General features: G+C 42.7%; 54 protein-coding genes, 2 pseudogenes and 1 riboswitch (1 of these 57 running past the window's edge). Of the genes and pseudogenes, 14 read left to right on the top strand and 42 right to left on the bottom strand.

The annotated features are described in order from the left end of the window. The 3 genes from GKR61_RS07070 to hcp all read right to left on the bottom strand — a co-directional run. On the bottom strand, positions 1-117 hold the beginning of the coding sequence (locus GKR61_RS07070; RefSeq protein WP_036951226.1) for a magnesium transporter. The gene continues 954 nt to the left of window position 1, outside the view; the window shows 117 of its 1071 coding nt (coding positions 1-117); its start codon is at positions 115-117; the stop codon falls past the left edge of the window. Positions 118-190: 73 nt separating this feature from the next. Continuing rightward, positions 191-363, bottom strand: a riboswitch (M-box (ykoK) riboswitch). Between the two features lie 326 nt (positions 364-689). Continuing rightward, positions 690-1694, bottom strand: a complete 1005-nt coding sequence (hcr, locus tag GKR61_RS07065) for an NADH oxidoreductase (RefSeq protein WP_154600055.1) — start codon at positions 1692-1694, stop codon at positions 690-692. A 51-nt stretch (positions 1695-1745) separates the two neighbouring features. After that, positions 1746-3398 carry a hydroxylamine reductase gene (hcp, locus tag GKR61_RS07060; RefSeq protein WP_108478294.1) on the bottom strand — a complete coding sequence of 551 codons (1653 nt, stop codon included), beginning with the start codon at positions 3396-3398 and terminating at the stop codon, positions 1746-1748. 272 nt (positions 3399-3670) lie between these two features. Between hcp and clcA the strand changes: the two genes are divergently transcribed. Beyond that, positions 3671-5059: a H(+)/Cl(-) exchange transporter ClcA gene (gene clcA, locus GKR61_RS07055; protein ID WP_154600056.1), complete on the top strand. Its 1389-nt coding sequence runs from the start codon at positions 3671-3673 to the stop codon at positions 5057-5059. 171 nt (positions 5060-5230) lie between these two features. On the opposite strand, the gene tehB is transcribed toward clcA, so the two are convergent. From tehB to GKR61_RS07030, 5 genes are all read right to left on the bottom strand, one after another. Beyond that, positions 5231-6118, bottom strand: coding sequence for an SAM-dependent methyltransferase TehB (tehB, locus tag GKR61_RS07050; RefSeq protein WP_154639690.1), 888 nt, complete (start codon positions 6116-6118; stop codon positions 5231-5233). A 118-nt stretch (positions 6119-6236) separates the two neighbouring features. Next, positions 6237-7316, bottom strand: a complete 1080-nt coding sequence (locus GKR61_RS07045; protein WP_154600057.1) for a linear amide C-N hydrolase — start codon at positions 7314-7316, stop codon at positions 6237-6239. Between the two features lie 210 nt (positions 7317-7526). Then, complete coding sequence (locus tag GKR61_RS07040) at positions 7527-8300, bottom strand: hypothetical protein (RefSeq protein ID WP_036952237.1); 774 nt, start codon at positions 8298-8300, stop codon at positions 7527-7529. A gap of 258 nt (positions 8301-8558) precedes the next feature. Further along, a complete protein-coding gene (locus GKR61_RS07035) occupies positions 8559-9137 on the bottom strand; it encodes a YceI family protein (RefSeq protein ID WP_036952050.1) in 579 nt (192 codons plus the stop codon). A 13-nt stretch (positions 9138-9150) separates the two neighbouring features. After that, complete coding sequence (locus GKR61_RS07030; protein ID WP_036952053.1) at positions 9151-9708, bottom strand: cytochrome b; 558 nt, start codon at positions 9706-9708, stop codon at positions 9151-9153. Between the two features lie 433 nt (positions 9709-10141). Here GKR61_RS07030 and GKR61_RS07025 point away from each other — a divergent pair, with 433 nt between their 5' ends. Next, complete coding sequence (locus GKR61_RS07025) at positions 10142-10771, top strand: glutathione S-transferase family protein (protein WP_132496664.1); 630 nt, start codon at positions 10142-10144, stop codon at positions 10769-10771. A gap of 87 nt (positions 10772-10858) precedes the next feature. On the opposite strand, the gene GKR61_RS07020 is transcribed toward GKR61_RS07025, so the two are convergent. Further along, positions 10859-11479, bottom strand: coding sequence for a malonate decarboxylase holo-ACP synthase (locus GKR61_RS07020; protein ID WP_036952061.1), 621 nt, complete (start codon positions 11477-11479; stop codon positions 10859-10861). 223 nt (positions 11480-11702) lie between these two features. Here GKR61_RS07020 and GKR61_RS07015 point away from each other — a divergent pair, with 223 nt between their 5' ends. Then, on the top strand, positions 11703-12680 hold the full coding sequence (locus GKR61_RS07015; protein ID WP_036952064.1) for an FUSC family protein: 978 nt from the start codon (positions 11703-11705) through the stop codon (positions 12678-12680). Between the two features lie 84 nt (positions 12681-12764). On the opposite strand, the gene GKR61_RS07010 is transcribed toward GKR61_RS07015, so the two are convergent. Then, entirely contained in the window at positions 12765-13457 is a 693-nt protein-coding gene (locus GKR61_RS07010; RefSeq protein WP_036952066.1) for a DAPG hydrolase family protein, read from the bottom strand. A 104-nt stretch (positions 13458-13561) separates the two neighbouring features. On the opposite strand from GKR61_RS07010, the gene GKR61_RS07005 reads away from it, so the two are divergent. Continuing rightward, complete coding sequence (locus GKR61_RS07005; RefSeq protein WP_036952069.1) at positions 13562-14197, top strand: TetR/AcrR family transcriptional regulator; 636 nt, start codon at positions 13562-13564, stop codon at positions 14195-14197. Between the two features lie 87 nt (positions 14198-14284). Further along, complete coding sequence (locus GKR61_RS07000) at positions 14285-14926, top strand: NAD(P)-dependent oxidoreductase (protein WP_036952072.1); 642 nt, start codon at positions 14285-14287, stop codon at positions 14924-14926. A 495-nt stretch (positions 14927-15421) separates the two neighbouring features. Here GKR61_RS07000 and GKR61_RS06995 read toward each other — a convergent pair whose 3' ends face one another. Beyond that, a complete protein-coding gene (locus GKR61_RS06995) occupies positions 15422-15676 on the bottom strand; it encodes a helix-turn-helix domain-containing protein (protein WP_036952076.1) in 255 nt (84 codons plus the stop codon). Positions 15677-16647: 971 nt separating this feature from the next. Here GKR61_RS06995 and GKR61_RS06990 point away from each other — a divergent pair. Next, on the top strand, positions 16648-17532 hold the full coding sequence (locus tag GKR61_RS06990; RefSeq protein ID WP_036952078.1) for a helix-turn-helix domain-containing protein: 885 nt from the start codon (positions 16648-16650) through the stop codon (positions 17530-17532). Between the two features lie 54 nt (positions 17533-17586). Here GKR61_RS06990 and GKR61_RS06985 read toward each other — a convergent pair whose 3' ends face one another. The 15 genes and pseudogenes from GKR61_RS06985 to napF form a co-directional block, all read right to left on the bottom strand. Next, on the bottom strand, positions 17587-19629 hold the full coding sequence (locus GKR61_RS06985) for a TonB-dependent copper receptor (protein ID WP_108478300.1): 2043 nt from the start codon (positions 19627-19629) through the stop codon (positions 17587-17589). A gap of 181 nt (positions 19630-19810) precedes the next feature. After that, positions 19811-20239 carry a DUF2946 domain-containing protein gene (locus GKR61_RS06980; protein ID WP_154600058.1) on the bottom strand — a complete coding sequence of 143 codons (429 nt, stop codon included), beginning with the start codon at positions 20237-20239 and terminating at the stop codon, positions 19811-19813. Positions 20240-20489: 250 nt separating this feature from the next. Next, a complete protein-coding gene (locus GKR61_RS06975) occupies positions 20490-21563 on the bottom strand; it encodes a cytochrome c-type biogenesis protein CcmH (RefSeq protein WP_036952087.1) in 1074 nt (357 codons plus the stop codon). Beyond that, positions 21560-22117, bottom strand: coding sequence for a thiol:disulfide interchange protein DsbE (gene dsbE, locus GKR61_RS06970; RefSeq protein WP_154639689.1), 558 nt, complete (start codon positions 22115-22117; stop codon positions 21560-21562). Before dsbE ends, GKR61_RS06975 begins: the two co-directional genes overlap by 4 nt. Continuing rightward, a pseudogene (locus GKR61_RS06965) lies at positions 22114-24044 on the bottom strand (heme lyase CcmF/NrfE family subunit). The gene dsbE and the pseudogene GKR61_RS06965 overlap by 4 nt, the downstream one beginning before the upstream one ends. After that, positions 24041-24520 (bottom strand): cytochrome c maturation protein CcmE, encoded by a 480-nt coding sequence (ccmE, locus tag GKR61_RS06960; protein WP_036952093.1) that lies wholly within the window; start codon positions 24518-24520, stop codon positions 24041-24043. The pseudogene GKR61_RS06965 and the gene ccmE overlap by 4 nt, the downstream one beginning before the upstream one ends. Then, positions 24517-24729: a heme exporter protein CcmD gene (gene ccmD / locus GKR61_RS06955; RefSeq protein ID WP_036952095.1), complete on the bottom strand. Its 213-nt coding sequence runs from the start codon at positions 24727-24729 to the stop codon at positions 24517-24519. Before ccmD ends, ccmE begins: the two co-directional genes overlap by 4 nt. Continuing rightward, a complete protein-coding gene (locus GKR61_RS06950) occupies positions 24729-25481 on the bottom strand; it encodes a heme ABC transporter permease (RefSeq protein WP_036952096.1) in 753 nt (250 codons plus the stop codon). The genes ccmD and GKR61_RS06950 overlap by 1 nt, the downstream gene beginning before the upstream one ends. Positions 25482-25617: 136 nt before the next feature. Beyond that, complete coding sequence (gene napC, locus GKR61_RS06945; RefSeq protein WP_036952097.1) at positions 25618-26220, bottom strand: cytochrome c-type protein NapC; 603 nt, start codon at positions 26218-26220, stop codon at positions 25618-25620. 9 nt (positions 26221-26229) lie between these two features. Further along, positions 26230-26679: a nitrate reductase cytochrome c-type subunit gene (gene napB / locus GKR61_RS06940; protein ID WP_036952098.1), complete on the bottom strand. Its 450-nt coding sequence runs from the start codon at positions 26677-26679 to the stop codon at positions 26230-26232. Continuing rightward, on the bottom strand, positions 26676-27539 hold the full coding sequence (gene napH, locus GKR61_RS06935) for a quinol dehydrogenase ferredoxin subunit NapH (RefSeq protein ID WP_154600059.1): 864 nt from the start codon (positions 27537-27539) through the stop codon (positions 26676-26678). Before napH ends, napB begins: the two co-directional genes overlap by 4 nt. Continuing rightward, positions 27526-28221: a ferredoxin-type protein NapG gene (napG, locus tag GKR61_RS06930; RefSeq protein WP_036952102.1), complete on the bottom strand. Its 696-nt coding sequence runs from the start codon at positions 28219-28221 to the stop codon at positions 27526-27528. Before napG ends, napH begins: the two co-directional genes overlap by 14 nt. A gap of 6 nt (positions 28222-28227) precedes the next feature. After that, on the bottom strand, positions 28228-30714 hold the full coding sequence (gene napA / locus GKR61_RS06925; protein WP_132496677.1) for a nitrate reductase catalytic subunit NapA: 2487 nt from the start codon (positions 30712-30714) through the stop codon (positions 28228-28230). After that, positions 30711-30980, bottom strand: a complete 270-nt coding sequence (napD, locus tag GKR61_RS06920) for a chaperone NapD (protein WP_006660695.1) — start codon at positions 30978-30980, stop codon at positions 30711-30713. Before napD ends, napA begins: the two co-directional genes overlap by 4 nt. Then, complete coding sequence (gene napF / locus GKR61_RS06915; RefSeq protein WP_108478306.1) at positions 30964-31455, bottom strand: ferredoxin-type protein NapF; 492 nt, start codon at positions 31453-31455, stop codon at positions 30964-30966. Before napF ends, napD begins: the two co-directional genes overlap by 17 nt. 758 nt (positions 31456-32213) lie before the next feature. Here napF and nrfA point away from each other — a divergent pair. The 7 genes from nrfA to GKR61_RS06880 all read left to right on the top strand — a co-directional run bounded on the left by nrfA (position 32214) and on the right by GKR61_RS06880 (position 39289). Continuing rightward, the gene (nrfA, locus tag GKR61_RS06910; protein WP_154639688.1) at positions 32214-33647 is read left to right on the top strand and encodes an ammonia-forming nitrite reductase cytochrome c552 subunit; all 1434 of its coding nucleotides are present in this window, start codon (positions 32214-32216) and stop codon (positions 33645-33647) included. A 45-nt stretch (positions 33648-33692) separates the two neighbouring features. After that, the gene (gene nrfB, locus GKR61_RS06905) at positions 33693-34265 is read left to right on the top strand and encodes a cytochrome c nitrite reductase pentaheme subunit (protein WP_036952108.1); all 573 of its coding nucleotides are present in this window, start codon (positions 33693-33695) and stop codon (positions 34263-34265) included. Beyond that, positions 34262-34933: a cytochrome c nitrite reductase Fe-S protein gene (gene nrfC, locus GKR61_RS06900; protein WP_108478307.1), complete on the top strand. Its 672-nt coding sequence runs from the start codon at positions 34262-34264 to the stop codon at positions 34931-34933. The genes nrfB and nrfC overlap by 4 nt, the downstream gene beginning before the upstream one ends. Next, the gene (gene nrfD, locus GKR61_RS06895) at positions 34930-35886 is read left to right on the top strand and encodes a cytochrome c nitrite reductase subunit NrfD (protein WP_036952110.1); all 957 of its coding nucleotides are present in this window, start codon (positions 34930-34932) and stop codon (positions 35884-35886) included. Before nrfC ends, nrfD begins: the two co-directional genes overlap by 4 nt. 23 nt (positions 35887-35909) lie before the next feature. Next, entirely contained in the window at positions 35910-37694 is a 1785-nt protein-coding gene (locus GKR61_RS06890; protein ID WP_154600062.1) for a heme lyase CcmF/NrfE family subunit, read from the top strand. After that, positions 37687-38781, top strand: coding sequence for a heme lyase NrfEFG subunit NrfF (gene nrfF, locus GKR61_RS06885; RefSeq protein WP_154639687.1), 1095 nt, complete (start codon positions 37687-37689; stop codon positions 38779-38781). The genes GKR61_RS06890 and nrfF overlap by 8 nt, the downstream gene beginning before the upstream one ends. Positions 38782-38887: 106 nt before the next feature. Further along, a complete protein-coding gene (locus GKR61_RS06880; RefSeq protein ID WP_036952113.1) occupies positions 38888-39289 on the top strand; it encodes a hypothetical protein in 402 nt (133 codons plus the stop codon). Between the two features lie 57 nt (positions 39290-39346). Here GKR61_RS06880 and GKR61_RS06875 read toward each other — a convergent pair whose 3' ends face one another. Next, complete coding sequence (locus GKR61_RS06875; RefSeq protein WP_036952115.1) at positions 39347-39583, bottom strand: GDCCVxC domain-containing (seleno)protein; 237 nt, start codon at positions 39581-39583, stop codon at positions 39347-39349. A gap of 184 nt (positions 39584-39767) precedes the next feature. On the opposite strand from GKR61_RS06875, the gene yegD reads away from it, so the two are divergent. Next, positions 39768-41120 carry a molecular chaperone gene (gene yegD / locus GKR61_RS06870; protein ID WP_036952117.1) on the top strand — a complete coding sequence of 451 codons (1353 nt, stop codon included), beginning with the start codon at positions 39768-39770 and terminating at the stop codon, positions 41118-41120. A 49-nt stretch (positions 41121-41169) separates the two neighbouring features. Here the strand turns inward: yegD and GKR61_RS06865 are convergent, their stop codons facing one another. The 15 genes and pseudogenes from GKR61_RS06865 to GKR61_RS06795 all read right to left on the bottom strand — a co-directional run. Further along, positions 41170-41841, bottom strand: a complete 672-nt coding sequence (locus tag GKR61_RS06865; protein WP_036952118.1) for an ABC transporter ATP-binding protein — start codon at positions 41839-41841, stop codon at positions 41170-41172. A gap of 27 nt (positions 41842-41868) precedes the next feature. After that, the gene (locus GKR61_RS06860; RefSeq protein WP_108478310.1) at positions 41869-43575 is read right to left on the bottom strand and encodes an ABC transporter permease; all 1707 of its coding nucleotides are present in this window, start codon (positions 43573-43575) and stop codon (positions 41869-41871) included. After that, on the bottom strand, positions 43559-44593 hold the full coding sequence (locus tag GKR61_RS06855; protein ID WP_036952248.1) for a Fe(3+) ABC transporter substrate-binding protein: 1035 nt from the start codon (positions 44591-44593) through the stop codon (positions 43559-43561). The genes GKR61_RS06860 and GKR61_RS06855 overlap by 17 nt, the downstream gene beginning before the upstream one ends. 453 nt (positions 44594-45046) lie before the next feature. Beyond that, a complete protein-coding gene (locus GKR61_RS06850; protein WP_154600064.1) occupies positions 45047-45988 on the bottom strand; it encodes a fimbrial protein in 942 nt (313 codons plus the stop codon). A gap of 8 nt (positions 45989-45996) precedes the next feature. Next, on the bottom strand, positions 45997-46488 hold the full coding sequence (locus GKR61_RS06845) for a fimbrial protein (RefSeq protein ID WP_036952250.1): 492 nt from the start codon (positions 46486-46488) through the stop codon (positions 45997-45999). 34 nt (positions 46489-46522) lie between these two features. Continuing rightward, positions 46523-47026: a fimbrial protein gene (locus GKR61_RS06840; protein ID WP_036952253.1), complete on the bottom strand. Its 504-nt coding sequence runs from the start codon at positions 47024-47026 to the stop codon at positions 46523-46525. A gap of 43 nt (positions 47027-47069) precedes the next feature. After that, positions 47070-49706 carry a fimbrial biogenesis usher protein gene (locus GKR61_RS06835; protein ID WP_154639686.1) on the bottom strand — a complete coding sequence of 879 codons (2637 nt, stop codon included), beginning with the start codon at positions 49704-49706 and terminating at the stop codon, positions 47070-47072. Positions 49707-49791: 85 nt separating this feature from the next. Continuing rightward, positions 49792-50490, bottom strand: a complete 699-nt coding sequence (locus GKR61_RS06830; protein WP_036952256.1) for a fimbria/pilus periplasmic chaperone — start codon at positions 50488-50490, stop codon at positions 49792-49794. Positions 50491-50554: 64 nt separating this feature from the next. Further along, on the bottom strand, positions 50555-51091 hold the full coding sequence (locus tag GKR61_RS06825; protein WP_154609646.1) for a fimbrial protein: 537 nt from the start codon (positions 51089-51091) through the stop codon (positions 50555-50557). A gap of 77 nt (positions 51092-51168) precedes the next feature. Next, positions 51169-51717, bottom strand: coding sequence for a type 1 fimbrial major subunit FimA (gene fimA, locus GKR61_RS06820; protein ID WP_036952127.1), 549 nt, complete (start codon positions 51715-51717; stop codon positions 51169-51171). 148 nt (positions 51718-51865) lie between these two features. Continuing rightward, complete coding sequence (locus GKR61_RS06815) at positions 51866-52141, bottom strand: helix-turn-helix domain-containing protein (RefSeq protein ID WP_036952128.1); 276 nt, start codon at positions 52139-52141, stop codon at positions 51866-51868. A gap of 1075 nt (positions 52142-53216) precedes the next feature. Further along, a complete protein-coding gene (locus GKR61_RS06810) occupies positions 53217-55505 on the bottom strand; it encodes an FdhF/YdeP family oxidoreductase (protein WP_154639685.1) in 2289 nt (762 codons plus the stop codon). A 713-nt stretch (positions 55506-56218) separates the two neighbouring features. Further along, complete coding sequence (locus tag GKR61_RS06805) at positions 56219-56668, bottom strand: IrmA family protein (protein WP_154600068.1); 450 nt, start codon at positions 56666-56668, stop codon at positions 56219-56221. A gap of 65 nt (positions 56669-56733) precedes the next feature. Then, positions 56734-57222, bottom strand: a complete 489-nt coding sequence (locus tag GKR61_RS06800) for a hypothetical protein (protein ID WP_154600069.1) — start codon at positions 57220-57222, stop codon at positions 56734-56736. A gap of 162 nt (positions 57223-57384) precedes the next feature. Further along, positions 57385-57671 (bottom strand): annotated as a pseudogene (locus tag GKR61_RS06795) (hypothetical protein); the annotation flags it as partial.

Below are 57671 nucleotides of genomic sequence, written 5' to 3'. Positions count from 1 at the left end.
AACAGTTGAATCATCAATTTTAGTTGGCTGTGATTGATTAGACTTTTGACGAGCGTCTTTCATCGCGGACTGTGCAATAGCTACTGCACCCGCTTTGTTCTGGGTAGAAAATGACATTTTTTTAGTCCCTATTACTGTTGTTTACTCAAACAGTACTCACATAGGGGCGAAACCAGATGAGAGAATGCGATTGCTATCTCTTCGTCTCGGTTTTAGCACTATACAACGTATCCTGAATCAATCAGGAAGTTACATGGGGATATACCTTCGGTCGATATATCCTGTCCTAATCTTGGGCGTCTCTCGACGTCGTCAGATCAGTAACCTATGTTTGTATAGGAGCCTCGCCTAACGAGTTACTGCACTTTGGATGCGGCGCGAATTATACCCACTGAGTGTTCAATTACCACCCTTTTACCCCTCTCTTTTTTTAATAGCCCACCCTCGTTTAAGTTTTGTTTAAGTTAATGTATATCAAGAATTCACCGTGTAACCATTTGTAACTTTAATAGAAACTTATATTATTCATAATACATAAAGTCATAATCACGCTATAAATTACTTTATTATTTTTTGATTATCTTTTGCCGCTAAAATACATGGATTAATAAACAAAAAAGCCACCTTATTTATATTCATAATAAGATGGCAATTAATGAGGCATTTAATTTTATATTATCGAAAATCGATTAAGCGATTTCTGTGTCGCCTTGTAATTGGCAACTGCACGCTAAAACATAGCCATTAGCAATTTCGTCTGCGGTTAATGTCATGGTGCTACTGGTTGTATAATTCCCCGAAAGCACTTTGGTTTTACAGCTACCACATACCCCTGCGCGACACGCGGCAATCATCGGTTGTTTATTCTGTTCTAACGCAGACAAAAGCGATGTTCCCACCGGTACAGTGAAATTCGCTAAACGGTGACGAATTTTTAAGTTCAGTACCTCTTCACTCACGGCTTCATCACCACCAGTAGTAAAGCGCTCCATAAAGAAGTGATCCGCTGGCACGCCTAGTGCCTTAGAAAATTCCTGCACATTTTTCATATATGGAACAGGCCCGCAAGTCATTACCACTCGCCCATGAATATCCGGTACTAACTCCAGCAATTTTTCTTGGCTTAAACGACCTTGTGCAACACCGCCGTTATCAGGTGTTTCAGGCATGATGCACAGTTGCAAACGTTGCGGATATTGCTGCACTAATCTTTGCCACTCATTGGCAAAAATAACCTGCTTTTCATCTCGCACATTAAACAGCACTTTGACATCCGTTTCAGGGCGATTCGCCATCAACCAACGGGTCATCGACATAATCGGCGTGACACCACAACCCGCTGCTAACATTAAATATTGGTGGCTTTGAACATTGGCACAAGTAAACTCCCCTTGCGCCTCAGACAACCAAAGATAATCCCCTGGTTTTACTGCTCCAGTCAGCCAACAAGAGCCTGTCCCCTCGTCTAATCGTCTCACTGTAATGGAGATAAAACGGCTTTGCCCCGGCGATGAAGACAAGGTGTAAGCACGCATCACGTCATCACTGTTTTTGATACTCACCAGCGCATACTGTCCTGGTTCATATTGGTAAAAATCATGATTAATCAGATTAATAGTCCAAACATCTGGGGTTTCCTGCACAATCGAGTGAATTTGCATTCTGTTCGGACATAGGCTTGTTGGCATGGTCATGGGTTACTCCTTGCAAGGGGGAAAGCCGCTTCCCCCTTGGTTTCCATCAAATTACGCAGGCAGGATTTCCGCCAGATCTTGTTCAACCGTGGTAATGCTGCGCATACCGAATTTTTCATTCAGAATATTCAGCAGATTTTCGGTTAAGAAGCCCGGAGCCGTTGGACCGGTGTAAATGTTTTTCACACCCAGAGCAAGCAGGGTTAACAAGATCACAATGGCTTTTTGCTCGAACCAAGAGAGAATCAGGCTCAGCGGTAAGTCATTCACACCACAACCTAATTTCTCTGCTAAGTTCACCGCTAACATAATGGCAGAATAGGCATCGTTACATTGACCCACATCCAGTAAACGCGGTAAGCCTTCTAAGGTACCAAAGTCCAATTTGTTGAAACGATATTTACCGCAAGCTAGCGTTAAAATCAGGCAGTCTTTCGGTACGCTGCGAGCGAAATCCGTGTAGTAACTGCGCTCACCACGGCTACCGTCACAACCACCGACTAAAAATACGTGGCGTAATTTTTTCTGAGCAACAAGATCAATCACCGCATCCGCAGCGCCCAGCAGGGTTTGACGACCAAAACCGACGGTAATTTTGTGTTCGATTTCAGTGTATGGGAAGCCCGCCATTTCCTGCGCTTGCGCTATCATTTCCGCAAAACTGTCGCCTGTAATGTGTTTCACACCCGGCCAACCCACAATGCTGCGAGTCCAGATACGTGCTTTATACTCACCCACATCAGGGTCGATAATGCAGTTAGAGGTCATTAAAACAGGGCCCGGGAACTTAGCAAATTCCACTTGCTGATTCTGCCAGCCACTGCCGTAGTTACCCACTAAATGAGGGTATTTTTTCAGTTCAGGATAACCATGAGCAGGCAGCATTTCACCGTGAGTGTAAATATTAATGCCTGTGCCTTCGGTCTGTTCTAACAACATTTTTAAATCTTTCAGGTCGTGACCTGAAATCAAAATACATTTACCGGCAACTGGGCGCACGTTAACTTCCGTTGGAACTGGATGACCAAATTCTCCGGTTTCACCTGCATCCAGAATTTCCATGATTTTGAAGTTCATCATGCCGATAGCCATTGCATTGTCGAGCAGCTCATTCATATCCGCTGGCAATGTGCCTAACCACGCCATAATTTCATGGTATTGAGCATAAATCTGGTTATCAAACTGACCTAAAACGTGAGCATGCTCCATATACGCCGCCGCACCCTTCAAGCCATACAGGCACAGCATACGTAAACCATGAATATCATCGCCAATTTGCGCTTTATCGACATCTAACGCAAATTGTGCCGCTTGCTGTTGCAGAGTCGCAATATCCTGCCCTGCTAATTGCAGGTTGATTAGCGGGTGATTAAATGCCACTGCGCTATTCACTGACAGGCAGTGTTTGATTAATTTATCACGCAGATAAATGGCTTCACGGGCATAACCGATAATACGTTCAGAATCGAAGTTAACGTTGGTCAATGTAGAGAAGAAAGCGCGCGGTGCGAAACTGTCCACATCATGATCAATAATGCCCAGTTCACGAGCCACCACCGCACTTGCAGATAAGCTTTGCAGGACAGCAACTAATAAATCTTGCAGGTCTGAAGTTTCAGCGGTTTTACCGCACATACCTTGCGAATAAGCGCAGCCATTGGTTGCTGGAGTTCTAATTGTTTGTTCACATTGCACACAATACATGGAGGAAACCTCTTTAAGTTGCATTTCATATACAACATTAAGATTACCCCTTTTAAATAAATAGAAAAGCACCTTAAAATTCTATTTGCAGGTTTGTTGATCTACATTAACTTTCACTATAAATAAGAATTATTCAATGTTGTAAAATAGGCAGTTTCACTAAGCCCAGTTGATTTTTTGCTGGGGTTTCAAAGCAGTATTGCTATACTATGTTTATCATTCATACTTCATAAGTTATTGTTGTTAAATCATTTTAAGAGAATCAAAAAGCGATGATGCAGGCTAATTCGACTCCAAAATCAGACAACAAAACCCATTTTAGTTTTTTACGTCACGTGAAAGAATCCGATAAAACACCACTCAAAGTGCTTGTTTTAGCGGCTATTATTGGTGCCGTCGTTGGGCTGATAGGCTCCCTGTTTATGCTAGGGACTGAGTGGGTCAGCAATATTCGTATCGCATCTGTTAACCAATATGTCACCAACAAATGGTTGGTGATTCCTACCATGTTTGTGGCTTCCGCCCTATTAGCCATGCTTGGCTACTATTTGGTTAAACGCTTTTCACCTGAAGCGGGAGGCTCTGGGATCCCAGAAATCGAAGGGGCACTGCAAGATTTGCGCCCTGTCCGTTGGTGGCGAGTGATCCCAGTGAAATTTATCGGTGGGTTAGGTACGTTAGGCTCCGGCATGGTGCTCGGTCGTGAAGGTCCCACCGTGCAACTGGGGGCGAACATTAGCCAAATGTTTTATGACCTATTTCGCCTCAAAGATAATGAATCTCGCCATACATTATTGGCTGCGGGTGCCGCTGCAGGCCTTTCTACCGCCTTTAATGCCCCATTAGCGGGGATACTGTTTATCATCGAAGAGATGCGCCCACAATTTAAATACAGCCTTATTTCCATCAAAGCCGTGTTTATTGGCGCCGTCAGTGCCACCATTGTCTTTCGCCTAATTAATGGCGAAGCCGCGGTATTAAACATTGGGCAATTCTCCTCTGCCCCCATGGAAACCCTGTGGTTATATCTGATTTTAGGCATGTTATTTGGAATTGTGGGCATTGGCTTTAACCGCTTCTTGCTCTATCTGCAAAGCCTATTTTTAGCTTTCTACCAAAATAAAGTATCACGGTTTGTTTTGATGGGTGGTTTGATTGGGGGTAGCTGTGGCGCTATCGGTGTATTTGCGCCAGAAGTTGTGGGTGGCGGCTATAGCGTGATCCATCAAATGGTCGCCAATAGCTTTACTATCACCATGCTGATGGTCTTTTTTGCCCTGCGCTTTTTAACCTCAACCATCAGCTTTAGTTCTGGTGCGCCAGGTGGGATTTTCTCGCCGTTATTAGCCCTTGGCACGCTATTTGGAGGCATTTATGGTTATGCGGCACTGGAGCTGTTCCCAAATTATTCGATTGAAGTCGGTACCTTTGCAATAGCCGGCATGGGAGCGTTGTTTGCCGCGACAGTGCGTGCGCCATTAACGGGCATTGTCTTAGTGTTGGAAATGACCAATAACTATCAATTGATTTTACCGATGATTATTACCTGTATTGGCGCAACAATGGTGGCACAATTCTTAGGGGGTCGACCACTTTATTCTGTGCTGCTCGAAAAAACCTTAGAGCGCAGCGAAAAACAAGCAGCAGCGTCCAAGCCCTAAAATTCATTTTTCCCTAACCATAGAACGCATAATGGGTTGCCTAGGCAACCCATTATGTTGATGACAAAGAGGGATAAAAGCGTGGTTTTTCCCTCTTTGTGTTATCAGGCGAAAATCAATAAATTGATTTTCCTCGTTAATTTTACAACCTATTATCTTCGCTATCGCAGGTTATTTTTTCTTAGCTATCAGCGTTGCAAAGTTCGGTTTAATTCGGTTACCTTGCGCATCCGTTCTGTGCAAGTGTCCTGGGTTTTCATTGTATTTGAGGATTTCCCAGTCTTGATAATATTGCTGTAATTCACCCGGTTTTAAGAAGCACTTAAATGGCACCATATCCAGTGGCGCATCTGGCGTTTCTACCGCGCATACCACAATATTAATTCCACCCTCTACAGTGTGTGATTGCATATCCGCGATAATGTCAGCAATTTTATCCCGTTGTAAGAACATCAACACGACGGTAGAAATAATCAAATCATAGTCACCTTGGATTTGGTGACTATTAATGTCATACAGCGCGGTATGGATGTTCTCTATGCCCGATTGCTGCTTAACAGTTTCGATGGCTTGAATATGGTTTTGGTTAATATCCACTGCCGTCACATCATACCCTTGCTGGGCAAGGTAGAAGCTATTACGCCCACGACCTGAACCTAAATCCAATACTTTGCAAGGTTTTGCTAAGTTATTCTCGCAAAGATAGCGCACTTCAGAGTGAGGCACGCTGAGATCATACCGCTTATAAAACTCAATTTCAGGGCGGCATAAAAAAGAGAGTTGGCAACGCATATCATCGCTGCAATCAGCAATACGATGCCAGACTTGAGGCTCAATCACGGGTGGTTGGTTTTGCGTATCAAACGTAAATTTTTGCTCGCTACCGTCTTCATCAAAAATAATAAAATCGAGGGAGCCTTGTAACACTTTCAATTGGGCGAATGTATCTTCTTTGGTGTTATGGCGGTCTTGGAACATTAATGGAACCGAAGCCTTATCCCAAACAGGCATGGTTTTGTAGCACACTAATTCAGTCATGGGGTCACCTTTAAGTTGCATATTAAATACATCTTATGCCGTTCATCTTAATAGTGCAACGTTTTCATAGATAAAGAATGAATGAGTTGATGTGCATCAACCTCCTGCTGTACAGGAGGTTAAACTCGGGATCTTGGACTTAGTAGCCCAGCTGCTCTGCACTCAGTCCCAAAAATTCAAACGGTTTGGTATCAACATATTGCTCGGTCGCATCACCCGAATAAATATGGCTTTGCTCTTCACCGAGATCTAATTTTTTCACTTTTCCGGTCTCATTGGAAAAATCAATTTTCTTTAGATCCGTCCAAAAAATATTTGGCGTTAAAGCAGACTCAAAGAAATAGAGTTGACGCTTGCTATCAACCAGTGTGCGCCAACGGGTAGATGAAATCTCAGGGGACGTTTCAGACGTTAAACCGTATGGAACAGACACATTACGAATAACCCCAAACACACTGGCAACCGCTTTATTTGGCGTTGTTTTTTGTGGAATAGCATTAATGTAGAACTGCGCTCGAGCGAAACGATCCGCTGAGCGGTTGGTCCCTGGTAGCATTACCGTGCCACCAATACCTTGCCAATACTCTTGCATTGCTAACTGCTTTTCATAAGCCGGAGAGTTAGTCATAACTTGGTATTTACGGCTATGGTGAATGACTTGTTTGCCATCGATATATTCGATAATCGCGCTATCACCACTCGCATCGGAAAGCGACAAGTGCAAAGTCGCTAAGCGATTTTGTCCCGGAACCTTATCAGTCGCGACTATCAGAGGCGTTTTTTCTAATGCGGCAACCGCTTCTTCAACCGTGGCATAGTTATCCAACATATATTGCGCCCATAGTGAAATAGACAATGCGGGCTTTTTATTATCTAACTCAGGGTATTTCGATTCGGCCAGCCAGAGTAAGTTTGCTACTAACCCTTTTTCATTAACACCATCCGTCGTAGAAATATCGTAACCTGACGCTATCACGCTACCGTATTTGGATTTCCATTTGAGTGATTGTGGTCCTGCTGCCCCACTTCGCTCCATTCCTCGTGGAAAAATCCATAAATTGGTACCCACATCATATTTCCAATCCATGGTTCTACCGGTCATAATTTGTTGGTCTTCCCCGAGATAAACAACGCGGGTACAAGCCTGAGAAACCATGGCAGGAACATAAATTGCAGCGATGGTTAAGAGCGTTACAATGCTTTTCTTCACAAATCGCATCTTGCCTCCAAATGGTATTGAATGAGTAGCGCAGATAAGCCACGCGAATAAATAACTACTATTTATATTAGACAGTATATCGTTTTCGGCGTGTTATTAGAGGATAGATATTGAAACAAAATGCAACAAGGATTAACTCACTCGATCAAACCGTTGACGTTTTCCAGTGAGTTAATCCTATTAAAAGATGGAATGGATTAGCCGGCGCTATTATTTTTTCTTTGCAGAAAACCATGAGCGCAATAATGCTGCTTTTTTCTGATTGTCAGGAATATTTAGCGCGGAGTCATACAAGCTAATTGAAATTTGGCAAACTGTTGCAGGTGATTTTTTCCCAGCCTTTACATCAATCAGCATGGTAACGTCATTTCCGTATTTTTCCGTTAATCCGATTCTCAGGGAGTCCATCAATGCCTGATACTCTTCTTCAGATAACGTTGTACGCTTCTCGCTTGTTTCGCTAGAAATCAACAAGGCATTGATTGCACTCACTTGTTTTAATAAGACATCTTGGCTTTTTTGTGGCGGAATGACATCCTCAGGATCCCTTAACTGTGGGAATAACGCGTCATAACACATTTTCCCGGATGGGTCTTGCTCTAACAATGATTTGATATTGTCGTTCACTTTAGCGACAAAATTAATTACTGTTTCATCGGAGGCATAAGGCATGCGCTCAACGACCAGATTCATTGATTGGCTAACAACCTGATCCAATAATTGACGACGTAAGTCTTCGTTAGCAGGATCATATTGAGACATTAAAGGCTCAAAGCTCTGGTAAGTGACAGGGCTTAATTTTTTGATAGTGACTAAAATCGGCAGTTCTTTTTCAACTTGAGCAATGGCCTCTGAATGAATTTCGCTATTACTTTCCGTCGATAGTACGTTGTTGTCTTTACTTAACCAGTAAAAACCCAGCGCAAAGATAATAAAAATGATGCTAACGACTACTGCGATTTTGCGTGAACTGTTTGTATTCAAAGTGAATCTGCCTTTTAACAATCTGTCTTTTAACAATTTGTTGTTAACAACAAAAGCCAAAAAACCAATACTCAATAATAAACTCTTATTATTCTAGTCGTGAATGCGAGCATATCGCTATAGGAATAGGAGTAAATACGAAGAAAAAAGTAGAAAATTAACAGTTCTAATCAGAATTAAGAATGAAAAAACCGCAGGCACTTATTTCAGTCCCTGCGGCTTTGATAAATTGAAGGAAACGCATTTCAAAAATACGAATTACTTAACTTGAACACCTTCAACAGACAGCATTAACTCAACTTCTTGAGATTTAGGACCTAAATCAGATTTGATATTAAACTCTTTCAGTTTAATGTTCCCTTTTGCTTCGAAGCCTGCACGGTAGCCACCCCAAGGATCTTTACCTTCACCCGTTAATTTCGCATCTAAAGTGATTGGTTTTGTCACGCCGTTTAAGGTGAAGTCTCCTGTTACGAGGTATTTGTCACCCTCTTTTTTCACTTCTGTGGAGACAAATTTCGCTTCTGGGAATTTTGCTGCATTTAAGAAATCTGGGCTACGTAAATGCTTATCACGCTCTGCGTGGTTAGTGTCGATGCTGCCAGTTTTAATTGTCACTTCAACTTTATCTTTTGCAGGATCTTTCGCATCGTAAGTAAAGTTACCATCAAAATCTTTAAAGCTACCGTATAACCAGCTGTAACCTAAATGCTGGATACGAAATTCAATAAAACCGTGTTGACCTTGTTTATCAAATTGATAATTTTCTGCCAATGCAGATCCTGCTGATAATAATAAAGTACCCGCAGCAAGACCTAAAATAGATTTCTTCAACATAACTCTCTCCACGTTATTTATCGGGATTAAAACCCAACATTCTTTTTAAAGTAATATCACCATCAAAGAAATGGTGTTTTAAAGCTGCAAATGCATGCAGAACAGATAACAAAACAACAGCCCAAGCTAAATAAAGATGAATTTCACCTGCTGTATCCGCTTGTTCTGCTGCACCTGTAAATAATGCTGGCACTTCAAACCAACCAAATACGCTTATTGCTTGTCCATCCGCAGTTGAAATTAAATAACCGCTGATCAAAATAGAGAATAAAATAATATAAATTAAAAGCTGAACCGTAATGGAGGCAAATTTCGTTAATTTGCTATAGCTCGATAACGGCTTAGGTGGTGGAGAAATAAATCGCCAAACCACACGAAAAAGCATGATAAAGAATAGCAACATTCCTATGCTTTTATGTATTTCAGGAGCTTGATGATACCAGGTGTCATAGTAGCCTAATGACACCATCCATAAGCCTAATGCAAACATTCCATATACGACAATTGCGACCAACCAATGAATGAGCAGCGAAAGATGCCCATAACGAGTGGCGTTATTTTTCCATTGCATAATTTAAAAACCATATAGTTTTAAAGGTAATTACTTGTTTTACCAAGTAGGAATAATCATAAGGTTAATCTGGCTTTATTCCTATCCCAAAGTTAAACAAATATTTTGTCGAAGATATTCAAATAGTATCATCATCATGATGAAAAATAGATGAATTCTATTTTTCTTATTACAAGCGTAAACCTTTAATAAAGAATCTTCTATTTATGTAAATAAATTACATCTAATAGCGCCTAAGATTATTTAATCTGCTGATTTTCTTATTACCCATCATAATATGATAGATGAATTTGTTATAAATATAGTTCAGCTTTTCTAAAATAGGTAGGTGAAATTTTTATTTCCATAAATAAATTAATCTAATTTTCTCTATTCCTGCTAAATTGGTACTCTGTCTATAGGTTGTTTTTTCTTTATTCTTAGAGGCTAGCGTATGTATACATTATGGATTGCCAACAAAAATTACTCTTCATGGTCTCTAAGACCTTGGATCCTGTTAAAAGCATTACAAATCCCTTTTGAAGAGAATATTTGCTTCTTCGAAAATGGCAAAAGTAGCCATGAAAAATTTAGCCGTTTTTCACCTTCAGGCTTAGTGCCATGCCTGATTGATGGCGATAAGACCATTTGGGACTCTTTGGCAATTTGTGAATATGTTGCCGAAGATTTCCCTCAAGTTTGGCCCACTGAAAAATCAGCGAGAGCCTGGGCTCGCAGCGCGAGTGCTGAAATGCATGCTGGTTTTACCGCACTACGCCAACAGTGCCCGATGAATGTGACAAGAAATGAGCCTCTCACTGAAATTTCACATGAACTGCAAGGAAACCTAAATCGCATTCAGCAATTATGGCAGGAAGGTTTTGATAAATTTGAAGGACCTTGGTTAGCAGGAAAACACTTTACTGCCGTCGATGCATTTTTTGCACCTGTAGCATTTCGTATTCAAAGCTACCAATTAAAAGTCAATGAGCAGGCTCAACAATGGATTGAGCGCATTATTGCATTACCAGCGATGCAAGAGTGGAAGCGTGCCGCAGAAATCGAGCCGTCTATCGAGCACTAAAAAAACACCTGTACGAGCATCAAAATTAATTTTTGAGCAGTTTGAGTAATAAGCAGACCCAAACTGCTCATTTTAATCACAAATCACCTAGAGGCTTTCATCCCAAGGATCGGCAGTCATCACATCCCCCGTTGGGGTATGCAGCGTTACTTGGTCATTTTTAAACCATTCCGCTAAAGAAAACCCACCTTTCGGTGTTTCCACATGAATATCAATTGGGCAATATGGCGTATTGGCTTTGATTGCAAACTGCGCAAAGTCTTCTTTTTGCTGGCGAGTTGGGCATCGAATCACCACATCAAGGTCGCAATCTGTCAGCATACTTTGAATATCCGTCGCCAGTGTATAAGCGCAGCTACCCGTCACTCCCCACTTCCAAGGCCAATTGTGCTGAGAAATTAGCAACAAAACTTGGATAGGAGGTAACGCAATAAACATCGAACGTTGCAGTTCAATGGAATTCGACACTAAAGATTCCACATTCATGATGTGCGTAATGGCCGATTTTGAAATTTGGGTCGTCACACGCTGATGGGGCTTAATACCACGAATAGCCACGGTGAGTTGGTTTTCATCAGCTTTTTCTCGGTGCACAATAAGGGGTAGTTTACTGTTCCACTGCGTTTGAACCCATTCCGGCAGAGTATCAAGAGGGACATCGCTATTACTACCAACCCAAACAAAATCATGGGGATTAATTATTTGCATTTATTCTTCCTTATCATGACGACAAATTGCTCTCGCTCTGCGCTATTATGCATTTTTTCAGATAGATGAATACATTCACTCATAATCAACATCTTTATTTGTACCATTAAAAACAAAGGTTCATATGTTATTAAAGGGGAAATTTGTCTTCAAATAGCAATATGTTATCATAGAATACTCTTAATAATTAAAGAGTTAGACTACGAATTTTGAGCATCATAATATGAAGAAAATCCCTGCTATCCATGACGGAATTCTGTTCAGCAGCTGCTTAGTTTTAAGCGCTCTCACTGCATTTGCACTGATCGACGTTCAGGCCGCCATGTGGGCAGCATTTTCAACGCTCTACTCATTTAACCTATTTAATGCCGCTAAAGAATATAAAAATTACCTCTATACTGCTTTTTGGCTATCCATGATTCTAGTCGCCATCTATATTGGCGATACGCTACGCTTAGGCACTGGGTTTTATATTTATCTGGCGATATTCTCATTTATCTATTATCAGCTCTATGGCACAGATCCGATCATGGACTTAACCATGAAATTCATGATTATCATGTCCACCATTGGCACAATCTTGCCTGAAGTATCAAAAAGCCTGACCTTAGGCTTTTTAATTGGCAGTGGTGTTACCTTGCTCACCTATTATTTTCTCAGCCACAAAATGACTCGCCATTCCATTATTACGCCACTTACTGTGGAAAAAAATCTATTTACCCTACGTAAAAATATTATCCCGCGGTCAATGACCTATACCATTGGATTACTATTAACTTTGGCTATCCCTCGGATGGTAGATTTAGGGCATTTCTATTGGACATTGCTGACTTTTGTTTTTGTATTACACCCAAAATCTGAAAGCATTGTACGCATTACACTGCAACGGGTGGCGGGTAGCTTAATTTCCGTGTTATTCCTATTTCTATTATTTAATACCCCGTTGATGCCTTATATTGGGTTAGTGGCGATTTTGGTTTTCGCCTTTTTGCTGCCAATGAGCTTTCATCACGGCTATACCTTTATGACTTTTGTCGTCACCAGCCTAATCCTCTCCGTTCTTGAGCAAGTGGTTTATTGGCGTCATCCTGTTTATACATTATTGTTTGATCGCGTTCTTGAAACTGCATTAGGTGGGGCTATCGCTATCATTACCAGTATTATCTTGAAATTATTTAGAGAAAAAAGCCCGGAAAGCTAACACTATTCGGAGGTATAGCGCTAACCATCCAGACTTTGTTTATAGATTAATTAGGTTGATATCTCGCTGAAGCTCTACCCGACTTCACCATGGTAATGACGCATTTTCCCCATTCGCGTGCTCGCCGTAATACAATGACGGCAAGAAACGAGACAAATAGGTAAATTCGTTATAACAGTGGCGCATTAGCTCTAGTCCAATTTCATCGGACAGCTGTGTGCGCGGATCCTCAAGAGATGCGCCTAGCAAGAAACGGCTACGTAATACACAACCAAACTCAGTATCACGGGCTAGATGCATCATTTTCCCATCAATAGGATACCCCTTGGCATCTATTTCAATATGCTCACCAAAGCCAATCGAAGAGCAAACTGCACCGGAAATATGCCCCTCTTTGATGGCTTTTTCATAAGCTGAAGCCTCAAAGAAATCCGTTGGTTCTCTAAATTTTAACTTCGCAGCAACAGGCGGGATCGCACCGAGAGATTCAACCGCATGGATGGAAGCGCCAATAAAACTTTGCCCTTTTTGCCATTTATCATCCCAGCCGTGATGAGCAACATGGTCATGGGGATGCCACCAGCGGATATGTTGTGTGGTTTCAAAAAAGGTAAACCACCACGTTAACATTCGGCCTTTACAACCATGCAAATCGGTACGAACTGCGACTGTTAATAACCCATTTTCATCACGCTCAATACCCATTTCCATGCGTAACGGATGTGGAAGTAGCAACTGATTTATGTCGTCAACTGCCCATGTTTGATTTGTTTTCATGATGACCTACCTATCTCGTTTTATTAGGAAACTTATTTTGTTTCCTAATTAGTTTTGAGCTAAAATGAAAAAAAGTCAAGATAGCAAAATGAGGTAAGCCATTTATGTCAAACAACAGTGAGAAGAAGCCAACTCGAGGTCGCCCAAGTATTCCTGAGGCGCTTCTCAAAGAAAAAATCATGAATGCAGCGCTGAATTCACTACTTGAAGATGGATACCAACTCACCAGTATTGATAATGTGGCAAAACGTGCAGGCGTAGCTAAAAAAACCATTTATCGGTTTATGGAAAATCGTGAAGAACTCGTGGAAAGAGTCGTACTCAATTGGACGGATAGCTTTGTACCCTTGTTTGAACATAAAGCCACGACCCGCGATGAGCTATTTAGCCTATTGCAGAATAATTTAGAAATTGTCGCAAAAACTGTTCTTTCCCAAGAAGCTGTTGGGCTGTATCGCTTATTGCAGACAGATTTTGTGCACAAAGAATTGCTATTAGAAAAATACCAACAAAACGGTATTGAGCGCAGTCGCCAATTACTCAATCAATGGTTAACCCGCCATGCGCAAGACGAAATTATCCAACAGCATGATTTTGCCATTATCAGCGATTTGATCCTCTCTATGACGATAGCTGAACCATTACGCCAAATTTCATTAGGGCTTTCCCCGGCTGGGCTGACACCCGAGTTTCAGCAAAGGATCACCCATGTGATTGATTTTTGTCGCTCTAGAGTTTAGAGAAAAAACAACCAAATACATTTTCATGCTCTATACTTTCATTAACATTCATCAAGCCTGACAAATGAAAGGCAGCTGGAGCTAAACATGAAAATATCGATCCTAGGAGCTACGGGTTTTGTCGGTAAAGCGTTGGTTTCTGAAGCCTTAATGCGTCATCATCAAGTTACTGCAATTTCTCGTCACAGCAATCAGCTCGCCCAACATGCTCATTTAATTGCTGAATCAGGAGATATTACGGATGTGGCATGGCTAACATCCCGGCTTAAAGGTCAAGATGTGGTGCTTAGCGCATTTAATGGAGGATGGAGTAACCCTAATCTGTACCGCGATACGGTTGCAGGTAACCAAGCAATCTTAGATGCCGTAAAAAGGGCGGGTATAAAACGATTTATTGTAGTTGGTGGTGCCGGCAGTTTAGAAATCGCCCCTGGTGTTCTATTGCTCGACTCCCCCGATTTTCCAGCCAATATTTGGCCTGGAGCCCAAGCTGTCAAAGAATTTAAAACGACGTTGGAATCTATCGATAGCTTAGATTGGACATTTGTTTCTCCTGCCGCGATGCTTGAAGATGGCGCTCGGACAGAAACATTTCGCCTTGGTGGAAAACAGCTATTAATGAATGGCAATACCCCCGCAAAAATATCCGTTCAGGATTTAGCGGTAGCGATATTAGATGAGGTAGAGCGACCACAATTTATTCGTCAGCAGTTTACAGCTGCATATTAATAACAAATGGATTCCGAGTAAATCATGACTAAATGTATCTGTTTATTTGTTTAACATAAAAAGTAATACAATCATTAACGTTTAATGAATATTCGTATATTCCCGTATAAAAATATGATTACTCACTTATAAATAATTAAATTAAGATTATCATCATTTAAATAAAGTTAAGTTTAGCTATCAATATAATTTAAACTTGTGCGTTATTAATTCATATTGAGACTAGAGTTTTATTTTATTTTTAGATGCGATGATTTTGATGAGCTTTATGAGATTATTCATAATAGGCAGTTATTGTATGCAGATATAATCTAAAAGCAGAGTATTAAGCCGGAAGAAACAACCTATAATAGTAAAACAGATAATCTCTTCCGGTCAGACGATTAAATTCATGGAGTCCCTTTTATCAAAGCAGGGTCGAAAATAGAGAATTTTTGCTTTCCTAGTGATAGCTAACTATTAAAAACAAATAAAAAACATAACATACTGATATTTTTAATGAAGTGTACTACGAGCGCCACTATTTATGTTCACAACACCATATAAGAATGATGCGGGTTCCAAGTTAAATAAATAGGCAAATTGAAAAAGTGAATCAACATCAATGCAGCTTTCTCCACTCTCGAAACGATTCATTTCATCTTCAGAAACACCAATTAAATCGGCCGCTTGCTGAATACTCATTTTATGACTTTCTCTTTGCATACGGATCTTAATCCCTAGCTTTTTCGCAATTTCATTTTCATTCATAAATGCTCCTTTTACTATTAGATTGAATACCAATTATGAGGGCAGCTAAATTATCATCACACCAAGTTTAATTAATTGACTTATGTTAATAAAATACGACATACATCACATCATTTAGTGACACTCATAAATAGATATTTTTCACTTAAAACTGCAATTGGTTGATTTAAATTACAAATAAAACCAATAATCCATGTAATATAAAAATAAAAGCGTGATAGCAATCACATAAAATTCAGATTAATACCTGTGTATATTTACTTATTATGCCCATCAAATAATGATGCAAAAATTTAATTACTCATTTAATGATGATCTGCAGCATATGGCTATATTACAAAATCACAAAAACAATGATCAAGGATTATCTTAACTTTTTTCAAATAATGATAGCTTACGTTTATATACTTAAATTTATTCTTATATTTTAAATCATCTACTAATGACATATTCACTTAAACAACATGCAATATCATAATAATAACTGACTAAATCATCTATCACTATCAGAATAATTTTTTATCATTTATTTAACTTTTCTCAAATAACTTATTTTGTCATACAAAATATGAATATTAATGAATGATGATTGAATTATATTCACACCAACTGAATCGAGTAACCTATTGAATATTTGCTTTAATTCTATTCATTTGTTAAACGCTTTAATTCTATTTATATGAATAGCATTTTCTTTGCATAAAGACTGAGTTAACAAAAAATGCGTTGTAGACTATCAAAAAATTCAGCGTATTCCTAATACGTTACCTCTGTTTAATAGCCTAACCAACCATCATTTCGAGTGTAAAAACCCAATTAAAACTTACCTAACTTCACATTGCATATAAAAAAATTGCCAGTAGACATGCTATCCTATGTTCAATTACGATGAGTTTTATCTAACTTTAATGCTCAGATTTGGCGCTTACTTAAAAATAACGCCTGTTGTAAAAGTAACTGGAAAGGTAACCATGCTACAAGAAAGTGTTATCAGGGAAATTATTCTCTGGATCGAACAAAATTTAGAGTCACGGCTCTCCCTTGATACCGTGGCTGATAAATCTGGATACACTAAATGGCACTTTCAACGATTATTTAAAGCCCAAACAGGTCTTGCGTTAGGTGCTTATATTCGCGCTCGTCGTTTATCCTGCTCTGCGGTTGCTTTACGCTTGACGAGTGATAGCATCATGGATATTTCACTACGCTATCGATTTGATTCACAACAAACTTTTTGCCGTGCATTCAAGAAACAATTTGGTGTAACGCCTTCAGAATATCGTAAACGCTCAGGCTGGCATATTGAAGGGTTCTGCCTTCCTCTGCGTGAAAGTAAAGAGCTCGAAGCTCATGTGGAATTAGTTGAGTTGAAAGAGATCCACTTAGTAGGAATGACTCATCGCTACACACAAGGCATTAACGAGTGGAACTTAAAAACTGAAGAGTTACGACGCCAGTATTGGAAAAGCTTTTTAGATAAAAACAAGATTGTTGCCAAAAACTTATATGCTATCCACGGGGTTGATAAAAGCTCCGATGAAGAAGGCCGCTTCCTCTATTCCACTGCATTTGATGAAAACGATCTTGATGTTATGCCACCATTTACTAAAAAATTGATGGTGCCTGCCGGCAATTATTTGCAAATTAAATTTATCGGTAACTTACAAGGTACTGACTATAACGACATTATTTATACCGTTTATGGAAAGGTGCTCGCCGAGATGGATATTGCTCGCGGCTTAGGCGCTGATATAGAACATTATGTTTTAAAATCAACGCCAACTTATGAGGATTTTACTAGTCACCCTCATACTTACATCCAAGAGCTGAATTACTATATTCCTGTGATTACATAAAAACTAACAACCCGCTTTTACACGGGTTGTTAGCTTCATTCAGTACTGAATAAATTAGAACGTGACGTTCAGTTTACCCCAGAATGTTCGACCTGGCTCATTTACAGGGCTATTGGACGAATAACCAAATCCACTGTTACCCGCTAAGTTCAAGTGCTCACTGTAAGTTTTATCAAACAAGTTATCAACACCCGCACTCAGTTTTACACTTTCATTAATACGGTATGCAGTATTCATCGAAAATACCGTAAAACCTGCACTTTCGCTGAAGTCTTTTCCAACCACGTTACCTTCGTTGATTGCTACGCGATCTTGACGACTCACCATGCGCACCAACCCCGTCGTTGTCCAATCGCCTTTTTCCCACGTTAAACCTAAACGGCTTTCCAATGGCGGCATTTGAGGTAGTGCACGTCCATCAGTTCTATTTTTCCCCCAAGAATACGCAAGGCTTGCATCGGCTTTCCACTCATCGCTGAGTTGATAAGCGACGCCCATTTCACCGCCCATGATCATCGCATTGACGTTTTCAACTTGGCTCATTCTGGCGTTAGTTGGGCTATAGCGGAATAAAATAAAATCATCAACGCGCCCTACATAAGCAGAAATCCATGCATTGGCTTTATCATCATTGTATTTCGCACCAATATCTAACTGTGTCGTTTTCTCGGTTTTCACATTGTCGAAAACATTTTTGCTGCCATTCGGACCCATTTTTGGCGAGAATAACTCCCAATAATCTGGGAATCTTTCTGTATACCCTACCCCTGCGTATAACATCACTGGCGTTTCAGGTAATGCATGTTCATAGCGAACGAATCCTGCTGGCATGACTGTGTTACGACCGGAAGACCCTACATCGGTGTAATTATCCACCAATACGCGGTCTAAACGTCCACCACCAATCACCTTACCTTGCTCGCTCGCAGTCCAAGTGACCTCACTGAATACGCCATAATCTTGAAATTCTGCATCTTTTTTCCAGCTATTATTGCTGTTTTTACGGTGCTTATTGGTCTGCATATCTGCACCAGTACGCAGCTCATAATCACTCCATAACCACGTCCCCATGACTCGACCGCCCATCGTCTCGCGGTCAACACGCATTTTCATTGGCATATTCATCATCATACCGTGCCCGCCATGGCCACCGCCCATATGCCCACCGCCAGATCCCATTGTGCTCGTTGGGCTACGCAGTGAATAGTTATCCATAATATGGTCGGCGTAGTTGTAGTAAACATTCCCTTCGATTTTATCGAATACCTCACCGATATTGCTTTTCTCGAAACGTAATCCTAAGCTTTCACGCTTGAATTGAGAGCCATCCATTCCTCGCCCTGCATATCGCGCTTCACCATCACCTTTCCCTGCGGAAAGCTCGAGTAATGTGTATTCATCCGGCGTCCAGCCCACTGCAACATCCGCATTCCATTTATCCCATTTAGACGGTACTTTGTTCCCGTTTCCATCTTTATAGTCATTAGAGTGAGATTTATTGCCAGTCAGGCGTACATAGCCTTTCTCATTGCCCAAGCTCACATCCGCATTAGCATCCCAACGCTGGTTCGATGCCGTCAATGCACTCGCATTACCTTGAATGCCCCCCTCCGTAAAGACAGGTTTTTCACGCTCAAAACGCACCGTTCCCGCCGAGTTTCCAGGTCCCCATAATACGGTTTGAGGACCTTTCACCATGGTGAGCAAGTCAAAGTTTTCCGGTGAAATATAGGATGTCGGCGCATCCATACGGGAAGGACACGCTCCCAACATTTCACTGTCATTCGTCATGATCTTAAGACGAGAACCAAACATGCCACGAAAAACAGGGTCGCCATTTGTTCCACCGTTACGGATTTGGGAAAAACCGGGGATCGTTTTCAAGTAATCAGAGCCATCACTCGCAGGTACTGGCTGTCTTGGGGTTTTAGGCGATGTTGAAATAGTTAACGGCGAGTCCACTGGCGCGGTGACAATCATCACTGAGCTATCGGTGATTGAGCTTTGATTTTCTTCTTTGGCGAAAGTGGATGTTGACGCGATAGCCGAAATCACCAGCGCAGTCATAGGTGCAAATTTAAAATTAATTGAGTTCATTTTTAGCCTATTTTTATCTGTTTCTTACTGCTATTAACTCAAGGAGTTAATGACCACTCAGCTTCTTTTGAAAAACAGCCTAGCCTCCTGAAAATGAAGCTAAATTTCAGGATAAGCGAAGTGGTTTTGTCCATTGAAGACAAAATGCAGTTTTAAATTACGTTAAATAAAGAAATAAGAATCAATAGGATGTCGGTGGTGCTCGAGCTAGCTGTAATGACCAAGGACGGAAAATTCGTAATTGAATACAACGTTCGAAAGGAACAAAGATAGCGAGGGTTGCTAATTGGCGGATCACCGCAGCAACAAATAAAATCAAAAATGGGAAGTGAACAAGTAGTTGGCAGTAACCACACGCGATGTCTTCCATCGGTGATTGCCCGATTCCCGTCATCAGCATATGGTTCATCGCACCGCCATCTTCGCAATGTTCAGACAATGGCATTTCTTGATGCTGCTGCATCGAATGCTCCGCCATTTCCCCATGCCCCATCGAGCAGTTGTTCATATGTGACATTGATTTTGAAATCAATGGCGCAACGAACAGCATCGCAACAGCGAGTAAGGCAAGGTAAGCGGCAAATTGTCGAATCGCGTGACGTAAATGCAACGGTTTTCCGGTGTTTCATAGCCTATAGATGGGCGCAGATTGTATCTTAATAAGAGGCTTAATGTTATTGTTTTTTGGCATTATTGTTAAGCATTAAATACTTAATTGAAATGGATCTTGTTTCCTATTTTATTAGTTAATCATAATGGGTTATTCATAAGTGAAAGCTTGCAATGACTACTTTGTAATAAAAAAGGGAGCCGAAGCTCCCTTTATTCAATCACATTAATGCCAGATGCCCCGAAAAGCGTTATTTACCTTCCGGTGTCTCTTTCTTCTCATGCAGCATCATCAGCGATTGCTCGACACTGCGCTCAATAATAGCTCTACGCTGATCATTCTCAGGTAACAGCTTTAACATCATCTGCCAAGCCGAAATTGCTTCGGGATAACGCCCTTGTTCGAACGCATTAAACGCAAATATACTGAGCGCTTTAACGTTAGTTCGGTTCTTCGCAATCAGCTTTTTGAGTAGCTCATTACCTTCTTGGTTATCACTTGGGTCTGACGAACGGGTTAATACTTCCGCATAGCCTAATGCGACCGCATCATCGTCAGGGGATAAGCGGTAAGCACGACCATAAGCATCGGTTGCCATGGTGGCGTTCCCTAATACCATCCCAATGCGACCAAGCATCACCCAGCCATCAATATTCTGTGGATCCTCTTGAAGGCGAGTACGTAAACCTAAAGCCAAGTTCTCCATCTCTTCATTATTCAGTGGAAGCTCATTGGCATTCAGCGCTCTATCTAACAATGCTGGCGCTTGCTGATAAGCCACATTCCAATCTTTCACTTTGCTGTAGCTACCCACTTCATAATACGCAGCACCTGCGACACCCAACGCTATCACAATGCCAGGAACATACACCCAAGCACTCACACGGCTCGCTTCAGGCAACGGCTCGTCATCATCGTTTTGAGCGACTTGGCTGGCTCTGACACGTTTTTTAGAACGGGCGTAAATCAACCATCCCCCAACGGCGATAGCCACAAATGGCATCCCCCATAACATTACGGTCAGCGGCGTTAATGGCGGGTTATACGTCACGAAATAACCATATCTCGCCACCATATAATCGACGATTTCATCGCGGCTTTTTCCCTCTTGCATCAGCTCATACACTTTCTGGCGCAAATCGAGAGCGATCATCGAGTTGGAATCAGCAATACTGTTGTTTTGGCATTTCGGGCAACGTAACTCTTCCGTTAATTTACGAAATTGCTGCTCTTGCTGTTCATTTTCGAACGTGAAAACTTCCGTGGAAGCCAAGCTTACACCTGCACTGAGCGCCCACATCATCAAGGCAATCACATATTTCATTGATTGGCCTCCTTGCTATAACGATCCCACAGCGGCTTCAGCTCGTTTTGCCAAACTCGCTCATCAACCGCACCGGCGTGGCGATAACGAATAATCCCTTGCCCATCAATTAAGAAGGTTTCAGGCGCGCCATACACACCGAGATCAAGTCCCAGCATGCCTTGTCCATCGAATAAACTTAATGCGTATGGATTACCCAATTCGCGGAGCCAGCCGATCGCTTTTTGGCGATCATCTTTATAGTTCATTCCCACAACGCGGATCCCTTGCGATGCTAACTGATTCAAATATTGGTGCTCAGCACGGCAAGTCGGGCACCATGTCGCCCAGACATTCAATAAAATTGGCTGCCCTTGGATCAGTACCTTGGTGTCATATTCCTGCCCCGGATTTTCCAAGGATTCCAAACGGAAAACAGGCACTGGCTTACCAATCAAGGCAGACTCTAGCAAGCGGGGATCATCCCCTTCCGCATTACGTACCAATTGCCATAACAGCACGGCAGCAATCACCGCAAAGATAACAAAAGGAATTAAAAAGACTTTGCGATTCATACAGCTTCCCCTTGTAGCTTGCGACGACGATAACGCGAATCAAACAAGCAGCATAACGCGCCTACTGCCATAAATACGCCACCCGCCCATATCCAGCGGACAAACGGTTTATAGTACAAACGCAGTGTCCACACATTTGGGGAGATCTCCTCACCCAGAGCCGCGTATAAATCACGGGTGATCCCGCCATCAATAGCGGCTTCTGTCATCACTGCACGGCTGGTGCTATAAAAACGTTTTTCTGGATGCAACGTGGTGAGCACCTTGTCATTCTCTTTCACCGTGATAGTACCAATCACCCCTTGATAGTTTGGACCATCCGCTTCATGTACCCCATTAAATACAAAGGTATATCCACGAATAGCAATGCTATCATCCGGCTTCATTTTCACATCACGTTCAATACTGTAATTCTGGCTAAAGGCGATCCCCACGATAGTCACCGCCAAACCAAGGTGAGCCAGTACCATTCCCCAATAGCTTGAGGTCAGTTTGATTTTTTTACTGATGCGCACCTTCATTTCAGCGAAGGCCAAAATAACAATCCAGCACGCCATCATTAAGCCCAGCACTGTCAGCGCTTCAACTCGGTCTTGCATTAGCCAAGGCAGCAAGAAAGAGAGAATGAGTGTCAGCACTAACGCCATCAGCAGCAATTTGCGGATAGCCGCAGGACGATCACGTCCCCAGCGCACTAGCGGTCCAATACCTAGTAACAGCGCAAAAGGTACCATCAAGGCGATAAACATAGTGTTGAAGAACGGCTCACCAATCGAAATCGTTCCCAAACCAATTTGTTTATGGATAAGCGGCAGCAATGTGCCTAACAACACCACCAACATGGCGGCTGTCAAAATCACGTTATTCCCTAATAGCAGGGATTCACGGGACCATAATGCGTTATTCACCTTAGAACGTACTTTATGGCCACGTATCGCAAAGACAAGCAGCGAGCCGCCGATCACCAATACCATAAAAGCAAGAATAAATAGCCCTCGAGCGGGGTCAGAAGCAAAGGCGTGCACCGAAACCAATACGCCTGAACGGACTAAGAATGTACCCAATAAGCACAATGAGAAGGCAAATATCGACAATAATAGCGACCATGCTTTGAAGGTGGCGCGCTGCTCAGTGACTGATAATGAGTGGATTAAGGCAGTTCCCACTAACCACGGCATAAAGGAGGCATTTTCTACCGGATCCCAGAACCACCAGCCCCCCAGCCTAATTCGTAGTATGCCCACGCCGACCCTAACATAATTCCCAGTGTTAAGAAGAACCATGCTGCTAGCGTCCAAGGGCGTGCAAAACGGGTAAAGGAGCTATCTAAGCGCCCACTGAGTAATGCAGCGATGGCGAAGGCGAAGGCCACCGAGAAGCCCACATAGCCCATGTACAGTAATGGCGGGTGGAAAATCAGTCCTGGGTCTTGCAGCAGTGGGTTTAAGTCACGACCTTCAATCGGGAAGGAGGGCAAGGTGCGAGAGAATGGGTTTGAGGTAAAAATGATAAACAGCAAAAAACCGACGCTCACCATACCCATTACCGCGAGCACTCGCGCCACAATATCCAGAGGCATACGATAACTAAATAACGCCACCGCAAATGTCCAGCCGCTCATGAGCAGTACCCACAGCAATAGAGACCCTTCATGAGCGCCCCATGTTGCCGCCACACGGTACCAAATCGGTAATTGCGTGTTGGAGTTATTTGCCACGTAAGTGACGGAGAAATCATTTACCACAAAGGCATTAATTAAGACTAAAAATGCCCCTGCAATAAACAGGAAAAGCAGCCAAGCTAGTGGTCTAGATGCCGCCATCAGGCGGGCATCATTACGTGCCACACCCCACAGAGGATAAAAAGAGAGTAATACAGAGACCCCTAATGCTAAACACAGAAGGATATTACCAATCTCAGGGATCATGATGCATTGTCCTTATACATTGCAGCAGGACGTTTATGGTTTTCTTGCATCGCTTGCTCAATTTCTGGTGGCGTGTAGTTTTCATCATGTTTGGCTAACACTTCTTTCGCCATCACATGGTTATTTGGTTCTAATTCCCCTTGCACCACCACACCCTGCCCCTCTTTGAATAAATCAGGCAAGATACCGTCATAGCTCACGTCAATTTCGGCTTCCGCATCATAAACGGTAAAAGTCACTTTCAGCGAGTCTGGGTCGCGCACAACGGAGCCAGGCATCACCATGCCACCCACGCGTAAACGCTGCCCGACTTCAGGTACTTTTTGCGTTTCTCGCTTCCCGTAAATCACTTCACCGGGGGTATAAAACAGGTCGATACTGGAACTTAAGGCGTATAGCACCAATGAAAAAGTCAGCCCAACACCTAAAATAATGGATGAAACCAACCACAGTCGGTTACGGCGACGAATATTCACATCCCCTCCCTGCGCGCTCTAGCGGCTTTTTGTCTTGCTTCTCGCGCTTGTTGCTGAACAATCGCGCTAAAAATCATTTTTCGTTGAATATAGGTATGGATACACAATGCTGCTAATGGCAAAAGGGTTAGCGCAACCGCTAACCAAACATAAAATCCATATCCACCCATGGCGATGAAGTCACTCCAAGAGGCAAATGCACTATTCATTATGATTTCCTCTCATGGCTATTTTCTCGCTTAGTCATCAGTTCCAGTACCCAAGGTCGGTTACGCTCTAACATTAACAGTTGGTTACGCAGACGAATTAGTGTCAACGAAATAAACAGGAATAAATACCCCAAAATAGCTAAACGTAATGGTGTACGCATCGCTGGGTTAATGCTTTCTTGCATACGTGTTGATGGTTGATGCAGAGTTTGCCACCACTCAACTGAGTAGTGAATAATCGGCAAATTGATCACCCCAATTAACACTAAAATGGCAGCCGCTTTTCCTGCTGTACGGCGGTCATCAAATGCGTGCCACAGGGCAATGATCCCAACATATAAGAATAACAGGATCAATTCAGATGTCAGGCGCGCATCCCATACCCACCAAGCTCCCCACATTGGTTTACCCCATGTGGCGCCGGTGACAAGCGCGATAAAGGTGAATACAGCGCCGACGGGTGCCATTGCAGCAATAGCTAACTCAGAAATTTTCATCTGCCACACAAGACCGATGAACGCCGTGATAGCCATAGTGGCATAAATCCCCATCGACCACATGGCCGCGGGGACGTGAATATAAATGATCCGGTAGCTATCACTCTGTGTTTTATCGGTTGGTGCAAAACCAAAGCCCCAAACCCAGCCCACCGCCAGAAAGATCACACTTAACACAATGAACCATGGAGCCAGTCGCCCACATATTCTATATAAGTTCATTGGAATTGCTAATTGGTGAAGCTTTTTCCACATAGTTAATAGCCCCGATTTATCTCACAAAATGCTGTGCATTAATAATAGCTACAATACACAAAAACCACGTAATTTTATTGATTTATCACAAATACAACTTAGGCTAGCTGACTCAATTAGCCAGCTAGCCTATTTCTTAGAAGCCTGGTTCCACTTCTCGCATATCTGGTAACTTATGCGCAATACCTTTATGGCAATCAATACAGGTTTTTCCGTCTTTTAACGCTTGGTCATGCATTTTTGCAGCGACACTTTTTTGAGCGGTAAAATCCATATAGTCGAAGTTGTGGCAGTTACGACACTCTTGGGAGTTATTATCCTTCATCCGCCGCCACTCGTTCTGCGCCATTTCTAGACGATGAGCTTCAAATTTTTGTGGTGTATCAATCACGCCAAAAATCTTACCGTATAACTCTTTACTGGCTTTGATTTTTCTCACCATTTTTGGCACAAACTCATGAGGTACGTGGCAATCAGGGCATGTCGCTCTCACCCCACTACGGTTAGTATAGTGAATGGTATCCATATACTCTTCGTAGACGTTTTCACGCATTTCATGGCAGCTAATACAGAACTCTTCCGTGTTCGCTTTTTCCATTCCGGTATTGAAACCGCCCCAGAAAATAACACCGCCAACGAAACCGATAATCAACAACGTTCCCAACGCTAAACGGCTTGGGCGCCACCACCACTGCCAAACTCGGCGAATGATCCCCGGTTTATCACTTTTATTAGTCATATCCGCCCCTTATTTCCCGAAGCCTTTAGATGGGGTAAAGGTATTATCGATAATCGGCGCAGTATCAGATTGAGGAACATGACACTGTAAGCAGAAATAACGATTTGGTGCCACTTCACCTAATACTTTACCAGTTGCATCCATAAAGTGTGTTGGGCTAATACGTGGTGCGCCAGTGGTACGATAATTTTCCACACCATGGCACTGCAAACAACGGTTTGTGTTCGTGGTAATTTGGTACCCTTCAACACTGTGAGGGATCATCGGTGGCTGGTTAACGTAGTTCAGTGCCATTTTTTCCTGCTCTTTAGGAATATGAATGCCACTTTCTGGTGTGCCTGACACTTCTGGTGATTGAGCCAGATCGACGCCATTCGCCGACCATGCAAAACTGCTCACGACAACGGCCATACCCGCTATCCAACGGCTTAAAGTTCTTTTCAGGACAGGGTTTTTCATGATTTAGCTCCCGAACTCCATTTTAGTGTTATTTTAAAAACGTCCTCAGAACAGACATCAATACAGCGACCACACGTCGTGCAATCTTTCGCCGTGATCTGTGCTGGGGCTTGTTTATCAAGAACCGGAACGCGCAAAACTTGCGGCTCAGGACAAACGTGGAAACAATCCATACAGCGATTACACTGCTCTTTTTTATGGGCGGTCACGACTAAAGCCCCTTTACACCCCGCGACACCATACAGTGCGCCGAGTGGGCATAAGTGACCACACCAACCATGTTCCACGACCAATAAATCGAATAAAAAAAGTGCAACTAAAACTAAAGCGCCGCTACCAAAACCAAAAATCAAGCTACGTCCCATCAGAGAAACGGGGTTAATCCATTCCCAAAGCAACGTACCTGTTAATGCCGATCCCAACAAAATGACACCCAGCAAAACATAGCGGATGTAACGTGGGATCGTGGCGGATTGATTGAATTCGAATTTTCGACGTAGCCATGCCGCCGCATCCGTGACCGGATTAACAGGGCACACCCAACTACAGAAAACCCGTTTTCCTAACAGGGCATACACCCCCAAAACAATCCCGGCACCGATTAACGCGGAGATCCCCGGTAAGTAACCACTTGCTAAGCTTTCAAAAGTAATTAGCGGATCCGTCAATGGGATCGTATCCAGCAATAAGCTGCTACTGTAATTGCCATGTAAGATCCACACGCCTAACCATGGACCACTCAAAAACATGGCTAACACTAACAACTGACTGGTACGTCTTAATACCAACCATTTATGGCTTCCCCACCACCCTTTTTTCGCCAGAGCCTCACGTCCGGCATCGTGCTTACGATTTGCCATTGTTTCCCTCCAGCCAACCAAAACGGTAATGGTGACCTAATTCCCCCTTCGCCAGCGAACGTGGCAATACTTTAATTGCTGATTCCTCAAGCACACACGCTTGTTCGCATTTACCGCACCCCGTACAGTAATTACTGTTCACAGTCGGCAAGAAACGCGCGTGTTTACCGGTTCGATGGTTTTGTTCAAGTTCCAGTGTGATAGCTTCGTCAATCACAGGGCAAACTCGGTAGCACACATCGCATCGTAACCCTTGAAAGTTCAAGCAGTTCTCTTGGTCGAGTAACACTGCTAGCCCCATACGAGCATCATTGATAGAAGCAATATCCTTATCCAACGCACCACTTGGGCACACTTTGGCGCAAGGAATGTCTTCACACATTTCGCACGGGTTTTCGCGAGCAATAAAATACGGTGTACCCGCTGCCATGCCAGACGCCAACGTAGCAAGCTTCAACATGTCGTAAGGACACGCTTGCACACATTGACCACAGCGTACACAGGCACTTGCAAAGGCACTTTCGTCTAAGGCACCCGGCGGGCGAAGATGCACTCCGCTCGCTCGGGAGGTTTGTTGCTGAAGCCCCAGTACCACACCAACAGCCGCCAGTCCACCCGCTGCGCGAGCAACATCACGCAAAAAACGGCGGCGACTATTCTGGGAACTCGGTTTCTGGGACATACGCAATTACACCTTTTCCAATTTAACTGCACATTTCTTGTAATCCGTCTCTTTCGATAGCGGATCCGTTGCATCCAGAGTGAGGTTATTCACTAACTGAGATGCATCGAAGAATGCCATATAAATCAAACCTTTTGGTGGGCGGTTACGACCACGAGTTTCCACGGTTGAGAGCACTTCCCCACGGCGAGAAAGCACTTTCACTTTATCCCCACGGCGCAAGTCTTTCGCTTTTGCATCCAGCGGGTTCATAAACACCACGGACTCAGGGAATGCACGGTGCAACTCAGGCACGCGACGAGTCATACTGCCAGTATGCCAATGTTCAAGAACGCGTCCTGTGGATAACCATAAATCGTATTCAGCATCTGGCGCTTCTGCGGCTGGTTCAAATGGCAGTGCGAAAATCACCGCTTTACCATCTGGCTTGCCGTAGAATTGGAAACCTTGCCCAGCTTTTACGTAAGGGTCATTACCTTCGCTGTAGCGCCATTGGGTCTCTTTGCCATCCACAACTGGCCAGCGGATACCGCGAGCTTTGTGGTATGCATCGAAATCCGCTAAGTCATGACCATGACCACGACCGAAACTTGCGTACTCCTCAAACAGCCCTTTTTGCAGGTAGAAGCCGAGTTCACGAGATTCATCATTCAGCTGGTCAGCCGCCAGTTCTGTAATTGGGAATTTGGTCACTGATTCGTTAGCAAACAGAATGTCGTATAACGTTTTTCCGCGATATTCTGGTTTCTTCGCTAATAACTCTTCCGGCCAAACGTCTTCCGCTTTGAAGCGACGAGAGAACAGCACCATCTGCATTAAGTCAGATTTTGCTTCGCCCGGTGCTGGCACTTGTTGACGCCAGAATTGTGTACGACGCTCTGCGTTACCGTATGCTCCTTCTTTTTCTACCCACATCGCTGTCGGTAAAATCAGGTCAGCAGACAGTGCGCTGACAGTTGGGTATGGGTCTGAAACCACAATAAAGTTGCGTGGGTCGCGCCAACCTGGCATACGCTCTTCATTAATATTTGGACCCGCCTGCATATTGTTATTGCACATCACCCAATAGAAATTGAGCTTGCCATCTTTTAATGCGCGGTCTTGAGCAACAGCGTGTAATCCCACTTTTTCTGGGATAGTTCCCGCTGGTAATTTCCACACGTTTTCCACTTTTTCACGGTGTTTTTCGTTGGTGACCACCATGTCGGCTGGTAAACGGTGAGAGAACGTCCCCACTTCACGCGCAGTACCACAGGCTGACGGTTGACCTGTTAAGGAGAACGGTCCACAACCTGGTTGAGAAATTTTACCGGTCAATAAGTGCAGGTTGTATGCCAAGTTATTCGCCCAGACGCCACGCGTGTGCTGGTTGAAGCCCATTGTCCAGTAGGAAACGACTTTCACGTTAGGATCTGCATACAGCTTAGCTAGCGCTTCTAACTGATCTTTCGGAACACCCGTCATTTCAGCGGTTTTGTCGAGGGTATATTCCGCAACAAACGCTTTGTAATCTTCGAATGTCATTGGATCAGAGGCATCCGAACCTGGGTTTTTCGCCTTTTGCTCTAAAGGATGCGTTGGACGTAAACCATAACCAATATCAGTAACCCCACGACGTAAATTAACGTGTTTATCAAGGAAGTCCTGATTCACCGCATTGTTTTGAATAATGTAGTTAGCGATGTAGTTGAGGATCACTAAGTCTGATTGCGGCGTAAAGACAATGCCGTTATCCGCTAATTCGAAGCTACGGTGTTTAAATGTAGACAGTACAGCGACACGAACATCAGGGTTAGATAGACGACGGTTGGTGATACGCGACCATAAAATTGGGTGCATTTCCGCCATGTTCGAACCCCACAGCACGAAAGCATCCGCATGTTCGATATCATCGTAACAGCCCATCGGTTCATCCATACCAAAGGTACGCATAAAGCCTACAACCGCTGATGCCATACAGTGACGTGCATTTGGGTCTAAGTTATTTGAACGGAAGCCACCTTTAAATAGTTTGGATGCAGCATAACCTTCCCAAACCGTCCACTGACCGGAACCAAACATTCCGATACCTTCAGGACCTTTCTCTTTGAGGGTGGTTTTGACTTTCTCTTCCATCACATCAAAGGCTTTTTCCCATGTAATTGGGGTAAATTCACCGTTTTTATCGTACTCACCGTCTTTCATACGCAAAAGCGGTTGAGTTAAACGGTCTTTTCCGTACATGATTTTTGGTAGGAAATAGCCTTTGATGCAGTTCAGACCACGGTTTACAGGAGCTTCAGGGTCACCTTGGCTCGCAACGATACGTCCGTTTTGCGTTCCAACTAAAACCCCACAGCCTGTACCGCAGAAACGGCAAGGTGCTTTATCCCATTTAATGCTTTCTTGCTGACCAACCACTGCTTTCGCAATACTTGGTACGCCAACGCCTGCCGCCGCAGCAGCGGCCGCTATCGCATTGGCTTTCATAAAGCTACGACGACTGAGTTTCATACTTTTTCCTCACATTGCTCATCCTGCTGGTGATAAACCAGTGAAACATCCAATACACCATCGATATCACGGATAAAATCGATAGTATCTAAAAGCGTTTTGCTGTCTTCCCCTTCCACAACCACAATTAACTTGCCATTTTCAGGGGAGGAAATAGCCACTTCGCAGTTGGGTTCTTGATGTAATTCATCTGTCACAGCTGGAATGCGTTCACTTTTGACTTGAACAATCAAACTGCAAACTTGCCAGTTATTGTGCATCTTCATGCTCCATGGTAATGGCTGATACAGGACATCCTGCGACACATGCGCCACAACCTGTACAACCCTGCATATCAATGTTTGGCTGGTAAATACCGGCCAGTGATGGACGAAAGGCGATCACTTGAGGCTCACAACTGTCTTCACAACGACGACATTCAATCGATTTGTACGCCAGACAGTGTTGCCCAATGGCAATCTTGATATTCCAAGGCTGGGTATTTTGAGGAAGGAATATAGGCTCAGGACAGGCCTCTGCACATGCATAACAGAATGTGCATTCACCACGCTGAAAATCGACCATGGGATAGCCACCAGGACCCGGTTGCAAAATTGCCGTTTCACAACTCTTGATACACTGGTTACAACGAGTGCACTGTTCAATAAAACGTGCTTCGCTACCACTCCATGGTGGTCGAATTACGGGTGCAGCATTACGCCAAGCCCCCGTTAAAACTCCCCTACGGGTGATATCAACCATGTTTATTTCCTTTACATTGCCCAACCAAAAACTGCTAAAAGAGACTGATAAACCGTACTTTTTATATGATTATTTATTGTGAATATTAATTAGCTAACTATCAAAAATACATACTACCTAGTAGGTAAACTAACTTTTGGCGTTATTATGAAGAAAATAGTCATTCTTTGACGTTTCACATCGAAGACACTGTACAAATATCGAGAAAGGCAGATTTGAGGTCGTTTTATAATTATTCATTAACATTTAATAAATATGATTTGCGAATTTAAACCTTATTTTTAATAGTCAAATTTATAATTAATGAAAACATATACCACTAAAGTAGTATATCATGAGCACTTTTACAAAAAACTATATTTACTTTTTTTGATTTTACGCACGTTTTAATTCAAAAATTAACCAACTTATTAATCCATTGTATTAGTAAAAATATAATTAATTATAAATATCAGCATGATAATGAAAAACTCAAAGTGTAAATAACAATCATTATTATTTAATGATTTAATCCATACTCTGCGTTAAAAAATAAAATTTAATATTTTTTTATTTATTCAATTTTCTCCATTTTTATTATTTTTCATCGATTAAAAAGTAAACTCATTTTAATTATTGATCAAAGACAATATTTTTTGTGTGGTTTTTTGCTAATTATATAAGTTGGCAATTGTCTGATAGCAATAGTGCGATTGTTATCAAATATAAAAATAAATACAGCTAATGGGATGGCTGGCTTAAAAACACTCGAGGCCCTTATGGCAAAGATAAGAAATAATGCACTGTACCTACTGAGTGTGCTTGCAGGGATATTTCTATTTACCTCTGTACAGGCACAAACTCCAACAAAAGATTCCACATCAACCATCAACGCTCGAAACGAAACGTTTGAAGCGGCACACCCTGATCAATACCATTCATGGCGAGCAACTTCAGAACAATCACAACGAGAAGATGCACTGGCTGAAGATCCTCGCCTCGTCATCTTATGGGCAGGTTATCCTTTCTCTCGTGACTACAATAAACCTCGTGGTCACGCCTATGCGATTATCGATGTTCGTGAAACACTGCGGACTGGCGCGCCAAAAAATGCTGAAGATGGTCCTCTTCCTATGGCATGTTGGAGCTGTAAAAGCCCTGACGTTGCTCGATTAATTCAGGAACATGGGGAAGATGGCTACTTCAAAGGCAAATGGGCAAAAGGAGGCCCTGAAGTCGTCAACGTATTGGGCTGTGCAGATTGCCACAAAACAGACTCACCTGAGTTTGTCAAAGGTAAGCCTGAACTCACTCTTTCTCGCCCATACGCAGAACGTGCCATGGAAGCTATCGGTAAACCATTCGATAAAGCGAGCCGCTTCGACCAACAATCTATGGTATGCGGTCAATGCCACGTTGAATACTATTTCTCTGGCGAAACTAAAGCCGTGAAATTCCCTTGGGATAACGGCACCAAAGTCGAAGACATGGAAGTGTACTACGACAACATTGCCTTCTCTGATTGGACAAACTCCCTGTCTAAAGCCCCAATGCTCAAAGCCCAACACCCTGAGTATGAAACTTGGAGCGCAGGTATCCACGGCAAAAACAATGTGACCTGTATTGACTGCCACATGCCAAAACTGCAAAACGAAAAAGGGGAACTGTATACCAGCCATAAAATCGGTAATCCATTCGATAACTTTGAACAAACCTGTAGTAGCTGTCATACCCAAAGCAAAGAGCAACTTCAGAGTATCGTTGCTGAGCGTAAAAAAGCTATCCAAGAGATGAAAATCAAAGTGGAAGATCAGTTAGTACGCGCTCACTTTGAAGCTAAAGCAGCTTGGGATGCAGGCGCAACCGATGCTGAAATGAAAGATATCCTTGCTGATATCCGTCATGCGCAGTGGCGTTGGGATTTAGCTATCGCGTCACACGGTATCCACATGCATGCACCAGATGAAGGGTTACGTATGCTTGGTGGGGCAATGGATAAAGCCGCAGATGCCCGAGCCAAACTGGCGCGTTTACTGGGTTCAAAAGGCATTACTCATGAAATCGCGATCCCAGATATCTCCACCAAAGATAAAGCGCAACAAGCCATCGGCTTGGATATGCAGAAAATTAATGCCGAAAAACAAGAGTTTTTAAAGACTGTGGTACCTGAATGGGATGCACAAGCTCGTAAAAACGACCTGTTAGCCAAATAACCACTCACCCCAGTTCGCTGGGGTGCGATAACCAATGGAGTGAATATGAGCGTACTACGTTCGTTATTAACTGCTGGGGTGCTGGCGTCAGGCTTGTTATGGGCGATATCCGCGTCGGCAACACCACAAATGGCTGAAGAAGCTAACAAAGACGGTCGTTGGCAAGTTACGCAGCAGCGTAATCCAGACAATGCTTGCCTTGATTGCCATAAACCCGATAAAGAAGGGATGCATGGCACTCATGCTGAGGTCATTAACCCGAATAATAATTTGCCGGTAACGTGCACCAATTGTCACGGCAAACCGGGTCCCAATCACCGTGAAGGCGTCAAAGACGTCATGCGGTTTAATGATCCAATGTACAGCGTGGAACAACAAAATAGCGTCTGTTTATCTTGCCACTTACCTGAACAACTGCAAAAAGCGTTTTGGCCCCACGATGTTCACGTGACCAAAGTGGCTTGCGCGAGTTGTCATGACCTCCATCCTAAGCAAGACACCATGAAAGTGCTGAACGATAAAGGTAAGGTCAAAATCTGCGTGGATTGTCACTCAGATCAGCGAGATAACCCGAACTTTAACCCCGCTGCGGTGAATGTTCTTAAGGAGCAGCCATGAGTTGTTCTCGTCGTCAATTCATAATCTATTCAGGCGCACTGGCGGCGGTAGGCGGTGTGGCGGGGCATTCTCTCGCCAATACCATGAAAGTTGACGGGGTGCGATATGGCATGATCCACGATGAAACACTGTGTATCGGCTGTACCGCCTGTATGGATGCATGTCGGGAAGTCAACCAAGTTCCAGAAGGCGTATCACGCCTAACGATTATTCGTAGTGAACCCATCGGCCAATTTCCTGACGTCAAATATAGGTTCTTCCGCCACTCTTGCCAACATTGCGAACATGCCCCTTGTGTCGATGTCTGTCCTACAGGGGCTTCATTCATCGATAAAACCACGGGGATTGTGGACGTAAACCCTGACCTATGTGTTGGTTGTCAATACTGTATTGCCGCCTGCCCTTACCGCGTCAGATTTATTCATCCCATCAGCAAAACCGCCGATAAATGCGATTTTTGCCGTAAAACCAATCTCAAAAAAGGGAAGCAACCAGCTTGTGTCGAAGCCTGCCCAACCAAAGCGTTGGTGTTTGGTAATTTAGATGATCCAAACAGTGCGGTATCACTAATGCTCCATGAAAAACCGACCTATCGATTCAAAATTGCACTGGGAACGAAACCCAAAATGTACCGAGTTCCCTTTAAATATGGGGAGGTTAGCCAATGACAACCACTTCAGCTTTTCATTTTGAGTCGTTAGTCTGGGACTGGCCTATCGCCGTTTACCTGTTTTTGATTGGTATCTCTGCGGGGTTAGTGGTTCTGGCAGTATTGATGCGCCAATATGTACCCAATGCTGCCACCAGCAATAGTACTATCATGCGTACAACGCTAATTTTAGCGCCGACCACCATTATTCTTGGTCTACTGATCCTCATTTTCCACTTAACCCGTCCATGGACGTTCTGGAAATTGATGTTTCACTACAGCCCAACTTCTGTGATGTCCATGGGGGTAATGCTGTTCCAAGTTTACATGGCGGTGTTAGTGGTTTGGCTGGCTAAAATTTATGAGCAAGAACTCGTTGGGCTACAACAAAAATGGCTACCTAAGCTAACGATAGTGCCTCGCGTTTTAGGCTGGCTAAGTCGCATCATGCGCGGGTTAGATATTGCTATGCTAGTCTTAGCCGTATTACTGGGCGCTTATACGGGATTCTTGTTATCAGCCCTCAAATCCTATCCGTTCTTAAACAACCCAATATTACCGGCTCTATTTCTCTTTTCGGGAATTTCGTCGGGACTGGCGGTGAGTTTACTGGCAATTGCCCTACGCTATCGCAAGAATGTTCATAACCCTGAAACGGTCTTTTTACACCGCGTAGAAAGCTTCGTTGTCTGGTTAGAGATATTTTTGCTAGCGGCCTTCTTTGTGGGGCTAGCGCTCGGTGATGATGGCAAACTGCGTTCATTAATTGCGGCATTAGGCGGAGGTTTCTGGACGTGGTGGTTCTGGCTTGGCGTCGTGGGGATTGGTTTTGTTATTCCCCTCCTGTTGAAAAAATGGCAACAACAAGGTAGCCAAGCTTTTCGGGTTATTGTGGTCAGTGGCGCAAGCTTAATTGGCGTGTTTTTCCTGCGTTTTTTCGTCCTGTACGCAGGGCAACTGACAGTCGCATAACCGACTTAAAATAAAGGTGATACTTGGAAATTTTCCTTCCCGAAATAGGGTTTATCAGCTTGCTACTGGCGCTGTGTATCACCGGCTATCATACCCTATTGGGGTTTATCGGCGTTTTCAGGCACGTCCCGAGGCAAATGTCTCAGGGCGTGCTCTGGACGTCTTTGCAATTCACTTTTTTATTAACTGCGTTTCTCTGTTTAACCGCCAGCTTTGTATTCAGTGATTTTTCCGTTATTTATGTGGCTCAGCATAGCCATAGTTTATCCCCCCTAGTGATTAAAATTGCTGCCGTTTGGGGAGGGCACGAAGGTTCGCTGCTGCTGTGGGTTCTGTTTTTCTCTGGCTGGACTACCTTATTTGCATGGCGTTATCGCCGCCAAAATAGCCCATTTTTCCCTTTAACGTTGTGTGTACTGGCTGCTATATGCACGGCGTTATTGCTGTTTGTTGTGTTCTATTCCAACCCATTTGAACGCCTGTTTCCGCCTGCAATTGAAGGTCGCGACCTCAACCCGATGCTGCAACATTGGGGACTAATTTTACACCCGCCGCTACTTTACCTTGGTTACAGCGGATTGATGCTAGTGGCAGCGTTAGTGCTCGCATCATTAATGGCGACACCTACCCTACTTCCCGAAAATTTCAGCCAGACTATTGCTCAGTTGTGTTGTCGATTTGCGGTACCAAGTTGGTGCATACTCACTAGCGGTATCATCCTCGGTTCTTGGTGGGCATACAGTGAATTAGGCTGGGGAGGATGGTGGTTTTGGGATCCTGTTGAAAACGCCTCTTTACTTCCTTGGCTTTCTGCCACGGCATTACTACACAGCTTATCTATCACTCGCCGAACAGGGCTATATCGCCACTGGAGCCTGTTGCTGGCGATTATCACATTAATTTTAGCGCTGCTCGGTACACTGATTGTCCGCTCTGGGATCTTAGTGTCCGTTCATGCATTTGCCTTAGATAACGTGCGTGCCGTTCCGCTATTTTTACTCTTTAGCGTTTTAAGCCTTGGTGCTCTGTTTATTTATGGTTGGAAGGCGAAATTTCCCCCTCAAGAGCCTCGGCGCAAAACATCGCGAGAAATCTATTTATTACTGACTTTGATTTTGTTTACCGCGGTTTTATGTATCGTACTGACTGGCACCTTATACCCGATGCTCTATGGTTTATTAGGGTTAGGTAAGATCTCGGTGGGCGCCCCCTATTTCAATCAGACATTACTGCCATTTGGCCTGTTGATGCTGGTGGTAATAGCGCTTGCCACGCTCAAATATCGCGATATTGCCAAGAACGGAAATCACAAACTACATCAGCGACTGTCGATGATTGTTCAGCAAAAATTCCCTGCTATTGTCGCCCACGCTGGGGTTGTGATGTTCGCTATGGGAATTGCCCTTTCCTCAACACAGAAATCAGAAATCAGCCAAAATATCGCCGTCGGGCAATCAATCTCAGTTGGCGGATATCAATTCCAATTTCAACAATTACAACTGGCAGCTGAATCTAACTACACCACCGAGAAAGCGCTGATCCACGTCAGTCAAAATGCAGGTCAAAATGGCTTTGATCTTATCACTGAACGCCGCCTGTATATGGCTCGCCAGCAACTGATGATAGAACCGGGGATCCACTGGGGATGGTTGCGATCTTGGTATGTGGTGCTGGGAGAAAAAACGGGCACTGAGCGCTATGCGATGCGTTTTTATGTACAAGAAGGCATTCAATGGATTTGGGGTGGTGGATTTGTGATGTGCTTAGGTGCGCTGATGAGTTGGTTTAGGGGGCGGAAGCATGATTAAAAAAATCGTTATGCTGTTTCTGCTCTTGTGCTCCTTGAATGTTCACGCCCAAATAGTGGATACATGGGCATTTAATTCCAATGAGGAGCAGGAATTATCCTTGCAGATTGCTTCACAACTACGTTGCCCGCAATGCCAAAACCAAAATTTATTAGAATCTAATGCACCTACCGCGGTCAGCATGCGCCATCAAGTCTTTAAAATGGTTTCTGAAGGAAAAAGTGAATCTCAGATTAAACGCTATATGACCGAGCGTTATGGTGACTTTGTTTTATATAATCCCCCATTAACGCTTAGTACCCTACTATTATGGTTACTTCCCGTATTTGCTGTTCTTTGTATTATCTTTATTTTATGGAAAACATTAAAAGTAAAAAATAAAATTAATCAGCCCATTATTTTATTAGATAATGCGATTCCATTAATAGAAAAATACAACCAGACTCACTCTGACATACAGTTATTACCGGCTATCAATAATGAAAAAACACTTCAGCATTCTCATTGGAATAAGATAAGTAACACCCTTATTCTCATCATAATCTGCATTATGATAGCGGGATATTTTTTATTACCGCGATTCCATTCAACACTTGATTTATATCAAAGACAAAATGACCCTATCTTGCTATTCACACCATTGGAGCGTGAAACGCAGGATCTACAACGTTTACAAGCAGATATTCGACAATCCCCTGAAAACAGTGAGCTTTGGGCTGTTTTAGGTGAATACTATCTTTATCAAAATAGCTATGAAAATGCCTTAATTGCCTATGGCTACGCACTCAAATATCGCGGAGAGAATACCCAACTCTATGCCGCAATTGCCACGGTGATGTATTACCAAGCCGGACAAGTGGTTACAAATGACACACAAAAAATGATAGACAAAGCATTAAGTCTAGATAAGAATGAAGTCACCGCATTGATGTTATTAGCCTCAGATGCCTTTATCAATGCCAATTACACAACGGCGATTAATATCTGGCAAAACCTACTTGATAGTAATAATCCTAGAGTCAATCGCGCTCAAATTATTGAAGCCATTCACATGGCTAAATTAATGGAAAATAGTGGGAAACAGTGAATACAAATAATAAAGGCTCCTGAACCTTTATTACCTCGCGGTATCCATAATTGATAAAAAATAATAATAAGTTTATTTATTAAATATAATAATCTAGAAAAATATCATGACGAATAAGATGCTTTCTATCTTAGTGATTATTCTTATCGCAGGAGGATCATTTCTTGCAGGAGTAATGGCTAACTACACACCTGATTTAGATGTTATCAAGAAATCAGAGCGGGCTGTGGAAGACCTGCTGAGTTTCCCTAAAACCGTCGAATTTAAAGATGTGAAATACCATGTCATCAGAGAGACCTCTGATCGCGGTATGCTAGGCTATGTTTGTGGTCAAGTTCTGGTATTTGATGCAAAAAATAGCTATAGCTACAAACGTTTTATGGTGAAAACGTATCTAAATGAAGATGGTAGAAATGTCGTTTCTATTCCACTATTGGATAGAGACGAAATGGAGTTTCCGATCGAGGAATTTAATTATTTGTGGCGTAAAAATTGTCAGAATAGATAATTATACTTAATTGAATATTATCTATCCCCTACGAAATTAATGATTTTTCTCGGTACTTTATTTACAGCAACATGAAGGCTTGCCTGTTAATTCTGCTTCTTGGATTGGCGGGCATTTCACTGTGCCATAAGAACAAAATACGCAGCAATCCCCTTCTAATGGCTTTAATAAGACGCCGCAACCTGTGCATTCATAAAACCACTGACAAGCATTGGTTGGCATCTCTTCCATTTTCAAACACCCACATTCTGGGCATGTAATTTCAGACATCAATTCAATTTTGGCTTGACTCATTTGATACTCGATAGGGTCTTTCACAATAAATAATACTATTTATCTTACAAAATCATGTTGCTCTTATCCTTGCGCCAAATTAGGTTTCCCACACAAAATAAAAATGCAGTTCCAATAGCATTTCCCGCAAGGTTGATATACAGTTTTCCACTTTTTTCAAAGCACCCTAGATTTTGGAGGCGAAATGTTTATTGGTTTTGACTACGGAACATCTAACTGCTCCGTCGCAATCATGAAAGATGGTAAACCGCAATTGTTACCCCTTGAAGGCAGCAATTTTTATATTCCATCAACCTTGTGTGCGCCGACAAGAGAATCGGTTTCAGAGCACTTATTTCGCCATCTGAATATTTCTCCGACAGACTCAGTTGGTCAGCAAATCCTCCGACGCTCTATTGCGTTTAATCAGGATGAAGGCATTGAACTGGAGCCGGAAGATATTGTTTTCGGGCAAGCTGCGCTGGACTTATATTTAAGCGATCCTCGTGATGTCTACTATGTAAAATCACCTAAGTCTTTTTTAGGTGCATCAGGCTTACACGAAACCCAAGTCAGTTTCTTCGAAGATTTAGTGTGCGCCATGATGGCAAATATCAAGCATACTGCCGAAGCAAGTACCCAACAAACCATCACTGACACCGTGATTGGTCGCCCAATTAACTTCCATGGACGTGGTGGCGAGCTAGCGAATCAGCAAGCGGAAGCTATCTTATTAAAAGCCGCTAAACGTGCTGGATTTCAGAATATTGCGTTCCAGTTTGAGCCCGTTGCCGCAGGGTTAGAGTATGAATCCACCCTCACCAAAGATCAGACCATTTTAGTGGTGGATATTGGTGGGGGAACCACCGACTGCTCACTGATCCAAATGGGGCCTAGTTACAAAGATAGCCACGATCGTACAAGTTCTTTGCTAGCACATACAGGTCAACGTGTTGGCGGAAACGATCTGGATATTTTCATTGCCTTAAAACAGTTAATGCAGCTTTTTGGTATGGAAAGCCAATATCAATCGGGAATCAAAATGCCTCTATTGCAGTTTTGGAACCCGATTGCCATTAATAATGTGGAAGCGCAAAAAGAGTTTTATTCTCGCGCGAACCTCAATGCATTAACCCGCTTACAACAAGATGCTCAAGAGCCAGCCTTGCTGGCACGTTTGCTCGAGGTTTATCACCAAACGCTGGGTTACAGCATAGTACGCAAAGCGGAAGAGGCGAAAATCGCACTCTCTGATGAGCAAAATTACTTGGCGAAAATTGCATTATCAAAAGAGCTGCTTGAAGTGAATATTGGACGTGATCAGTTAATTGATGCGATTGAATCACCAAAAAGCAAAATGATTGAGTTGGTGAAAGAAGCCGTTGTACAAGGAGGCGTTCAACCGGACGCTATTTTTGTCACCGGGGGTAGCGCTCGCTCGCCTATCTTACATCAAGCGATTCAAGAACAACTGCCGAACATTCCCATTGTTCGTGGTGATGACTTTGGCTCGGTTACCGCTGGGTTAGCCCGTTGGGCGCAAACCTGCTTTAAATAATCGACTTCCCAATGCCGTTTGTGCGGCATTGGGTTTTCACGATCCTCAACTATTCCTCGAGTAAACGCCCCTCTTTTAAGTAGCTGATTTTATTTGCCATTAACTGAGCTTCATCTTCACTATGAGTTACCAACAGTGCTGTTTGCCCCGCCGCACGTAAAATATCCCGCACTTCTTGCCCTAAGCGTTTTCGGCTATCTGGATCAAGGCTAGAAAGCGGTTCATCCAGCAACAGTACCGCTGGCTGTGGCGCTAACGCTCGTGCTAATGCAATACGCTGCTGCTGACCACCCGACATTTCGTGAGGATAGCGTTCCGCTAAACCGCTCAATTCAACCAAGGTTAATAGTTGTTGAACGCGAGCGTGTTGCTGCTCTTTAGGCTGTTTTCTTAGCCCAAATGCCACGTTCTGCGCCGCCGTTAAATGAGGAAACAAGGCATAATCTTGGAAAACCATCCCAACATTACGCTGCTCAGGCGGCAAATGAAGGTTTGGACCCGCAACACAGCGCCCACCCACGTAGATGGTTCCTTGCTCTACCTGCTCAAACCCAGCAATCGCTCTCAAGGCAGTGGTTTTTCCGCATCCTGAAGCCCCAAGTAAACAGCCAATTTCCCCAGCATCAATATGCAAAGAGAAACCATTAAGTACATGGTTACGTTGATGTTTGCTGCCATAAGAAACATGGACATTGTCAAGAACTAAGGTTGAATCAGACACCGAAGACATTCCTTAACATAATCATTTTTATTGAGACGACCGTTTTGATTGAGATGATGTCAGCTGACTGCGCGCTAGGAGGATCACAGGCAATGTCCCTGCCAGCACAATTAATAGTGCCGCAATCGCGCCCTCTTCATAGGTTCCTCGCGCTGCCTCTGCATATAATGAGGTTGCCAACGTCTCAAAATTCACCGGACGTAAAAGTAATGTGGTCGGCAACTCTTTCATCGCATCCGCAAAAACCAATAAAGCACTGGTGACAAGTGCCGGACGTAATAGCGGAAGGTGCACTCGAAAGAACGTTCGCAGCTCGCTTTCCCCTAACAGCCTTGAGGCTTGTTCCATACTCGGCGGAATACGGGTTAACCCAGCATCAATCGCCCCAATGGAGATCGCCATAAATCGAATTGAGCAGCAGATAACCAATAAAATTCCCGTAGATAACAGCGGTAATCCTCGAAAATCCAATAGCTCCGCCAGAAAATTATCCAGCGCCATACCCGGTGTTAACAAACCAATCGCTAATACCGTTCCTGGTACTGCATAACCCAGCGACGCAATTTTCATTAAGGCTCGTCGCCATTCTTGAGATGAACCAGAAATTGCACTCGCTCTGGCATACCACGCTACCACAATGCTCACCAACGTCACCACGACGGTGACACCCGCCGCTAGCAATAATGAGTTTTGTAGTGATTGCAACAGGCTGCTTGAGATTGTCATGCTGTCACTGATGCGTTTAAGGCTTTCCCATCCCAAAAAAAGTGCCGGTGCTAAAAAGCCTAACACCACCGGTAGCGCGGTGACACACGTGGCTAATATAGCTCGCCATCCAGTTAAACGCGATGGCAAGATCCCACGCATTTGCCGCCCAGTACTGTAACGCTGATTTTTTCGACCGTAATATTCTAACGCTAACAGCAAGATAATCACTGTTAACATCGAGCAGGCAATTTGCGCCGCAGCGGGTAGATCAGAGCGAGTCACCCATGTGGTGTACACCGTCACGGTCAATGTATTCACACCTAAAAATTCCGATGCGCCGATATCATTGAGGGTTTCCAGCAGAGCGAGGCTAGTACCCACTACTAAGGCAGGTCGCGCCATAGGTAACGCCACTCGGAAAAATGTTCCCGTGGAACTGAGCCCAAGGGTTCGAGCCGCTTCCAGCAAATGGGCTGGCTGGCTCATAAACATGGCTCGCATGGTCAAGTAAACATAGGGATAAAGCACCAGACCCAGCAGCAAAATGGCGCCCGTCATCGAACGAAGATCAGGAAGGCGGAATTGGCGCGGCGAGTCGTACCCTAACACGCTACGAATAAATTCTTGAATCGGTCCAATAGGATGCAGTAAATCTAACCATGCAAACGCTACAATGTAGGTTGGCATCGCAAGGGGCAGTAGCAGCGCCCAGCTAAACAGCTTTCGACCAGGAAAATCAAACGCGGTCACCAGCCAGGCACACCCCGCCCCAATGGTCATCACCATGGCACCAACACCCAGCAGTAAAATTAAGGTATTTAAGGTGGCATCGGGAAGCACATAGCGCATCAAATGTTCCCAATGGCTGAATCCAGAGCTTGCGGCCAGACCCAATAAAAACAACAAAGGGGTCAGAACGCCAAGCGTAATGACCACCACGGAAAGAGTTAATGGCGAGAAACCGACGCGCGGCAGCCCGAAAGCCCCGCGCGTAGAGGTTAAGCCAGTTTTATTGATCGAATCCAACTTTATCTACCAACTGACTCGCTTGTTTACGGTATTTCACAATTTCAGTAAGTGGGAGGGTATCCACATTGATTTCCCCAATTGCGTTATTGATAGTGGCATCCAGTGGAACGCCTTTGCGAATTGGGTATTCATAGTTTGCTTGCGCGTACAGCTGTTGTGCAGGAACAGAAACCAGATATTCCATCAACTTAACCGCTTCTGCTTTATGAGGAGCATGGCGCGCAACGGCTGCACCAGTGATGTTGACGTGCGTACCGCCATCGGTAAAGGTTGGCTGAACCACTTTGATAGCATCTCCCCATTTACGTGCGTCAGTGCCCTCTTTGGCATTTTTCATGTGACCCACATAGTAAGAGTTCGCTAAACCGACATCGCAGATACCGCCAAGGATATCACGAGCGACATCACGGTCTCCGCCCGTTGCTTTACGTGCTAAGTTAGCTTTCACACCGCGTAACCACGCTTCCGTTTTCGCTTCACCGTCGTGGGCAATCATTGCTGCCACTAACGCTGTGTTATACGGGTGCTGGCCTGCGCGGATACAAATTTTGTCTTTCCATTTAGGGTCGGCTAAATCTTCATACGTGATGCTAGTTAACGGTAAATCTTTTTCCGCATACAGCACTCGAGCACGCATCGATAAACCAAACCATTGGTTATCTTTGTCGCGTAATGAAGCTGGAATAGCATCAGTTAATACTTTTGAATCAACAGGCTGCGTAACACCTGCTTCAACTAAATCGATGAGGTTACCCGCATCCACCGTCATTAATAAGTCTGCGGGGGAGTTTTTACCTTCCGCTTTGACGCGCTCTAACATGCCGTCTTTGACATAGACAGTGTTGACGTCAATGGCAGTTTCTTTGGTAAAGGCATCCAGCAGTGGCTGGATCAGCCCCGGCTCACGAGTGGTATATAACGTTAGGGAATCTTTTGCCATGGCAGGCAATGCGCAGGTAACAATAAGCGATGAGGCCAACGTAATTAAACGCGTTTTATTACGTAAAAAATACATTTTTTTCAACATGTTGCTATCTTCTCCAAGGTGAAGTGATGCTTAAACTAGTATATTGAGTATTTTTAACTGGTCGAAAAAAGTATATTGATAACCAATCTCGTTTGCAAATTATTTTCATCGGTTAATAATACGCATTAATGATTATTAAAATTTATTTATAATTTATTATTTGGCATTTATTCTTTTTTGAAGGATTTTTTGTGGGTGGTCTGCGGTCTGTATTCAGAGTTTGTAGAATAAAATCCAAGATTACCAAAACGATAATGATGACCATATTCTACAATAATATTAATGGGTTGAGGTCTCTGTGATGGGAAAATGATAAAAGATCTACTGCTCCCCTATCGCAACGGATCATCCGAATTTCTGCTGAGCATATGAATCTTTATTTAACGCAAAAAGGCTCAAGATATTTCTTCTTGAGCCTTTTCATCTATCTAATTCAATTCACTAATCGTACATAAATGTCACGCCAATCACCGACTGCACTTTCCCTGCCGTCACCTGACCTTGGGTTCTTGAATATCGCGCGCTTAGTCCTAAGTTCACCGCTGAACTTCCTACTCGACCTAACTGAACGTTTTGGTTTGCTGGAATTGCATTACCATTGCGAACCATTTGGATCCCTACTCCTTTTGCGGCATTAGCACCAGACAGTGTATTAGCAAAAATATTGCTGCTCGTATCGGTTGTTCCCGTTAAATAGTAGGAGATATTTTGGCTCGAAGCACAATAGATAGATAACGGTACCGGCTGAGCGCTTCCTGGATATTCCGGTAAGTTAACGACCACATTACGCGAAGAAACATCACAACCACCAATAGGCACCACAACATCATTGTTGGCATACAAATTCCATGTAAAGGTCGATGTATTGACGTTACCGCCCCCTACTATGTTAGAACCAACTTGGTACATTACCAATGTCGCAAAGTGGGTTCCTCGGTTAACCACTACACCACCCGCAGCAGAAATTGGAGTTAAATACAATTGGGTATTCCATGCTGTGTAATTGCCCGATGGAAAATCTTGCTGGTGAGTTGGGTTAGTCAAAGGGAACGTATAGCTTGAGCCATAATACCGTAATGAGCCTCGAAAGTTATTCAATACTCCACCATAAGCGGAACCACGGATCATGTTCACTTGGTCACGTCGCGCTGATGGGTCATCGTTCTTACAAAATATTGAATTCGATAAATCGACCACTAAGTTTTGACCAGCTTGAACACTTGGCTGCAAGTTAACATACGCATTGGCAGTCACTGGGCTTTGTGTGTAGCTTAAAACGTTTCCTGTTGAGTCGTAACAGGTAAAAGCATACACCGAAGAAACACCGGCAAAATAGATAAATGCGTTAATAAAGATTAATTTAACTAGCTGTTTTATATTCATAATATTGCTCACAGATACGTGTAGGTGACATCAATTGCCGCTTGGATGGTGCCTTGTGTCGCCCCGCCTCTCACCGATATTGCCCTTACCTGTAAAGGAAAACTGGTTGAAAGCGTTGCATCGCTGACTGGCATGCGTTTTTGTGCGCCGTTATTTAAGTTATTACCCGATGAATCTTGAAGTTGCAGCTGGATATTGCCTGCCGTACCTTGGTTTTTGTAGTATCCCACCGAATCAGCGACACCTTTAAAGGTCGCCATAACCACTGATGTACCAACAGGGCAATTGGTCAAATCCAACGACACCGTATGCCAATCCGATGCTGATCCCGGAGAGGTTAAATTGAACGTGTAAAGATCACCCAAATCCACATTGGCCGTCTTAGTTGATACCGTACAAGGCTTTGCAACAACGCTCCCATTGACCGTCACAGTTACGTCAGCCGCGTGTGTGGAGGTTATTGATGAAGATAACAGCCCCAAAAATAAAGCTGTCATCATTGTTGATTTATACGTCATTCATCGCATCCTCTATTTACTGGAATTCAAGCGTAAATGTGGCGGTTGCTCGAATATGCCCTGCCGTAACGGGCAATTTTGACGCCATTAAACGTGCATTGAAATTGAGCGTATTGGCTTTTCCTGCCACTAAAGGCGTCCATGCAATATTATTTGAGTCCGCATTGAGGACTAATGGATTTTTAGCACTGTCTAAAATCTGAATGCCTGCCCCTGTTGCATTTGCGCTGCCGGGTTCTAATGCCAACAAGGTTTTGTTACTCGAGTCTGCAATACCGACAAACCCAACTTTGACTGCCGTTACCGCAGAACCGCAAGGTGTTAGCTCAATACGAAACGGCACTGTTGGCGTCACTTCCCCCACTGAGTGCAGCTGTTTCACCGCATTCAGGAGCAAATCTACCACTTGATTTTGTGAACCAGGAGCCACGGCACAAGTGTTATCTCGTACATTGCCTGTAATGTTAATGGTGCTATCCGCCGCCAATGCATTGGAACACAAGCACAAAGAGGTCAACATTGAGGCAAAGAAAATATTCGATTTATCAAACACTATGGGCTCCTTAGAGGCACTCGGCACTATACTTACTGAGGATTTCATATTGGCTTTCTGCTGGCAGTGTGTAATTGACCTTACACTGAGCATCCGCCCCATCTCCCCAACGTGCGATTAATTGTCCGGTTAACGGCAAACCAGTTAAGTAAACTTGCCCATCTTCCGCCACAATATTGCCACCACTATTTTCACCAGAAGAAACAACCGAGCCGAATGGCACTGGTTTTCCATGGCGAGTTAATGTCATCAGCACTTTGACCCCAACTTTCGGTTGGAAATCAGCGCGAACGACAGCGCCACGAGTTGGCACCACATTCAGAACGGGATCATCCAGATCCACGTTATTCGCTAACGTATTGGTATTCAAAGCAATACGGTTTTCACGATATTCAGTGGCATAAGGTAATACCGCATAGCCCCGCCAGTCAGTCTCAACCCCGGTTTGGTTTTCGACTTTCACATGTCCCGCACCCGGCGCTTTCACTAATACCACGGTATCGTTCATTGGTTGGCTCAGCGTTAATCCATTTTCATGAGCTAAGACGCCCCCACTCACACCGTAGTAAACTTGGCGAATGTTATCGGCATAGCTATAACCGACGTTGGCGTTTCCATAAGCCCCGCGATAGTTCAGTGACGTATAGCCTGTCCCCGAAGAGTTACCTTGTCCACCGCCTGCATACCCAGCTTGAACGCTATAACTTAAGTTATTGTCTTCCAATAACGTTCCGTATAAACCGGCGGTGTTGTTTACGCGACCTTTGAGATCGTGAGAAACGTTGTAACTTGCGCTGGCATTACGCCAGATAGACTGACTGTCTGAACGTAACCAATGGCTAAAGGGAATGTTGACGTTCAATGCCAGCATTTGGTCGTTGCCATCCTGCCATGAGTTTTTGGACAGACTGTAACTTAATCCCCAACTAATCCCTTTAATCAGGGTGTTAATCCCTACCTGTAATTGCTTATCCGCTTTACTGGTATTCCAATACGTTTCATGACTTCCCGTCACATACATAGTGGATTGCTCACCCAACTGCTGGGTTAGAGTTAACTGAATTTTTTCGCGCTTGTTATAAGCTAAGTTGTAATAGTCAGAAAACTTAGGTGTCACTTGGATAATGCCGTCTTGCGTCGCAAGGTTATACCCTGACATCCGTTTGTACGTCGTATCCGCAAATGAGTAGTAACCCTTTGTCGAATACCGATAACCCGCCAGCTGAATAATCGTGCCCGTTTCATTCAGAGATTTGTTATATAAGAAACGAATTGACTGACCTTGATGGTTGCTGTCATCCGGTAATTTGGCATTGGCATGGGTAATATCGATAGATAGCGCCCCAAAGACACCGATATTTTTACCTATCCCTGCGTTAAAAGCTTGGTAACGATTGGCTAACTGAGTTCCACCATAGAGCGTCCAGCCATATGACAAACCGTGCAGTAACGTGGTTTGTAAGAATGTCGGTTTTTCCTGATTGCCGCTTCCCGAACGGTAATCCCCTACAGTGACGGCATATTGTGTATGCCCTTCACGTTGGAGCAACGGAACGGATGAATATGGCACGGTGAAGCTCTGTACGGATCCATCCGCTTCCGTGATAGTCACATGCAAATCACCACTATTCCCCGCAGAATAGAGATCGTTAATCACAAACGGTCCCGGTGGGAATGTGTTGCGATAGATCTCATAGCCATTTTGCTTAACAGAGACATCCGCTGTACCGCGAGCGATCCCTCGGATCACGGGCGCAAATCCTTTTTGGCTTTCAGGCAACATATTATCGTCCGAGGCTAATTGAATGCCTCGGAAGTTAACACTGTCGAAAATTTCTCCCGGAGTGTAGCTATCACCCAATGTTAAACGAGAGCGGATCACATTGATGCCACGCTCTAAATAGGTATTGATATGCTCCCAGCGAGTTTCGCTATTTGCTGTGCCTGTGCTGTGGCTCCATGTGGAGTTATCCCGTAAGCGCCATGCACCAAAGTTTAAACCACTTTGTAGATTCAAATAGTTATAGCTACTGTGCTTTCCGTCTTGATTACGTGCGCTGCTTCCCGTCAGGCTATAGTTTAAAATCCCTGCCGTGATCCCTGAATCCCAAAGCTCTGGAGGAATAAAACCTCGCGCTTTGTCTTTCATAAACAGTTGTGGAACGGTGATATATAACCGTTGCAAGCCCACATCAAATCTCGCCGTTGAATCCTTCACGGTGGATGATAATGGTTCACAGGTATCTTTGGGCTTCGTCTGTAATTCTGGCAGCGCTAATGTATTGATCCCCATCTTGGCCAATTCATTAGGCGTCAAGCAAGGGGACAGCTGTTTATCATTTTTATCCAGAACAAAATTCACATCCCGGGTGAGTAAATAGCCATCATTAAGATAAACATCAACACGATAAGTCCCTTCAGGAACTTCTTGCCCTTGTTCAAACGCAGATAAATCTGCGACTGCTGAAGGATCATCCGCTAAGAAACGAGGGTTAAAATATAACTCTGCCGTCGCCCATGTTGGATAAAGGCATGCGCCTATCAAGAATGCCAGCGGAACCAAAGGAAAATGGCGTTCGAATCTGCATCCCAAAAATGATCCTTTTTTTGAAATTAATAGCCCTTTTTCAGATGTCAGATGTGACATGTCCCCTCCGCTCAACAATGTTGCTCAGCAAATTTCCAATTTGGAATGATGTTTAATTATTTTCGAGAAATACAAACGTAAGTTTTTACTGCATTTTTCCTGTCATTTTCGGCGTTAGTGCGCCGTAATCATTAATGGTTTGGTAGCTAATAGCACCATTTCCATTGGAAGGAACATTCACTGACGCATCACCAAATGGAGGAACAAGCACGTTATCCAATTTTGCTGCACCGATTTTTAAATCTGTAACTGTGGCAAAATAAGGCGTTGGGTTAACCACAATCAGTGAGCTACCTTGGCGCTTAAAGCGTAATTCTTCAGCCACTTTATCCGGCGCAATAGAGAGACCTGTAGGACGGTAATACAATTTAATGCGGCTAATAATCGCTAACTGCAACGTATTCTCGCTCATGTTCGCTTTGTCCATTGCTGGAATCGCTTTCACATTCAGCCAAAACAGCGTTTCTCTATCTTTCGGTAATTGGTTATTGGTCGCATCAATAATGCGCAATGTATTTTCTTTAACGCCTTTCATCGTAAAAAGAGGCGGAGTGATCGCAAATTGGCTATCTTTTTGACCATTGGCATTTTCAACCCACGATTGGATCAGAAAAACGCCCTTTTCATCATTATTGGTCACGGCAAGTTGAACCTGCTTTTGATCCGCAGGATAAATCACTCGCGTTGCACCTAATGCAACACCTGCATAAACCTGAGTGGATACGGTCGAACAGAGTAAAAGTAATAAGGCGGTAATGAACTTATATGTTTTTCTGGTTTTCATGTTTACATCTGTCCTTTTTTTACTAAAAAATGAAATAAATATGTCACTGTCTTTTTCGATATTTTTATTCATAAGTCAGTGAGAATAGTGCTTGAGCATTCGCTTTTCCGCCCATGATGTTCTCGCTTGTCGAGCGATACTTAGCAACAAAGTGCAATGTCATATCCCCATCACGCAGATTCGCCACTTTGAGTGGAGCACTATTCACCGGAATTAAGGTATTTTTTGAATCAAAAATGGCAACTCCCACACCTTTCGCGGTGTTAGGCCCATCACCGATGGAAAAAATATCTGGGTTCCTTTCATTAGCCACACCGTTGAAGGTAATGGATACATACTCGCTAACTGCATTGCTACACTCTCGGAGGTGAAGATCAAACGCCGTCGGTGCTGAATCTTGACCTGGAGCCTTGAATGCATTGGTGCGCACTTGTCCCATATTCACTACCAAATTACGGTCTGAAGTTTCAACAGTGCAGCCTTCTGCAATTAATTCCCCTTGAAAGCGCATCCCACCACCAGGAAGTTGAACTTTCCATTTATTCCCAGCTTGCAAAAATGGAGAAAACAGAAGGAGTGAAACTGCCAGCAGCTCTCTCATAAACTTCCACCTTTTGGTTCGTGAATAAAAGCCATCCTTGGCTTATCAAATGGGATATCCCTAATCCTTTTTAGTGATTACTCGTATTGAACAGCGAAGGTTGCATCTGCGTTAGCAACACCAGCAGTTGTTGCACCCAGTGCGAAGTAACGAGCTTGGAATGGCAGAACGTTTGCACCGTCATTCAGAGTGATAGGGTTACTGAATGTTGCACCATCCAGACCCAGAGGCGCGCTCTTACCATCTAAAATTTGGATACCAACGTTAGTCGCTGCACCTGAAGCTGAAGAAGCTACAGATAAAACAGTTGGGTTAGTTGCATCTGCAGCAACACCGGTAAAGGCAACTTTTGCAGAAGTAGCAACTGTTGTATCACAGTCGTTTAATTGGATGTTGAAACCAACAGAACCACTGGTATCGCCCAATTTAGCTAATTTAGCTGTACGAACTTGACCTAAACGAACAGTTTGCTCTACAGAACCAGCATCAACAGCACACGCTGCATTCACTAGCTCACCTTTAAAGTGTACCTGGCCGCCGTTTACGGTTGTTGTTGCAGCCATTGCAGCGACTGAACCTAAAGATAAAGCTGAAATAACAACAAGTGCTAGTGATTTAACTTTCATAATATTTCCTTATGTATATTTATTAAGTACAACTTGATAGAAAAAACAAATACAGACTTCATGACACCATAATTAAAACGACCGAATTTAATTAAATTGCCTAAAACAATTTAATTAAATTTGAATGATTTTAAAAAATAAGGGTCTGTCACTCTATTTTCGAGTGTTTGTATACACTAGAATCAAACAGATACTTCATTTTTTCGAAGAAAACATCAATATCTCGGCTACTCATCTCAAGTGCATTAAATAGTATGATAAGCTTGTCAAATGATATATTATTCACACCGTTTTCATATCGAGATATTTGCTGTTGGCTTACATTAATACGCTTTGCCAATTCACTTCCTGTTAATCCTGTGCGCCTACGGTAGTCTTTTAACATCCTGCCAATATTATTTGATAATGGTTCATAGTCTCGCATTTCAAACCTCTCAGATCATATTTCGCTGATTATTTTTTTATATTATCGATATAGGAAAATACGCTTCAGCTGTTATTAAGTTATAGAATTAAAACTGTAGTTAAAAATTGTTTTTTTCGATCGAAAAAGAGCTATTTGATATACGCAGGCTATCAATCATAAATATTAATTCATTTAAATCAATAAATAATCAAATATGAGTAAAATAATAAAACATAAAAATCAACACTTTACGAGCATCTAAAAATACCAAAATAAATAATTGAAGATATTTCTTTAAATGAAATAAGGCGCGCATAACACGATATACATGTTAAATAGACACAATAATTTACAATAAGGACCATTATATAAAAATAAAACCGTTAATTAATGAAAAGCAATAACCACAAAATTACAATTAATTCGCAAAGATAAAAATAAAAACAAATCAAAAAAAGATAATCAAAATTAGAATATCAAATAATTTATAATAAAACAGCATAAAATACCAATAACCCCAAAACCCCAATTACGAGTTGAAAATAACTTTCAATAAAAACAAAAAACTAAATTCATTATAGTCGCATATAAGAATAATCCTAGTAAGAGTTGAATAAATATGTAAGTAATTATTACACCATCAATTTAACCTTTATTTCGTGTTTTTAATTATATTGTTTAAATTAAATTTAATAACTTTATAACCTTGTGTGTTAAATAACCAAGAACACATAAAAAACATCAAAAAAACCTATTCATTAATTAAAAACTCTTTATTTAATGATTTATTTCACTCGAGTCATTGAACTAAACGAACAAGATACACATTAAAGATAGTTTAGAAATAGTAATACAATTGATCAGTATAAATACTAGGTAATATTGAATGAATTATTTATAGAGCTCCTAGGAACGCTGGCTCGCCAATGTTGTGTGAGTTGAGCCGATAGGATTAGAAAATGATTGGATAAGAAAAGCAGTAAAGATACTCGGAATAACAGAAGGGAAATCGGTGTTATTTAGAAATGTCGTTGATATGCCTTTAGAGGATCAAATAAACCACCCACATAGGGGTGGTTAGAATTTAAAACAATTAGGATACTGCACTTACCTTCTCTAAAATTACTGGAATATTTTTATACGCAGGAATACCACATTGAGGGTCAAAGTTATCAAGTGCTATCAAATTATTTGCTTCAGGAAAATAAGTGGCAACACAGCGATCAGCCATATCATAGATAACCACTTTTAGGTTATCTAAACGACGTTTAGTCCTATTTTGCCGATTATCTAAGGCAATAACATTGACTCTATCACCAGCAGATAATTTTTGTTTTTTTGCCTGAGCTTCACTGATAAAAATGACGTCTCTCTGTCCAAAAACACCACGATAGCGGTCATTCATTCCATAAATAGTTGTATTGTACTGGTCATGACTACGTATAGTTGCCAAAACTAATTCGCTATGTGTCGCAGACTCTGGATCTTCAATGACACCTTCAGTTGTTATAAAGTTTGCTTTACCTGATTGAGTTAACCACTTACGCTGAGCCGCTGCATTTGTTAAATGAAAACCTCCAGGAATTCGGATTCTTTTATTGTAATCTTCAAAACCTGGTAATACAGCTTCCATTGCATCACGAATTTTATCGTAATCATCAATGAAATCATCCCATTCAACTTTTGAGTTAGGAATCGTCGCTTTGGCAAGACCAGCAACAATTGCACATTCCGATTTTAAATATGGGCTAGCAGGTTTTAGCTTGCCATGTGAAGCATGTACCATTGACATAGAATCCTCAACAGTAATGCTTTGCGGACCTGATTTTTGAATATCTACTTCTGTACGACCTAATACAGGAAATAAAAATGTATTCTTTGCCGTCAACAAATGTGATCGATTAAGTTTGGTCCCAATATGAACAGCCATATCAAGTTTTTTCATTCCGCTGTAGCATGCATCTTTATCTGGCATAGCAACTGCAAGGTTTCCCCCCATACAAATCAATGCGTTTACTTTGCATTCAGAGATTGCTTGCATGCTAGCCACGGCTGCATGACCAAAAGCGATAGGAGGCTTAAAACCAAAGCGTTGCTCAATTTTATCGATAAAAGATTGGCTTGGTTTTTCGGTTATTCCAACAGTGCGATCGCCTTGCACATTAGAATGCCCTCTCAATGGGCAAATTCCCGCACCATCTCGACCAATATTACCTTTCAATAATAAAAGATTGATTAGTTGCTGAATATTTTGAGTACCATGCTGGTGCTGCGTAATTCCCATGCCATAACAGATAATGGTATTTTTTGCCTCGATATAAAGTTGAGCAATTTGTTCTATTTCATCACGAGTCATGCCACTCACCGATAAAATATCATCCCAAGAAGTAGTGAGCACATCTTGCTTAAGGTTATCAAAACCAACGGTATGAGTGCTTATAAATTCACTATCTAATATAGGCGCTTGACCTCTTGCTATAGCCGCATCGTGGTACTCAATAATAATGCGAATGACACCTTTAATTAATGCAGTATCTCCACCGATTCTAACTTTATAGTAATATCCTGCGAGAGGCGTGGACTCTAGCGTCAACATTTCAATTGGATCTTGCGGATAAGCAAATCGTTCTAATCCTCTTTCTTTTAAAGGGTTAATTGCGATAATTTTGGCACCTCGTTTTGATACTTCACGAAGTGAGCTGAGCATTCGAGGATGATTAGTTCCTGGATTATGTCCAATACAAATTACTAAATCAGCCTTGTCAAAATCATCAAGTAATACCGTACCTTTACCCACACCTATTGAGGCTGCAAGACCGACACTTGTCGGCTCATGGCACATATTTGAACAATCCGGAAAATTGTTAGTTCCATACTCTCTGGCAAAAAGCTGATATAAAAACGCAGCTTCATTTGAAGTTCGACCTGAAGTATAAAATTCAACCGAATTAGGATCTGAGTAATTTGATAACCGCTGACCTATTTGAGCAAAAGCATCGTTCCATTCAATTTTTTCATAGCGATCTGTTTGCTCATTATATTTCATTGGGTGAGTTAGACGACCTTCATTTTCCAAGTCATAGTCATCCCACGTTAACAATTCACTAACGGTATGTTTCGCAAAGAACTCAAGTGTTGCTCTCTTTGCCGTGGCTTCCCATGCCATCGCTTTTGCACCATTTTCACAGACATCAAACGATGCACTATGTTTAGGGTCAGGCCATGCACAACCGGGGCAGTCAAAACCTTGAGGCTTATTCATTTCAAACATAGTAATAATATCGGGTACAATATCCATCTGCTCGCGTATAGCTTCAGCGACAGCTTTAACTGCTCCCCAGCCTGCCGCAGGTCCAGTGTAATTTTCGATTTTTTCTTTCATTTTCATTACTCTTTTAAATTTAAATGTAACAAGAAATAAACGTTATTTTATTACAGTGTAATTATGATTAATGTGGAGTGACGAATACCGACTTATCTTTTTTTGAATATAATTCAAAAATAAAATGTTATTTCATAGATAACATATCAAATAGGATTATTAATAATAAGGAATTATCTTCCATTAATAATTTTTATTTTATTGGCTATAGATTAAAACTCTAATGAATTAAAAAAATATAACATTATCAAATGAATATGTGATTTTATATACATAATCTTGCTCTATTTTAAACAAACAGGACGTTTTTCAATATAATATAATTCAATTAATGAAGTGTTAAATAACAAAATTAACAGTTAAATATTATATGGTTTAGTTTGAGCAGAAAGCACCATATTCATCACCTAACAAGGATATCAACATCCAAAACCCACAACTATTTTAGGTATTAATGATGAATTACCTTATAGTTGAATAGGTAGACGTTAATTAAACGAAGAAAGGCTAAAATCAGCTGATTCCATGAATTTCAGGCATAAAAAAAGACATCCTGTGATGTCTATTGATATGCGCTTGCTTGAGAATGGTACCCTACAGGATTCGAACACAAGTCAATTAACGTTGTTTTATAATGAAAATATCGTATTCGATAAATTTTATACCAACAAATATACCAACAATTATTTTTCTATCATAATGCCGAAGCTTTTCTACTTCCCTGAAATCGACATCTTCGCCAACTCAGGATTATTGGCCTGAAAGATAGATAGCGGCAATTCAACCTTACGACCATTTTGATCTTCCACCGCTTTAACCACTTCAAATTCAGCAACATCTTCACACGGAATTTCCAATCCTGCAAACGTGGCACGAGTGGCGCTAGAATCGCCAAAAGGTTCCACTTCCAGTACCGTATCCCCTAATACTTTTCCTTGCCCATCTTTCATTCTCAAGGTTATCTCAAGCGCACCAAACTCCGCGTGGTCTAAAACCATATGGCTACCGCCATTATCGAGGGTAAATGAGTAACCACAGTAGCCTTGGTTAATAAAATTTGAGCTCGTATGTGTGATGCTTGCATAACGCTGTTGCTCTTCAGCCAAGCTAAATGTACTAACTGCCAATAAACTCATCGCAAATATACTTTTTATCTTATTCATTACGTTACCTTTAGTTATCTTTTATCATCCTCGCTACCACAAGCGATGGTAGCGAGCATCTAGATTTATTGCTGGTTGGTTTGCAATCCGCCTTTAGTACGGTCTTTTTCTTTCCAACGTGGACGTTTTTTACCTGATAATTCTTTTTGCTGGTTCCAATAACCTATCGGATAGCGTTTGACGATAGTCCCGTTGACACCAATATCAACTGACGAATATTGCCCGTTATTAATGGTTCCTTTTTGGACATAAGCGTTAGGGCTACAAGTGCCTGTATCGCGTTGTTGCCAGTTTCCGTCAGTTCTTGCCACGATATAAAAATCACCAAATGCACAACCTGACGCGGATTTATGATTCAGTACAGCAACATAATGTTTGGTTGAGCCCACAATCCTACAGGTGCTGTTTTGGCTTCCACACACTTGCCATAAGGTTTTACCGCCATCGCCTTTATACTCCCAAATGGTATTTTTAGGGGGCTGGCTGGTGGCAGAGGCGGGTGATGTCATCAACCACAATGAGGCCAATACAGTCACAAATACATATCTTTTCATTATAAATTCCTATCAACATAAATAGAAACGTCAGATTGACGCTTGATGAACACCGTCTAATGGGTGCTTGGTTTTCCCTGATATGGCGTATTCGGTGGCTATCTTGTGAAGGGTGAATAAGGTATCCACAATAAAAATTGCTGATCATGTTTAATGTTATGGCTAGCGGTTTAATCGCATTGAAACCCAGTGACGAATTCGTCGATGAAGATAAAAGGCAATACCACTGGCGATAAGCAAATCAACCAGCAATATCGTGGTGGCTATATTTTCAGTAAAACCGTATAGCCAACCGGATGACATGATAATCAGTAGGCTAGAGAAGGCTAATCCGATAATGATGGACGAGATAATGGCAATTAATTTGGGGTTGAAATGGATTCTATAATCAATCCCCTTAAAGGCACTTAAAATCCACAAGCCTAATTGCGCCAAGAGTTGTGGGATAA

The sequence above is a fragment of the Providencia sp. wls1916 genome, assembly GCF_009706585.1.
Lineage (GTDB): Bacteria > Pseudomonadota > Gammaproteobacteria > Enterobacterales > Enterobacteriaceae > Providencia > Providencia lanzhouensis.
The sequence above is the reverse complement of the archived record's forward strand: the minus strand, read 5'-3'. Positions and strand labels throughout refer to the sequence as shown.

Coding starts and splice junctions, on each gene's coding strand:
- hcr (WP_154600055.1), bottom strand. CDS start 1,694: ATGACCATGCCAACAAGCCTATGTCCGAACAGAATGCAAATTCACTCG.
- hcp (WP_108478294.1), bottom strand. CDS start 3,398: ATGTATTGTGTGCAATGTGAACAAACAATTAGAACTCCAGCAACCAAT.
- clcA (WP_154600056.1), top strand. CDS start 3,671: ATGATGCAGGCTAATTCGACTCCAAAATCAGACAACAAAACCCATTTT.
- tehB (WP_154639690.1), bottom strand. CDS start 6,118: ATGCAACTTAAAGGTGACCCCATGACTGAATTAGTGTGCTACAAAACC.
- GKR61_RS07045 (WP_154600057.1), bottom strand. CDS start 7,316: ATGCGATTTGTGAAGAAAAGCATTGTAACGCTCTTAACCATCGCTGCA.
- GKR61_RS07035 (WP_036952050.1), bottom strand. CDS start 9,137: ATGTTGAAGAAATCTATTTTAGGTCTTGCTGCGGGTACTTTATTATTA.
- GKR61_RS07030 (WP_036952053.1), bottom strand. CDS start 9,708: ATGCAATGGAAAAATAACGCCACTCGTTATGGGCATCTTTCGCTGCTC.
- GKR61_RS07025 (WP_132496664.1), top strand. CDS start 10,142: ATGTATACATTATGGATTGCCAACAAAAATTACTCTTCATGGTCTCTA.
- GKR61_RS07020 (WP_036952061.1), bottom strand. CDS start 11,479: ATGCAAATAATTAATCCCCATGATTTTGTTTGGGTTGGTAGTAATAGC.
- GKR61_RS07015 (WP_036952064.1), top strand. CDS start 11,703: ATGAAGAAAATCCCTGCTATCCATGACGGAATTCTGTTCAGCAGCTGC.
- GKR61_RS07010 (WP_036952066.1), bottom strand. CDS start 13,457: ATGAAAACAAATCAAACATGGGCAGTTGACGACATAAATCAGTTGCTA.
- GKR61_RS07005 (WP_036952069.1), top strand. CDS start 13,562: ATGTCAAACAACAGTGAGAAGAAGCCAACTCGAGGTCGCCCAAGTATT.
- GKR61_RS07000 (WP_036952072.1), top strand. CDS start 14,285: ATGAAAATATCGATCCTAGGAGCTACGGGTTTTGTCGGTAAAGCGTTG.
- GKR61_RS06995 (WP_036952076.1), bottom strand. CDS start 15,676: ATGAATGAAAATGAAATTGCGAAAAAGCTAGGGATTAAGATCCGTATG.
- GKR61_RS06990 (WP_036952078.1), top strand. CDS start 16,648: ATGCTACAAGAAAGTGTTATCAGGGAAATTATTCTCTGGATCGAACAA.
- GKR61_RS06985 (WP_108478300.1), bottom strand. CDS start 19,629: ATGAACTCAATTAATTTTAAATTTGCACCTATGACTGCGCTGGTGATT.
- GKR61_RS06975 (WP_036952087.1), bottom strand. CDS start 21,563: ATGAAATATGTGATTGCCTTGATGATGTGGGCGCTCAGTGCAGGTGTA.
- dsbE (WP_154639689.1), bottom strand. CDS start 22,117: ATGAATCGCAAAGTCTTTTTAATTCCTTTTGTTATCTTTGCGGTGATT.
- ccmD (WP_036952095.1), bottom strand. CDS start 24,729: ATGAATAGTGCATTTGCCTCTTGGAGTGACTTCATCGCCATGGGTGGA.
- GKR61_RS06950 (WP_036952096.1), bottom strand. CDS start 25,481: ATGTGGAAAAAGCTTCACCAATTAGCAATTCCAATGAACTTATATAGA.
- napC (WP_036952097.1), bottom strand. CDS start 26,220: ATGACTAATAAAAGTGATAAACCGGGGATCATTCGCCGAGTTTGGCAG.
- napB (WP_036952098.1), bottom strand. CDS start 26,679: ATGAAAAACCCTGTCCTGAAAAGAACTTTAAGCCGTTGGATAGCGGGT.
- napH (WP_154600059.1), bottom strand. CDS start 27,539: ATGGCAAATCGTAAGCACGATGCCGGACGTGAGGCTCTGGCGAAAAAA.
- napG (WP_036952102.1), bottom strand. CDS start 28,221: ATGTCCCAGAAACCGAGTTCCCAGAATAGTCGCCGCCGTTTTTTGCGT.
- napA (WP_132496677.1), bottom strand. CDS start 30,714: ATGAAACTCAGTCGTCGTAGCTTTATGAAAGCCAATGCGATAGCGGCC.
- napD (WP_006660695.1), bottom strand. CDS start 30,980: ATGAAGATGCACAATAACTGGCAAGTTTGCAGTTTGATTGTTCAAGTC.
- napF (WP_108478306.1), bottom strand. CDS start 31,455: ATGGTTGATATCACCCGTAGGGGAGTTTTAACGGGGGCTTGGCGTAAT.
- nrfA (WP_154639688.1), top strand. CDS start 32,214: ATGGCAAAGATAAGAAATAATGCACTGTACCTACTGAGTGTGCTTGCA.
- nrfB (WP_036952108.1), top strand. CDS start 33,693: ATGAGCGTACTACGTTCGTTATTAACTGCTGGGGTGCTGGCGTCAGGC.
- nrfC (WP_108478307.1), top strand. CDS start 34,262: ATGAGTTGTTCTCGTCGTCAATTCATAATCTATTCAGGCGCACTGGCG.
- nrfD (WP_036952110.1), top strand. CDS start 34,930: ATGACAACCACTTCAGCTTTTCATTTTGAGTCGTTAGTCTGGGACTGG.
- nrfF (WP_154639687.1), top strand. CDS start 37,687: ATGATTAAAAAAATCGTTATGCTGTTTCTGCTCTTGTGCTCCTTGAAT.
- GKR61_RS06880 (WP_036952113.1), top strand. CDS start 38,888: ATGACGAATAAGATGCTTTCTATCTTAGTGATTATTCTTATCGCAGGA.
- GKR61_RS06875 (WP_036952115.1), bottom strand. CDS start 39,583: ATGAGTCAAGCCAAAATTGAATTGATGTCTGAAATTACATGCCCAGAA.
- yegD (WP_036952117.1), top strand. CDS start 39,768: ATGTTTATTGGTTTTGACTACGGAACATCTAACTGCTCCGTCGCAATC.
- GKR61_RS06855 (WP_036952248.1), bottom strand. CDS start 44,593: ATGTATTTTTTACGTAATAAAACGCGTTTAATTACGTTGGCCTCATCG.
- GKR61_RS06850 (WP_154600064.1), bottom strand. CDS start 45,988: ATGAATATAAAACAGCTAGTTAAATTAATCTTTATTAACGCATTTATC.
- GKR61_RS06845 (WP_036952250.1), bottom strand. CDS start 46,488: ATGATGACAGCTTTATTTTTGGGGCTGTTATCTTCATCAATAACCTCC.
- GKR61_RS06840 (WP_036952253.1), bottom strand. CDS start 47,026: ATGTTGACCTCTTTGTGCTTGTGTTCCAATGCATTGGCGGCGGATAGC.
- GKR61_RS06835 (WP_154639686.1), bottom strand. CDS start 49,706: ATGTCACATCTGACATCTGAAAAAGGGCTATTAATTTCAAAAAAAGGA.
- GKR61_RS06830 (WP_036952256.1), bottom strand. CDS start 50,490: ATGAAAACCAGAAAAACATATAAGTTCATTACCGCCTTATTACTTTTA.
- GKR61_RS06825 (WP_154609646.1), bottom strand. CDS start 51,091: ATGAGAGAGCTGCTGGCAGTTTCACTCCTTCTGTTTTCTCCATTTTTG.
- fimA (WP_036952127.1), bottom strand. CDS start 51,717: ATGAAAGTTAAATCACTAGCACTTGTTGTTATTTCAGCTTTATCTTTA.
- GKR61_RS06815 (WP_036952128.1), bottom strand. CDS start 52,141: ATGCGAGACTATGAACCATTATCAAATAATATTGGCAGGATGTTAAAA.
- GKR61_RS06810 (WP_154639685.1), bottom strand. CDS start 55,505: ATGAAAGAAAAAATCGAAAATTACACTGGACCTGCGGCAGGCTGGGGA.
- GKR61_RS06805 (WP_154600068.1), bottom strand. CDS start 56,668: ATGAATAAGATAAAAAGTATATTTGCGATGAGTTTATTGGCAGTTAGT.
- GKR61_RS06800 (WP_154600069.1), bottom strand. CDS start 57,222: ATGAAAAGATATGTATTTGTGACTGTATTGGCCTCATTGTGGTTGATG.